Source organism: Blautia sp. HCP3S3_D9 (assembly GCF_052063845.1).
GTDB lineage: Bacteria > Bacillota > Clostridia > Lachnospirales > Lachnospiraceae > Blautia_A.
Map to the genome: position 1 here is coordinate 1 of NZ_JBQHWS010000015.1, position 49,325 is coordinate 49,325.

Annotated in this window: 43 protein-coding genes, 2 tRNA genes and 1 riboswitch; of the genes, 41 read left to right on the forward strand and 4 right to left on the reverse strand. The window is 42.8% G+C overall.

Annotation, left to right across the window (positions count from 1 at the left end):
- The first annotated feature begins 42 nt into the window (after window positions 1-42).
- The 13 genes from ACTNES_RS05210 to ACTNES_RS05270 all read left to right on the forward strand — a co-directional run bounded on the left by ACTNES_RS05210 (window position 43) and on the right by ACTNES_RS05270 (window position 15,394).
- Window positions 43-414, forward strand: a complete 372-nt coding sequence (locus ACTNES_RS05210; protein WP_008705927.1) for a GntR family transcriptional regulator — start codon at window positions 43-45, stop codon at window positions 412-414.
- Between the two features lie 3 nt (window positions 415-417).
- Entirely contained in the window at window positions 418-1,263 is an 846-nt protein-coding gene (locus tag ACTNES_RS05215) for an ABC transporter ATP-binding protein (protein ID WP_441038730.1), read from the forward strand.
- The gene (locus ACTNES_RS05220; protein WP_441038732.1) at window positions 1,260-1,910 is read left to right on the forward strand and encodes an ABC-2 transporter permease; all 651 of its coding nucleotides are present in this window, start codon (window positions 1,260-1,262) and stop codon (window positions 1,908-1,910) included. Before ACTNES_RS05215 ends, ACTNES_RS05220 begins: the two co-directional genes overlap by 4 nt.
- Before the next feature lie 78 nt (window positions 1,911-1,988).
- Window positions 1,989-2,265, forward strand: a riboswitch (cobalamin riboswitch).
- Window positions 2,266-2,380: 115 nt separating this feature from the next.
- Window positions 2,381-3,505, forward strand: coding sequence for an ABC transporter substrate-binding protein (locus tag ACTNES_RS05225; RefSeq protein WP_020993459.1), 1,125 nt, complete (start codon window positions 2,381-2,383; stop codon window positions 3,503-3,505).
- A gap of 14 nt (window positions 3,506-3,519) precedes the next feature.
- Complete coding sequence (locus ACTNES_RS05230; RefSeq protein ID WP_320813541.1) at window positions 3,520-4,605, forward strand: FecCD family ABC transporter permease; 1,086 nt, start codon at window positions 3,520-3,522, stop codon at window positions 4,603-4,605.
- A complete protein-coding gene (locus ACTNES_RS05235; protein ID WP_008705921.1) occupies window positions 4,605-5,360 on the forward strand; it encodes an ABC transporter ATP-binding protein in 756 nt (251 codons plus the stop codon). Before ACTNES_RS05230 ends, ACTNES_RS05235 begins: the two co-directional genes overlap by 1 nt.
- A gap of 189 nt (window positions 5,361-5,549) precedes the next feature.
- Window positions 5,550-5,903: a CGGC domain-containing protein gene (locus ACTNES_RS05240; protein WP_300335297.1), complete on the forward strand. Its 354-nt coding sequence runs from the start codon at window positions 5,550-5,552 to the stop codon at window positions 5,901-5,903.
- A gap of 220 nt (window positions 5,904-6,123) precedes the next feature.
- Entirely contained in the window at window positions 6,124-8,886 is a 2,763-nt protein-coding gene (locus ACTNES_RS05245) for an NYN domain-containing protein (RefSeq protein ID WP_441038735.1), read from the forward strand.
- A 15-nt stretch (window positions 8,887-8,901) separates the two neighbouring features.
- Window positions 8,902-9,402, forward strand: coding sequence for a transcription elongation factor GreA (greA, locus tag ACTNES_RS05250; RefSeq protein WP_008705914.1), 501 nt, complete (start codon window positions 8,902-8,904; stop codon window positions 9,400-9,402).
- Between the two features lie 343 nt (window positions 9,403-9,745).
- Window positions 9,746-11,515 carry a Na/Pi cotransporter family protein gene (locus ACTNES_RS05255; protein WP_291807063.1) on the forward strand — a complete coding sequence of 590 codons (1,770 nt, stop codon included), beginning with the start codon at window positions 9,746-9,748 and terminating at the stop codon, window positions 11,513-11,515.
- Between the two features lie 372 nt (window positions 11,516-11,887).
- Complete coding sequence (locus tag ACTNES_RS05260; protein WP_441038737.1) at window positions 11,888-12,556, forward strand: winged helix-turn-helix domain-containing protein; 669 nt, start codon at window positions 11,888-11,890, stop codon at window positions 12,554-12,556.
- Window positions 12,557-12,588: 32 nt separating this feature from the next.
- Window positions 12,589-13,932, forward strand: coding sequence for a sensor histidine kinase (locus tag ACTNES_RS05265; protein WP_215680207.1), 1,344 nt, complete (start codon window positions 12,589-12,591; stop codon window positions 13,930-13,932).
- A gap of 193 nt (window positions 13,933-14,125) precedes the next feature.
- Window positions 14,126-15,394: an ABC transporter substrate-binding protein gene (locus ACTNES_RS05270; RefSeq protein ID WP_441038740.1), complete on the forward strand. Its 1,269-nt coding sequence runs from the start codon at window positions 14,126-14,128 to the stop codon at window positions 15,392-15,394.
- Window positions 15,395-15,434: 40 nt separating this feature from the next.
- Here the strand turns inward: ACTNES_RS05270 and ACTNES_RS05275 are convergent, their stop codons facing one another.
- Window positions 15,435-15,989, reverse strand: a complete 555-nt coding sequence (locus tag ACTNES_RS05275) for a helix-turn-helix domain-containing protein (RefSeq protein ID WP_242971749.1) — start codon at window positions 15,987-15,989, stop codon at window positions 15,435-15,437.
- 88 nt (window positions 15,990-16,077) lie between these two features.
- On the opposite strand from ACTNES_RS05275, the gene ACTNES_RS05280 reads away from it, so the two are divergent.
- The 15 genes from ACTNES_RS05280 (at window position 16,078) to ACTNES_RS05350 (ending at window position 30,958) form a co-directional block, all read left to right on the forward strand.
- Window positions 16,078-16,533: a hypothetical protein gene (locus ACTNES_RS05280; protein ID WP_441038742.1), complete on the forward strand. Its 456-nt coding sequence runs from the start codon at window positions 16,078-16,080 to the stop codon at window positions 16,531-16,533.
- Between the two features lie 123 nt (window positions 16,534-16,656).
- Complete coding sequence (locus ACTNES_RS05285) at window positions 16,657-17,562, forward strand: carbohydrate ABC transporter permease (protein WP_025580677.1); 906 nt, start codon at window positions 16,657-16,659, stop codon at window positions 17,560-17,562.
- 13 nt (window positions 17,563-17,575) lie between these two features.
- Window positions 17,576-18,454, forward strand: a complete 879-nt coding sequence (locus ACTNES_RS05290; RefSeq protein WP_019160841.1) for a carbohydrate ABC transporter permease — start codon at window positions 17,576-17,578, stop codon at window positions 18,452-18,454.
- Between the two features lie 159 nt (window positions 18,455-18,613).
- Window positions 18,614-19,540, forward strand: a complete 927-nt coding sequence (locus ACTNES_RS05295; protein WP_300333627.1) for a sugar phosphate nucleotidyltransferase — start codon at window positions 18,614-18,616, stop codon at window positions 19,538-19,540.
- A 4-nt stretch (window positions 19,541-19,544) separates the two neighbouring features.
- A complete protein-coding gene (locus ACTNES_RS05300; protein WP_441038745.1) occupies window positions 19,545-20,645 on the forward strand; it encodes a phosphotransferase enzyme family protein in 1,101 nt (366 codons plus the stop codon).
- Between the two features lie 348 nt (window positions 20,646-20,993).
- Entirely contained in the window at window positions 20,994-22,010 is a 1,017-nt protein-coding gene (galE, locus tag ACTNES_RS05305; protein ID WP_441038746.1) for a UDP-glucose 4-epimerase GalE, read from the forward strand.
- Window positions 22,011-22,173: 163 nt separating this feature from the next.
- Window positions 22,174-22,983 carry a carbon-nitrogen hydrolase family protein gene (locus ACTNES_RS05310; RefSeq protein ID WP_441038748.1) on the forward strand — a complete coding sequence of 270 codons (810 nt, stop codon included), beginning with the start codon at window positions 22,174-22,176 and terminating at the stop codon, window positions 22,981-22,983.
- A gap of 198 nt (window positions 22,984-23,181) precedes the next feature.
- Window positions 23,182-23,814, forward strand: a complete 633-nt coding sequence (locus ACTNES_RS05315; protein ID WP_441038750.1) for a hypothetical protein — start codon at window positions 23,182-23,184, stop codon at window positions 23,812-23,814.
- A 410-nt stretch (window positions 23,815-24,224) separates the two neighbouring features.
- On the forward strand, window positions 24,225-25,019 hold the full coding sequence (locus ACTNES_RS05320) for an HAD-IIA family hydrolase (protein ID WP_291807551.1): 795 nt from the start codon (window positions 24,225-24,227) through the stop codon (window positions 25,017-25,019).
- A gap of 100 nt (window positions 25,020-25,119) precedes the next feature.
- Window positions 25,120-26,253, forward strand: a complete 1,134-nt coding sequence (locus tag ACTNES_RS05325; RefSeq protein ID WP_026649259.1) for an ABC transporter ATP-binding protein — start codon at window positions 25,120-25,122, stop codon at window positions 26,251-26,253.
- Between the two features lie 196 nt (window positions 26,254-26,449).
- Window positions 26,450-27,307 carry a carbohydrate ABC transporter permease gene (locus tag ACTNES_RS05330; protein ID WP_026649258.1) on the forward strand — a complete coding sequence of 286 codons (858 nt, stop codon included), beginning with the start codon at window positions 26,450-26,452 and terminating at the stop codon, window positions 27,305-27,307.
- Between the two features lie 83 nt (window positions 27,308-27,390).
- Window positions 27,391-28,230: a carbohydrate ABC transporter permease gene (locus ACTNES_RS05335; protein WP_242826258.1), complete on the forward strand. Its 840-nt coding sequence runs from the start codon at window positions 27,391-27,393 to the stop codon at window positions 28,228-28,230.
- 177 nt (window positions 28,231-28,407) lie between these two features.
- On the forward strand, window positions 28,408-29,739 hold the full coding sequence (locus ACTNES_RS05340; RefSeq protein WP_441038753.1) for an ABC transporter substrate-binding protein: 1,332 nt from the start codon (window positions 28,408-28,410) through the stop codon (window positions 29,737-29,739).
- A 132-nt stretch (window positions 29,740-29,871) separates the two neighbouring features.
- Complete coding sequence (locus ACTNES_RS05345; RefSeq protein ID WP_026649255.1) at window positions 29,872-30,615, forward strand: glycerophosphodiester phosphodiesterase; 744 nt, start codon at window positions 29,872-29,874, stop codon at window positions 30,613-30,615.
- A 178-nt stretch (window positions 30,616-30,793) separates the two neighbouring features.
- On the forward strand, window positions 30,794-30,958 hold the full coding sequence (locus ACTNES_RS05350) for a hypothetical protein (protein ID WP_155804104.1): 165 nt from the start codon (window positions 30,794-30,796) through the stop codon (window positions 30,956-30,958).
- Between the two features lie 210 nt (window positions 30,959-31,168).
- On the opposite strand, the gene ACTNES_RS05355 is transcribed toward ACTNES_RS05350, so the two are convergent.
- Entirely contained in the window at window positions 31,169-32,650 is a 1,482-nt protein-coding gene (locus ACTNES_RS05355) for a DUF1846 domain-containing protein (protein WP_291807564.1), read from the reverse strand.
- Window positions 32,651-33,134: 484 nt separating this feature from the next.
- Here ACTNES_RS05355 and ftsH point away from each other — a divergent pair, with 484 nt between their 5' ends.
- From ftsH to ACTNES_RS05375, 4 genes are all read left to right on the forward strand, one after another.
- Complete coding sequence (ftsH, locus tag ACTNES_RS05360; protein WP_300334703.1) at window positions 33,135-35,177, forward strand: ATP-dependent zinc metalloprotease FtsH; 2,043 nt, start codon at window positions 33,135-33,137, stop codon at window positions 35,175-35,177.
- Between the two features lie 70 nt (window positions 35,178-35,247).
- A complete protein-coding gene (uvrC, locus tag ACTNES_RS05365; protein ID WP_441038756.1) occupies window positions 35,248-37,107 on the forward strand; it encodes an excinuclease ABC subunit UvrC in 1,860 nt (619 codons plus the stop codon).
- Window positions 37,108-37,305: 198 nt separating this feature from the next.
- Window positions 37,306-38,241, forward strand: coding sequence for an HPr(Ser) kinase/phosphatase (gene hprK / locus ACTNES_RS05370; protein ID WP_216460768.1), 936 nt, complete (start codon window positions 37,306-37,308; stop codon window positions 38,239-38,241).
- Between the two features lie 136 nt (window positions 38,242-38,377).
- Window positions 38,378-39,322 carry an ROK family glucokinase gene (locus tag ACTNES_RS05375; RefSeq protein WP_216460767.1) on the forward strand — a complete coding sequence of 315 codons (945 nt, stop codon included), beginning with the start codon at window positions 38,378-38,380 and terminating at the stop codon, window positions 39,320-39,322.
- 257 nt (window positions 39,323-39,579) lie between these two features.
- On the opposite strand, the gene ACTNES_RS05380 is transcribed toward ACTNES_RS05375, so the two are convergent.
- Window positions 39,580-42,216, reverse strand: coding sequence for a transglycosylase domain-containing protein (locus ACTNES_RS05380; protein ID WP_441038759.1), 2,637 nt, complete (start codon window positions 42,214-42,216; stop codon window positions 39,580-39,582).
- Between the two features lie 201 nt (window positions 42,217-42,417).
- Between ACTNES_RS05380 and ACTNES_RS05385 the strand changes: the two genes are divergently transcribed.
- Complete coding sequence (locus ACTNES_RS05385) at window positions 42,418-43,074, forward strand: YigZ family protein (protein WP_441038760.1); 657 nt, start codon at window positions 42,418-42,420, stop codon at window positions 43,072-43,074.
- Between the two features lie 199 nt (window positions 43,075-43,273).
- Here the strand turns inward: ACTNES_RS05385 and ACTNES_RS05390 are convergent, their stop codons facing one another.
- Complete coding sequence (locus ACTNES_RS05390) at window positions 43,274-43,792, reverse strand: peptidylprolyl isomerase (protein ID WP_216460764.1); 519 nt, start codon at window positions 43,790-43,792, stop codon at window positions 43,274-43,276.
- 93 nt (window positions 43,793-43,885) lie between these two features.
- On the opposite strand from ACTNES_RS05390, the gene tsaE reads away from it, so the two are divergent.
- The 8 genes from tsaE (at window position 43,886) to ACTNES_RS05430 (ending at window position 49,082) form a co-directional block, all read left to right on the forward strand.
- On the forward strand, window positions 43,886-44,320 hold the full coding sequence (gene tsaE, locus ACTNES_RS05395) for a tRNA (adenosine(37)-N6)-threonylcarbamoyltransferase complex ATPase subunit type 1 TsaE (RefSeq protein WP_216460763.1): 435 nt from the start codon (window positions 43,886-43,888) through the stop codon (window positions 44,318-44,320).
- A 128-nt stretch (window positions 44,321-44,448) separates the two neighbouring features.
- Complete coding sequence (gene tsaB / locus ACTNES_RS05400) at window positions 44,449-45,177, forward strand: tRNA (adenosine(37)-N6)-threonylcarbamoyltransferase complex dimerization subunit type 1 TsaB (protein WP_291807581.1); 729 nt, start codon at window positions 44,449-44,451, stop codon at window positions 45,175-45,177.
- Window positions 45,174-45,611 (forward strand): ribosomal protein S18-alanine N-acetyltransferase, encoded by a 438-nt coding sequence (gene rimI / locus ACTNES_RS05405; protein WP_291818100.1) that lies wholly within the window; start codon window positions 45,174-45,176, stop codon window positions 45,609-45,611. The genes tsaB and rimI overlap by 4 nt, the downstream gene beginning before the upstream one ends.
- A 161-nt stretch (window positions 45,612-45,772) precedes the next feature.
- Window positions 45,773-46,684: a ribonuclease Z gene (locus ACTNES_RS05410; RefSeq protein WP_216460761.1), complete on the forward strand. Its 912-nt coding sequence runs from the start codon at window positions 45,773-45,775 to the stop codon at window positions 46,682-46,684.
- Window positions 46,685-46,804: 120 nt separating this feature from the next.
- A complete protein-coding gene (gene tsaD / locus ACTNES_RS05415) occupies window positions 46,805-47,824 on the forward strand; it encodes a tRNA (adenosine(37)-N6)-threonylcarbamoyltransferase complex transferase subunit TsaD (RefSeq protein WP_216460760.1) in 1,020 nt (339 codons plus the stop codon).
- Window position 47,825: 1 nt separating this feature from the next.
- Window positions 47,826-48,518 (forward strand): 2-C-methyl-D-erythritol 4-phosphate cytidylyltransferase, encoded by a 693-nt coding sequence (ispD, locus tag ACTNES_RS05420; RefSeq protein WP_300334712.1) that lies wholly within the window; start codon window positions 47,826-47,828, stop codon window positions 48,516-48,518.
- Window positions 48,519-48,734: 216 nt separating this feature from the next.
- Window positions 48,735-48,820 (forward strand) — tRNA-Ser (locus tag ACTNES_RS05425).
- Window positions 48,821-48,992: 172 nt separating this feature from the next.
- Window positions 48,993-49,082 (forward strand) — tRNA-Ser (locus ACTNES_RS05430).
- The last annotated feature ends 243 nt before the right edge of the window (window positions 49,083-49,325 follow it).

The window sequence follows — 49,325 nt, forward strand, 5'->3', positions numbered from 1 at the left end:
ACATACACTGTTATATACTGTTTGTAGATGGAGGAGAAACATATGCATATAATAATCAATAATTCATCCATGGTACCTATTTATGAACAGATCATAGATCAGATTAAGTCTGCGATTATCAGAGGAGAGTTACAGCCGGACACTGTATTACCTTCAGTACGCAGTTTGTCAAAGGAACTGAAGATCAGTGCCCTGACTGTGAAGAAAGCCTACGACAATCTGGAAGAAGAAGGATTTACCGTCACTGTTCATGGAAAAGGAACCTACGTTGCAGCCACAAATAAAAACCTGATGAGGGAAGAACAGCTCAAAGAAGTAGAACATGATCTGGAGCAGGCAATCATGAAGGGCAGAAGATGTGGACTGAACGATGAGGAAATCAGAAATCTTTTTGAAATGATCATGGAGGACTAAGACATGTTGAAAATCAGTCATTTGCAGAAACATTACAGAGGTTTTTCGCTGGACTGTTCTATGGAAGTACAGCCTGGGATGATTACAGGACTTATTGGAAGAAATGGTTCCGGGAAATCCACCACATTTAAAGCTTTGCTCGGCTTGATTCATCCGGATGGCGGAGAGATAGAGGTCTTTGGGAAAAGGGCAGAAGAGCTTAAGCCGGAGGATAAGCAGAAACTGGCAGTTGTTTTTGCAGATTCAGGCTTCAGTATGTATCTGACAGCAACGGGCGTGGTCAATATTATGAAAAGCATATATCCGGATTTTGACAGAGAGAAATTCCTGCAGCAGTGCAGAAGATTCAATCTGCCCACAGACAAGAAAATCAAAGAATTTTCCACTGGCATGAAAGCAAAGTTTAAAGTACTGGCAGCATTAAGTCATAAGGCAGAACTGCTGATTCTGGATGAGCCCACAGTTGGTCTGGATGTGATTGCCAGGGATGAGGTGCTGAACATGCTGAGAGAATATATGGAAGAAAATGAAAGTAGTTCTATTCTGATCAGTTCGCATATTTCATCAGATCTGGAGAGTCTTTGTGACGATTTTTATATGATCCATGCCGGAAAAATTATCCTTCATGAGGATACAGATGTACTGCTGTCAGATTATGCAGTTCTTAAAGTTGCAGAAGAAGAGTACGAAAAACTGGATCAGCAATACCTTATTAAGATCCGGAAAGAAGCTTATGGATACAGGTGTCTGACAAACCAGAAACAATTTTATATGGAAAATTATCCGGATGTTGTAATTGAGAATGGAAAGATTGATGATCTGGTAGTGATGATGGAGGAACAGGTATGAAGGGATTATTTGTAAAGGATATAGAACTGATGAAACAGCAGAAACAGTCTTTTATCCTGGTTATTGTAATGGGAGTCATCCTGAATCTGGCAGGAAGCGGGAGCGTCAGTTTTGCTATAGGATATTTTATGATTGCCACAGCAATTTTTGCCATTACGACTATAAGTTATGATGAGTTTGATAATGGTCTTGCATTTCTTATGACCTTGCCGGTTACCAGAAAACAGTATGTGGCGGAGAAATATCTGCTGGGAGCAGGGCTTACGGCTGCAGCGTGGGGAATTGAAGCAATAACGGGAGTGATCTGTAAAGGTGTGGCAGAGCTTCAGGGGTGCCTGAGTGAGAAAATTATTGACACTCTGATATACATTCCACTGGCGCTTCTTATGTTGTCAGTATCGCTCCCGCTTGTAATACATTTTGGAGCAGAAAAAGGACGTTATATTGCAATGGTCATGTGGGCTATTATAATTGCCGTAGTTTATATTCTGATAAAAACAATGGGACTTTCAGCAGACGCAGTCGGTGCATGGCTGAATGGACTGAACTGGGGAATGGTATTGGCCGGAGTTGTATTATTTACAGTAATTGTATATATGGGATCTTTTTGGATTGGTGTCCGGCTTATGGAGAAGAAAGAATTCTGATGTGTCTCGAATATGGTTGTAATTATAAAAGCAGTGTGCTAAAATTATATCAGCGTAATTGAATAGCTGTTAAGTGAACATTATCATACGCAGATTTTGTGTATGATAATGTGAGAGGGAATCAGGTGAAATGCCTGAACGGTTGCGGCCACTGTATACAGAAAAAAAGCGGGATTGTAATATGTCATTGCATAAATATGTGAGAAGGCGGAATCCGGCTGTCAGAGAGTATCTGGAAATATTTCTGATACAATATTCATGAACTGCTGAAGCATGGATGTTGTATCAGTTTTTATTTTATGGGAACTTTCTGTGATCTGTGAGTCAGGAAACCTGCCTGACAGCGTAAAGAAGGAGCTTCCGTAAAAAGTATCCGTTATTCTTATCACTTCTATTTTACTTTTTCTGAAGTCTCATCTTTTCGGTTACACGAACAGGTAAATAACATATACGAAAAGAGAGGAAGTCAAATGAAAAACAGGTATTTATCCACAAGAATCATGGCAATTATGATGGCAGCAGCTATGGCAGTTTCCGCAGCTCCGGCAGCTTTTGCAGCAGAGAGAGCAGACTCTGAGACAATCAAAGAGGACAATCAGCCGGCAGCAGATGCAGACTCTGATACACAGGAAGATGCAGACGCACAGGATTCAGCAGATGCAGATAAGACAGCAGACGCAGAAGGTACAAAGACAGAATATCCTCTGACCATCACAACCTATGATTATGATGGAAATGAAATCGAAACAACCTATGAAAAGGCACCGGAGAAAGTTCTTGCTGTATATCAGGGAAGCATTGAAACCATGCTTGCACTTGGCCTGGAAGACCGTCTGGTAGCTACTGCAGGTCTTGACAATGAAGTTCCGGATGAACTTAAAGATGCATTTTCAAAAACAAATTATCTTGATGAATTTACCCCATCCCTTGAGACTGTAACGATGTTGGAGCCAGACATGATCTTATCCTGGAGCTCCCTGTTTTCTGATAAAAATCTCGGAAATGTAACAGACTGGATCGACAAAGGCTGCAACACTTATTACAACACAAACACACGTCCTGACGGAGACAGAACTCTGGAAAATGAATTTACAGACATCTTAAATCTTGGAAAGATTTTTGATGTACAGGACAAAGCACAGGCAATCGTAGATGATGCAAAGGCAGTGATCGATAAAACTCTTACAGCAACAGCAGATGTAGAAGAGAAACCAAGCGTAATGGTTCTGGAACCTCTTGGAGAAGATATCACAAACTATGGTGCAAAGAGCCTTGGTGGAGATATGGTAACACAACTGGGTGCGACTCTGGCAAATCCGGATGCTTCTACAGCAGGAAAAGAAGATATCATTGCAGCAAACCCTGATGTGATTTTTGTTGTATACATGCCATATGCAGGTGATGATCCGGAAACTGTAAAAGAAAGCCAGCTTGCCGTTATCAAGGATGACGAAGCACTTCAGAGCCTTGACGCTGTAAAGAACGGTCGTGTTTATCCGATCATGCTCAGTGAAATGTACGCAAGTGCAACACGTACACAGGATGGTATTGAAACTTTCGCAAAAGGATTATATCCGGATGTGAATCTTGACTGATTGAGGAAATAACAGTGAAAGAACAGGTTTCACAGACAAAAAAAGGCAGTGTGCTCAGGACATCCATGTATGTGGCAGTTCTTATCGGGCTTGCGGCATTTTTGATTTTTTCCATTCTTGCAGCAATCACTTTTGGAAATGCAGATCTGTCACTGAAAGATGTTTACAGTGTCATTGCATATAAATTGTTTCATATCAAAAGCCTGTCCGCCTATGCAGAAGGCGCAGTTCACGATGTTGTGTGGCTGATCCGGCTGCCCAGAGTCCTGCTGGCTCTGGCAGTTGGAATGGCTCTTTCCGTCTGTGGCGTAGTTATGCAGGCGATTGTCCAGAACCCACTGGCAGATCCGTATGTACTTGGTATTTCATCCGGTGCATCCCTTGGTGCAACACTGGCGATCATGCTTGGAGTTGGTGGATTTCTCGGTGGAAACTCAGTTGGTGTTACTGCATTTATTGGTGCAATGGTCACTTCTTTTGCAGTAATTGCCATTGCAAACATGGGCGGAAAAGCTACTTCTGCCAAACTGATCCTTGCCGGAATGGCTGTCAGTGCGGTATGTTCTGCTTTTTCCAATTTTGTTATCTATATTACCAACGACAAAAATGCAGCAACAGAAGTAATGAAGTGGACGATGGGAAGCCTTGCAGGTGCAAGCTGGAGCAGAGCAGGTGTGATGCTTCCTGTTACATTGATCTGTGTGATTATTTTCTGGACGCAATATCGTAACTTGAATCTGATGCTGTTAGGAGATGATGTATCGATCACACTGGGAACTGATTTGCACAGGCTGAGAACCTTTTATCTGATCGTTGCTTCTGTAATGATTGGGTTTGCAGTATATTGTGCGGGTGTGATCGGCTTTGTAGGACTTGTGATCCCTCATGTGATCAGAATCCTGTTTGGAACAGACCACAGAAGATTACTGCCATTAAGTGCACTGCTTGGTGCATCATTCCTGATCTGGTGTGATGTGGCATGTCGTGTGATCCTGAAGAATTCTGAGATGCCGATCGGTGTGCTGGTATCCATTATCGGTGCTCCATGCTTTATTTATCTGCTTGTGCGGAAATCCTATGGATTTGGAGGTAGTAAGTAATGAAAATCACTACAGAAGATATTCAGGTTGGATTTCACGCCAGACAGATACTGAAGGGAATTTCCATAGAGTCAAAGGATAAGGAACTGGTAGGGATCATCGGACCAAACGGAAGCGGAAAATCTACATTATTAAAATGCATCTACCGTATCCTGAAGCCAGATGCAGGTGCCGTTTATCTGGACGGCGAAGAACTCCATTCCATGAGCGTAAAAAGTTCCGCCAGAAAAATGGCAGTTGTGGCACAGCACAATTACTACAACTTTGATTTTACCGTACGGGAAGTCGTGTTGATGGGACGTGCACCTCATAAGAAAGCATTGGAACGGGATAATGCAAAAGATTACCGGATTGTTGAAGAAGCACTGAAAACGGTACAGATGGATGCATTTGCGGATCGCACATTTTCTACGCTGTCAGGTGGAGAGCAGCAGAGGGTTATTCTGGCAAGAGCACTTGCACAGCAGACACCTGCACTGATCCTTGATGAGCCGACTAACCATCTGGATATCACACATCAGATCATGCTGATGGAACTGGTAAAGAAACTTAACGTAACTGTAATATCAGCTATCCATGACCTGAATATTGCGGCGGCATACTGCGATAAGATTTATGTATTGAAAGATGGTGTGCTGGAAGGATATGGAACTCCACAGGAAGTACTCACTCCGGAGCTGATCAAAAGGATTTACCAAGTAGATTCGGAAGTGGTAAATGACAGCCGCGGGAAGATGCATATTCTATTTTTATAATATGATATCAGGGTCAAAAGGTCAGAAAGTCGTTCGTGCTTGCACGATAAGACTTTTGAGCTTGGGACTCGCCAAACATGAGAAAGTAGCAATTTACGTAGTAAATCAGAGGATTTCGAATGTTTGAGTATTGACAGGCCAGAGTTAGGAAAATTTTTGACTCTGGCCTGCTATATATGGAGGAAAAAGATGAATAAGATAGGAATTTTGACGTGTATTCATTCTAATAATGTATGCGCCAGAGTTGGATGCCTGGCAGCATTTCAGAACAGAACCGATTTCTTTCAGGATTATCCGGAAGATACCTGTCTGGCAGCAATGATGACCTGTAACGGATGCAAAGGCGCCAACCCGACAGACCCCATAGAAGACAAAGGAATCCTGGAAAAGATAGACAGACTGGTCAGCGAAAAGATCAGTGCCATCCATGTTGGTGTCTGTCGTCTCCCGGATGGAAAGCATGAATGTCCAAGGATGACACAGATCTGCAATATGATAGAAAAACGTGGAATCAAAGTAGTCAGAGGGACACATAAAGAATAAAAAAGTTTCTATACAATTTATAAAATAAAAAAATATAAAATGCCTTGAATATGGAGCTTAAAATTAATTGTGATATGAAATAAATGAACGTATAATAGCAGAACCCTATTGGATTTCTCTATATCAGTATGTTAAAATAATTAACTGATAAAGCTGACAGATAGAACGTTAAAAAATATATACTGATTATTCATAAGAAAAAAGGAGTTCTAAATATACTATGGAGAAACTTGTTGTAGGTATCCTTGCCCACGTAGATGCAGGTAAGACTACGTTGTCGGAGGGGATTTTATATTTAACGGGAAAAATCCGTAAGCTGGGGCGTGTGGATCATAAGGATGCGTATCTGGACACTTATAACCTGGAGAGGGAGCGTGGAATCACGATTTTTTCCAAGCAGGCGGAGTTTGAACTGGGGAACAGGGGGATAACTCTGCTGGATACGCCGGGACATGTGGATTTCTCGGCGGAAATGGAGAGGACACTGCAGGTTCTGGATTATGCCATTCTTGTGATAAATGGAGCGGATGGTGTGCAGGGGCATACCATGACCTTATGGAGACTTCTGGCAAGATACCAGATCCCGACGTTCCTGTTTATCAATAAAATGGATCAGGACGGAACTGATAAAGAGAAACTTTTGGCAGAATTAAAGAAGCGATTAAGTGATAATTGTGTTGATTTCACCTGGGAAAACACAAGTGGAATGGAAAATAGTATTGACGAAACAGCGGAGAAAGCAGAAGCTGAAATATCAGCTCTGCATTCTCAGTTTCTGGAAGATGTTTCTGTCTGCGATGAGGAACTGCTTGAAAAATACCTGGAAACAGAGAAAATATCAACATCAGATATCCAAAAAGTAATCAAAGAGCGAAAACTTTTCCCATGTTTCTTTGGCTCTGCGCTGAAAATGACAGGTGTAGAAGAATTCCTCCATGGTTTGGAAAAATACTGCGAGACACCGACATATCCGTCTGAGTTCGGGGCAAAAGTATTCAAGATTGCCAGAGACGATCAGGGCAATCGTTTAAGCTATATGAAAATCACAGGTGGAACATTGAAGGTGAAGGAACTTCTTACAGATACAGAGAAAGCGGATCAGATCCGTATTTATTCCGGTGCGAAATTTGAGCTTGCAAAGGAAGCTCCTGCAGGAACTATCTGTGCAGTGACCGGCCTTTCCCAGACACATCCGGGACAGGGATTTGGAATTGAACGGGAATCTGAGATGCCGGTTCTGGAACCTGTATTAAATTACAGAATTCTGCTTCCTGAGGACTGTGATGTTCACCAGATGCTGAAGAAACTCAAAGAGCTGGAAGAGGAGGAACCGGAGCTTCACATTGTATGGAACGAGCAGCTTGGAGAAATCCATGCCATGCTGATGGGTGAGGTTCAGATTGAGATATTAAAGCATCTGATCTGGGAGCGTTTCCACGTAGCAGTAGAGTTTGGCACAGGAAATATCGTATATAAAGAAACAATCGCAGAGCCGGTAGAAGGTGTAGGCCATTTTGAACCGCTGCGTCATTATGCAGAAGTACACCTGCTTCTGGAACCCGGAGAGCCGGGAAGCGGTCTGCAGTTTTTTACTGCATGCAGTGAGGATGTGCTGGACCGTAACTGGCAGCGTCTGATTCTGACTCATCTGGAAGAACGTGAGCACCCGGGAGTACTGACCGGTTCTCCGATTACGGATATGCAGATTACACTGATCACAGGGCGAGCTCATCTGAAACATACAGAGGGCGGCGATTTCCGGCAGGCGACGTACAGGGCTGTGCGGCAGGGATTAAAGAAAGCAAAGAGTGTCCTGCTTGAGCCATATTATGAGTTCAGACTTGAGATTCCGGGAGATATGATCGGGCGTGCTATGACTGACATTCAGAAAATGAATGGAACCTTCCAGCAGCAGGAAGCGGATGAGGATGATATGATGGTATTGAAGGGGAGTGCGCCTGTATCAATGATGCGAGATTATCAGACACAGGTAACCTCCTATACAAAGGGACGGGGCAGATTATTCTGTTCATTGAAGGGCTATGCCCCATGTCAGAATCAGGATGAAATTGTAGAGGAGATTGGATATGATTCCGAACGTGACCTGGACAATCCCACGGGTTCTGTATTTTGTGCTCATGGAGCTGGATTTGTGGTGCCATGGTATGAAGTAGAGGATTATATGCACTTAGAAGGGGTTGACGAGTCTGAGCTGAGTGATACCATACCGGATAGTGAAGAAAGTACAGCAGGAAACAGGAATGGAAGGAATCAGGGAGACTCAGGTTATTGCCCGCCAAAGAATGCCGGCGTAGGAAGCTATGAGGATGAGGAAGAACTGAAAGCTATTTTTGAGAGAACTTTCGGACCAGTCAATCGTTACAAAGAACCACAGTTTAAGAGAACATTTTCTTCAAAATCTGACAGCGGCAGCTATTACCGTAACAGCTCTTCTGCTAAGAAGAAAGAAAAAGAATATCTCCTTGTAGATGGCTATAACATCATCTATGCTTGGGAAGATTTAAAAGAGCTGGCAGATGCAAACCTCCATGCAGCTCAGACAAAACTGATGGATATTCTGAGCAACTATCAGGGCTTTAAGAAATGTACGTTAATTCTTGTATTTGACGCTTACAAGATAGAGGGCCATGCAGAGGAAGTGATCACCTATCATAACATCCACGTAGTCTACACAAAAGAAGCTGAGACAGCAGATCAGTATATCGAGAAAACGGTCCATAAGATCGGCCGTGAAAACCAGGTAACGGTAGCTACCTCCGATGGACTGGAGCAGATTATCATCATGGGACAGGGTGCCCACCGTATGTCTGCCAGAGGTCTTCGGGATGAAATAAAAGCTACAGAAAATCAGATCCGCCAGCAATGGCATGAGAAACGTCAGAGCAGCAAGAATTATCTGATCGACAATATTTCTGATGAAATGGCGCAATATATGAAAGAGAAACGACTTGGAAAACAGTAAAAGGGAGATGCAGTCATGAAAGAAAAGCTGACACAAAAAGATGTTGAGAAAATTCAGCAGGAGATCGACCACCGCAAGCTGGTTGTACGAAAAGAAGCAATAGAAGCTGTAAAGGAAGCCAGAGCTCAGGGAGACCTGAGTGAGAATTTTGAATATTATGCGGCCAAGAAGCATAAGAATCAGAACGAAAGCCGTATCCGTTACCTTGAGAATATGCTGAAAACAGCAACCATTGTTTCTGATGATTCCAAAGACGATGAAGTTGGAATGGACGATATTGTAGAGGTATATTTCGAGGAAGACGATGAGATTGAGAAATACAAACTGGTTACTTCCATAAGAGGAAACTCCATGGAAAACCGCATCAGCATTGAATCTCCCATTGGTATGGCATTAAAAGGTCATAAGGTTGGAGACAGAGTGGAAGTAAAGGTAAATGATAACTACAGTTACTTCCTGGAAATCCGTTCTATTGATAAGACTGGTTCCGAGGATGAAGAAATCCGCGGATTCTGATAATAATACTGTCGAAATACAGGATCCGGATTGATAAAAGAACTATTGTAAGAGATGAACACCGGTTAGTGTCATATCTCCTGCAATGGTTCTTTTTATTTTTATATCAAAAATACGGATGGATTTATGGGAACCTTACACAGAATGAATATGATGACTGGAAATTTTACATGGATTTAACATTCTCATGGGGATGATTTTACAAAGCATGGTTATGATGAGAAGCAAGTCAGGGATATGTATCGCAAAAAAACATATATATGCCTGCACATGTCTGAGACTGCCATCAGATGGCAGAAAGTAAATAGCCATATACTTATGAAAAGGGAAAAGGAGAATAATCATGGATTTATTCAGTATATTAACATTGATCGGAGGCCTTGCATTATTTTTGTATGGTATGAATGCAATGGGAGATGGCCTTGCGAAGGTTTCCGGCGGAAAGCTGGAGAAGATTCTTGAAAATCTTACTTCAAATCCGATAAAAGCAGTGCTTTTGGGAGCAGGAGTAACAGCAGTGATCCAGTCATCTTCAGCTACGACTGTTATGGTAGTAGGTTTTGTAAATTCAGGGATCATGAAATTATCACAGGCAGTAGGAGTGATCATGGGTGCCAATATCGGTACTACGATCACCTCCTGGATCTTAAGCCTGACAGGAATACAGAGTGATAATTTTATCATTCAGATGTTTAAACCAACATCATTTTCCCCTGTGCTTGCGATCATTGGTGTGATTTTTATTTTGTTTATCAATGATTCAAAGAAGAAAGATATCGGAAGTATTTTTATTGGTTTTGCAATCCTGATGTACGGTATGGATATGATGAGTTCTGCTGTAAAACCCCTTGCAGAAGTGCCGGAATTTACAAACCTGTTACTTAAATTTTCAAATCCGTTGTTAGGTGTTATAGCAGGTGCCCTTCTTACTGCAGTGATCCAGTCATCTTCTGCATCCGTAGGTATTCTGCAGGCCCTGTGTCTTACAGGTGCAGTACCGTTCAGTGCAGCAATCCCGATCATTATGGGACAGAACATCGGAACCTGTATTACTGCAATCCTTTCTGCAATCGGAGCCAAGAAGAATGCAAAACGTGCAGCAGCAGTACATCTGTATTTCAACCTGATCGGTACGGTTATCTTTATGACTGTATTCTATCTTATAAATGCAGTTGTTGGATTTTCTTTCTTCCATCAGGTAGCAACACCGGCAGGAATTGCTGTTATCCACAGTGTATTTAATGTTACTGCAACGATCATTCTCCTTCCTTTTGCAAAGGGACTGGAGAAACTTGCCTGTCTTACAATCCGGGACAAAAAAGAGGACGTTGTTGTTTCAGCAGAGGACAGAGAGTTTATGATCCTGGAGCCTCGTTTTCTGGAGAAACCGGCATTTGCAGTAGAGCAGAGCCGCAATGCAGCCAGAAAAATGGCAGAAGAATCCCACAATGCACTGTTTACAGCACTGAGTCTGGTGGATAAATACAGTGAAGAAGGCGTAGAACGTGTGGAAAACATGGAATCCAAGGTTGACCGCTATGAAGATGAACTGGGAACTTATCTGGTGAAGCTGAGCCACAAAGATATCTCAGAAGCAGACAGTCACAGTCTTTCCATTATGCTTCACTGTATCGGGGATTTTGAACGTATTTCCGACCATGCTGTAAATATTATGGAATCAGCACAGGAGCTTTATGAAAAAGGACTGAAGTTTTCCGAAAATGCAAAGAAAGATCTGGAAGTGCTGGGACAGGCAGTAGAAGATATCGTAAATACGGCATATGAAGTTTTTGACAAACAGGATATGAAGCTTGCGGAGAAAATTGAACCACTGGAAGAAGTGATTGATGAACTTTCCAAAGAAGTAAAACGTCGTCATGTACAGAGACTGAGAAACGGTGAATGTACAATAGAGATGGGATTTATCCTTTCGGACATTACAACCTGTCTGGAACGTGTGGCAGACCATTGTTCCAATATTGGAGTCTGTGTGACGCAGGTGAATGAAGATCTGTATGATACTCACAGTCATCTGAATATCGTCAAGAGCCATCCGGACGAAACATTTTATCATGAACTGGAAGACGCACGAATCAAATATCAGCTTTCATAAAAATAAACAGGTAGATGATGGTTACTGTACACATGCCATTATCCCGCGAGGTGTTTTGGCATGAATATGCCAAAATCCCGAGACATACAAGCCAAAATTCCATTGCCGCAGGCAATTTGGAATGAATTTTGGCAACGTTACTGAGAACGAAGTGAACAGTAACGGATGATGTTATTTGCATGATCAGGAAATCCGGGCATTCTGAAGTATCTGAGAGAGATATTTCAGAGAAAATGGCCGGATTTTTGCTTTAAAGAAATGAAGCAGATGACGGATATTTACTTGTACAGGGATAAAAAAATAAGTATACTGAAAAAAGAAATACACTTGTGACGACAAAGCAGGTGATAAATAAAGGGGAGGAAAAGCAGAATGATCTATTGTGTAGAAGATGAGCGGAATATCAGGGAGCTTCTTATTTATACACTGGAAACAACAGGATTTAAAGCCAGGGGGTTTGGCAATGGCAATGAACTGATGAAAGCGCTGAAAGAAGAGATACCGGAGCTGATCCTGCTGGATATCATGCTTCCGGGAGATGATGGCTATACCATTCTGGAACAGCTGAAAAGTATGCCATCTGTAAAGGATGTGCCGGTAATTATGGTTACTGCAAAAGAAGCGGAATTTGACAAAGTAAAAGGTCTGGAAGGCGGAGCGGATGATTACATTACCAAGCCTTTCGGTATGATGGAATTTGTTGCCAGAGTAAAAGCAGTTCTCAGACGAAGTGCCCGTCAGAATGAAGACAAGGAACTGCATTACGACGAGCTTTATCTGAATGTAGGACGTCATGAGGTGCATTACCGGGAAAAAAAGGTCGATCTTACCCGAAAAGAATTTGAACTTCTTCAGTATCTGCTGGAGAATAAAGGACTTGTTATGACAAGAAATCAGATCCTCTGCCATGTATGGGGATATGACTTTGACGGTGAAACCAGAACTGTGGATGTCCATGTGAGAACCCTGCGTCAGAAACTTGGAGAGGCAGGAAATCTGATTGAAACGGTCCGGGGTGTAGGATACAGGATCGGCGCATAACAGATAAAACAGGCGAAAACAGGAGTGGAAAAATGAAGCATAAAATATTCAGTCACACCAGTTTACTTATTATTTTATCCGTAATACTTACATTCCTGGCAGCAGGAACTGTCATGTATAACAGATATGATATTTATATGAAACAGGGTGTCAGAGATGAAGCCGCATATATTAAAACAGGTCTGGAAGAAGACGGAGACGTTTTTCTCTCAGACAGGGTCGGAGACGCCACCAGCAGCAGGATCACTCTTCTGGGAAAAGATGGTCAGGTGTTGTTTGACAGTATTGAGAATCCGGAAGAAATGGAAAATCACAGTAACAGACCGGAATTTATTGAAGCTGAGAAGCAGGGATCCGGTGAGATGGTCCGCTATTCAGACACCTTATCAAAACAGACGTTTTATTATGCTGTAAAATTAAAGGATGATCAGGTTCTGCGAGTAGCCAGGACTACAGACAGTCTTCTGGTAACAATGTTAACCAGCTTTCTTCTGCTTGGCGGACTGGTATGCGTGATCCTTGTAATTGAACTTTTTCTTGTGCAGAAACAGACCAGAAAGCTGATAGAGCCTATCAACCGGATTGATCTGGAACATCCTCTGGAGCATGTATGCTACGAAGAATTAAGGCCATTGCTTTTTCGTCTGGATCAGCAGAACAGACAGATTCAGAAACAGCTGGAAGATCTTAAGAATGCAGAGAGTGCAAGAAAAGAGTTTACGGCAAATGTTTCCCATGAATTGAAAACTCCTCTTATGTCAATCTCCGGATATGCGGAGCTTATGATGAATGGAATGGTACCGCCGGACAAGATGCAGGATTTTTCCGGCAGGATTTTTCATGAGTCCGAGCGTTTATCAAATCTGGTTGCAGATATCATTCAGCTTTCCAGACTGGATGAGAAGAACGGAGAAACTATGTTTGAACAGGTTGACATCGGAGAGCTTGGGGAAGATGTGATCAACAATCTGCAGAACAGGGCAGCAAAGAAAAAGATTAATCTGGAATATACAGGCGGACCTGCACAGATGCAGGGAGTACGCCATGTATTATATGAAATGTTCTACAATATTACAGATAATGCTATCCGCTATACCCCGGATGGTGGAGATGTAAAGATTTTTGTGGGAAAACTTAATGGGAAACCGTACTTTCGTGTGGAAGATAACGGAATAGGAATTCCGGAGAGCGAACAGCAGAGAATCTTCGAGCGTTTTTACAGAGTGGACAAGAGCCATTCACGTGAAACCGGAGGTACAGGTCTGGGGCTTTCCATTGTAAAACATGGCGCAGTTTTGCATCATGCGAAGATTCTTCTGGACAGTGAGCCGGGTAAGGGAACGAAGATGGAAATCCTGTTTGATCAGACTAAGTAAAGCTCCTGTGAAGCAGTTATTCGGTGCAGTGAAGCGGATGATTTTGTCTGGTGTTGAAAAGAGAGTGGACAGTATCCGACATGGTTGTTAGAAATGTATAAATTTTGGGGATTGACAGACAAGTGATTATTGGAGAAAATAAAATCAGACAGTTATCCATGTAAAAGCAGGTACAATGGAGGGTATTTTCAGTATGGAAAAATGGAGAAGCATTGCAGCGGGTATGAGCTGTTTGTCAATGCTGTTTGCAACAGGAGCGGTTACTGTATCAGCATCAGATGAAATCACAGAAATTCCGGAACAGAGTATTGTATACTGGTCCATGTGGGAAGAAGATGAACCACAGGCAGATGTGATCAGAGAAGCAGCAGAAGCTTATGAAGAAGCAACAGGTATTTCTGTAGAGATTCAGTGGAAGGGCAGAGGAATCCGGTCTCTGATAGAACCTGCCCTGGATGCCGGAGAACAGATTGACCTTTTTGATGATGATTATCAGAGGATGGCTCAGGAACACAGGGATTATCTGGCAGAATTAAAAGGAATGGCAGATACTGTGGATTATGAGAAGCATATTATGCCGGTACTGTTGGAGCAGGTGAAGAACTGGGGAAATGGAGAACTGCTTGCAATGCCGTATCAGCCTTATATCACAGGCGTCTGGTATAATAAGGATTTATGGGAAGAGGCTGGACTTACAGAACAGGATATCCCGGATACCTGGGAGAAACTGATCAGAGTATGCCGTAAGATTAAAAACAGTGACAGTGGCCTTAGTGCCATGACCTGCGATGAAGAGTATGTGAATCTTCTGTATGGATATCAGCTTGCCAGATATCTTGGACAGGAGAAAGTGCAGCAGCTGATCCGTAACTGTACCTGGTCACAGATTCCGCAGGCAAAAGAGGCGGCAGATGATATCAGAATTTTGTTTTTTGCGGGATATATGAGTCAGAGTGCACCGGCACAGCATCCGGAAGGTCAGGATGAAGTGGGAGATGGCGAGGCAGTCATGGTGCTGCAGGGCTCCTGGGTTCCGAATGAAGTGACAGAAGCTACAGAATCTGATGATTCCTGGGGATTTTTTCCATGGCCTGCAGTAAAGGCCGGAACAGACGGCACAGAAGGTGTTATGGTGGGAGCACAGGGATTTGGAGTCACAAAGGATTCGCAGATGAAGCAGGAAGCTTTTGACTTTGCATATTCCATCTGTACCGGGGAAACAGATATGAAAATGACAGATGTGGTTAATTCCATCCCGGCAGATACGGACAATACACAATGGCCGGAAGTGCTGGCAGATGCAGTACCGTATATGAAAGAGATGTCAAAGCCGTACATGTGGGCTGCAGGTCTGGAGGCAGATCCGGATTATAAAGAACAGATACAAAGCGAACTTCTGAAGCTTACAAGATTAGAAGAAACATCGGATGAATTTATAGAGAATCTCAGCAATATGAAATAAGAAAAAGGCTGTTCAACATTATGAAAATATTGGTCTGGTATTACTGGCGCTCTCGTTCTGAGAGCGCCTTTATTGATGTGATATATTCTGTGGGTGTCATTCCGGAAATTTTTTTAAACTGTCTGGAAAAGTAATGGATGGAAGAGTATCCCAGAAATTCTGAAATCTGCGTAAAGTTCATCTGGTTCTCGCGGATCAGTTGTCTGGCATAGGCGATCTTTAACCGGGAAAAGAAATCCATGGCGCCACACTGATGTTGTTCCTGAAATATTTTCTGAAGCTGGGAGCGTCCGATCATATTGTCATGACACAGATCGCAGAGTGTAATATTTTCCCGGATATGGTCCTCCATATAAGCAATGACACGTTTATAGACAGCGGAATTATTTTTCAGATTTACAAATTGGCTGACAGGTACAGTCATGGGAGGAGAAGAATTTCTCCGGATCATGTAGATCAGCATCTGCTCAAGGTAAATACGGATAAGCTGCTGAGAACCAAACAAAAAATCTTCTTTCTTTTCCATCTTTTCTGTATAAGGATCATCCAGAGGGGTTTTGATACAGCGGCGTGCCTCGGCAATCAGCATTCCCATGAGATTTCTCTCAGAATCAGAAAGTTTCAGCAATTTTTTCTCAAAGAATTTCATACATGGAGAATCGCATTCACTTGGAACAGCTGCAATGTATCTGAATGGCTCCTGGTTACCAAACGAAGTAAAAGAGATGGCAGGTCCTGACTTCTACTGGGGATGCTTCGCATATCCGGCACTTACAGACGGAGCAAACGGAATCGAAACAAACAACTTTGGTGCACAGGTATTTGGTATTAACAAAGATACAAAACTTGCAAAAGAAGCTTTTGATCTGATCACATTCCTTACAAAAGGTGAATACGACCAGAAACTTGCAGATGAAACTGTAGGTATCCCGGCTGATACAACAAACACAGAATGGCCGGCAATGGTTGAGTGTGCAAAACCTGTTATTGAGCAGAGCACAAACCGTTTCACATGGGCATGCGGTGTAGAATCTAACGTAGATATGACTCCGGTTATTAAAGAAAACTTCATCAAATTAATGGCAGGTTCCATTACAGCAGATGAATTTGTTTCCACTATGCAGGACGCAGCGAAATAAAGAAAGAATTTATAGAGATGGTGGCATCGTATCTACGCTGCCGCCATCTGTCTTTTTGGAGGTTTGCGGGAGCAAAGCGTAGCAATCCGTAGATGTGTTATTACTTACAGAGGAGGTATTTATTTGAAGAAGAATAAAACGATGATCGTTGTATTTCTGACTCCGGCAGTTCTGCTGTTTCTGGGAATCTTTCTGTATCCGATCATCAGAACAGTGATCATGAGCTTTTTCAAGATCGACGGAGTTACAGATTCCATGGATTTATGGAAATTTGTAGGATTTGGCAACTATACAAAGCTGATGAGTACCAGCTTATTTAAGACTTCATTTTTTAACCTGTTTCGTATCTGGCTGATCGGCGGTCTGGTGGTAATGAGCCTGTCTCTTTTATTTGCAGTTATTCTTACCAGTGGAATCAGAGGAAAGAAATTTTTCCGCGCGATCATTTATATGCCAAATATTGTCAGTGCAGTAGCGCTTGCTACTATGTGGCTGCAGTATGTATACAGTCCAAGATATGGCTTGCTGAAAGATCTTTTTACAGCACTGCATCTGGACAATCTGGCAAAGATCCAGTTCCTGGATAATGACCACAAATTCTGGGCACTGTTGTTTGCATATTGTTTCGGCATGGTTGGATACCATATGCTGATCTGGCTCAGCGGTATTGAGCGTATCAGCCCTGAATATTATGAGGCGGCAACCATTGACGGAGCGACCAAACCGGCACAGTTCCGTTACATGACACTTCCATTGTTAAAGGGAGTATTTAAGACAAACATTACCATGTGGTCTGTAAGCAGTGTAGGCTTTTTTGTATGGTCACAGCTTTTCTCCACAGTAACTGCAGACACACAGACAATTACCCCTTATGTTTATATGTATATGCAGATTTTTGGCGGCGGCAATACAGTTACAGAACGAAATGCAGGTCTGGGAGCTGCCATCGGTGTACTGCTCAGTGTCTGCGTAGTCATTGTATTTACAATCTGTAACAGAGTGATCAAAGATGATGATCTGGAATTCTAAGGAGGGATGAGAAATGGCAAAAGAAAAAGAGGCACGCAGACCCTTTAATCTGAAAAAAGAAGTCAAACTCCTGCCGGGATACATCATCCTGCTGCTCTGGGTAATCTTTACCATTGCGCTTCTGGGATGGGTATTCGGGGCAAGTTTTTCAACAACAGCAGAAATCTTCCAGGGAAAAGCCCTGAAGTTTGAGTCCGGATTACATTTTGAAAATTATGCAAAAGCATGGAACGGGGCCGGAGTTGCAGGCTTCTTCGGAAACTCTCTGATCTATTCAGTAATTTCCTGCACAATACTGATTCTGGTGTGTGCACCTGCAGCTTATGTATTGTCCAGATTTGATTTTATTGCAAACAAATTTATCCAGACCAGCTTCGTATCTGCCATGGGTGTTCCGGCAATCATGGTTGTTCTTCCCCTTTTCAGCATTATTTCCGGTATGGGAATCCTGAATAATGTGGCTGCAGGAAGAACTGTACTGATCATATTGTATGTAGGAATTAATGTACCTTATACGACCATTTTCCTGCTTACATTTTTCAGTAATATTTCCAGGACCTATGAGGAAGCGGCAGCAATCGACGGATGCCCTCCCATGCGTACTTTCTGGAAAATCATGTTTCCCATGGCACAGTCAGGAATCGTAACAGTAACAATCTTTAACTTTATTAATATCTGGAACGAGTATTTCCTGTCACTGATCTTTGCAAGCTCGGATAAGCTGAAACCTGTTGCACCCGGACTTTATGGAATGATCAACTCCATGAAATATACAGGTGACTGGGCCGGAATGTTTGCAGCAGTGATCATTGTATTCCTGCCGACATTTATTCTGTATATTTTCCTGTCTGAGAAGATCATCGGTGGTGTTACCGGTGGCATTAAGGGATAATATTAGAGGACAGCAGGACAATACCAATTGTTTGCGATTGTGAAAGGTATTATGTAACACGTTTTGACCTCGAAATCATAGTATGATAAGATGAATGTAAAAAGTTACCAGGTAATCTGAGAGTAACGAAAAACATTTAAAGAAAAGAGGAAAAAAATTATGAAGAAACCAGTATTAGTAGTTATGGCAGCAGGTATGGGAAGCCGTTACGGCGGTCTGAAACAGATCGATCCGGTGGACAAAGAGGGACACATCATCATGGATTTCTCCATTTATGATGCAGTACAGGCCGGATTCCAGAAAGTAGTATTTATTATCAAAAAAGAAAATGAAGCAGACTTCAGAAGCGCCATCGGTGAACGTCTCAGCAATCAGCTGGAAGTATCATATGTTTTCCAGGATCTTCACAATATTCCGGAAGGTTATGAAGTACCGGAAGGACGTGTGAAACCCTGGGGAACCGGACATGCCGTATTAAGCTGCATCAATGAAATCGACGGACCATTCGTTGTGATCAATGCAGATGACTATTATGGAAGCCATGCATTTAAGATGGCATATGATTTCCTGACAGAGAATGAAGATACCGCGGATACTTACAGATATATGATGGTCGGCTATAAACTGGAAAATACTTTGACAGAGAATGGCCATGTGGCAAGAGGTGTGTGCGTCACAGACGAAGAAGGACATCTTCTTAAGATCAACGAGCGTACCCATATCGAAAAGCATGACGGCGGCACAGCTTATACAGAAGACGATGGAAAAACATGGACTATGCTTCCGGAAGGCAGTACAGTATCCATGAATATGTGGGGATTTTCAGCAAGTATCCTGAAAGAGCTGAAAGACAGATTCCCTAAATTCCTGGATGAGAATCTGAAAGTAAACCCTCTGAAATGTGAATATTTCCTGCCATTTGTAGTAGATGAACTTCTCGGTGAGAAGAGAGCAACTGTAAAGGTTCTGAAATCTATGGATAAATGGTATGGCGTAACCTACAAAGAAGATAAACCTGTGGTAGTAGCTGCCATTCAGAATTTAAAAGATGGAGGGCTGTATCCACAGAGATTATGGGAGGAATAATTGAGTGGAAATTAACCGGGAGATAAAGAATATCACCAGTGCATTTGTTCTGGAAGATAATCTGACAGAGTGTGTTCCTTATGGAAGCGGACATATCAATGATACTTACCGACTGACTTACGGTACAGGCAAACATTATATTCTTCAGAAAATGAACAGGAGTATTTTTACCAAACCTGTGGAACTGATGGAGAATGTCAGCGGTGTTACTGCCTGGCTGAAGAAAAAGATCCAGGAAAACGGTGGAGATGTGGAGAGAGAGACTCTGAATCTTGTGATGACAAAGGATGGACTTCCTTATTATGTAGATGAGGACGGAGAATACTGGAGAGTATATTTATTCATTGAAAATTCCACATGCTATGACATGGTAAAAGATGAGGAAGATTTTTACCAGAGTGCAGTTGCTTTCGGGCATTTCCAGAGGCTGCTTGCAGACTATCCGGCAGAAACGCTTCATGAGACCATCGTAAATTTTCATAATACGGTGGACAGGCTGGATAAGTTTAAAACTGCTGTGGAAAAAGATATATGTCACAGAGCAGCAGATGTGGAAAAAGAGATTCAGTTTGTGCTGGACCGCACAGAACTGGCACATGTCCTGTGCGATATGCAGGATCAGGGAAAGCTGCCGTTGCGTGTTACACATAATGATACCAAGCTGAATAACATTATGATTGATAATGCAACGGGAAAAGCCATCTGTGTGATTGACCTTGATACTGTAATGCCGGGGCTTTCCGTAAATGATTTCGGTGATTCTATCCGCTTTGGCGCAAGTACCGGAGCAGAGGATGAGAAAGACCTGACGAAGGTGTCCTGCGATCTTCACTTGTATGAAGTTTATGTCAAAGGTTTCATTGAAGGCTGTGGCGGTGCACTGACTGAGACAGAACTGGATATGCTTCCCATGGGAGCAATCCTTATGACCTTTGAATGTGGAATGCGTTTCCTCACAGACTATCTGGAAGGAGATCATTATTTCAAGATTCACAGAGAGGGACATAATCTGGATCGCTGCAGAACACAGTTTAAACTGGTGAAAGATATGGAAGAAAAACTTTCCCGGATGAAAGAGATTGTAAATAAGTATAAACAGGTATAAAAAAACGTACATGTCCATAAAGACTTGTGTTTATGAACTGATTCGGATAGAATTATCCTGCGGAGATATGAGAGAAATCATATTTTCGCAGGATTTTCTACAATACATGATTTTTCAGACACGCTCTAGGCAACGGTATTTTACAGTTCTGAATATAGGGTACTGTAAAATACAGAAGTAAATTTTGCAGATGTGAAACAGGATATCCGCAGAATTTTATAGATTACACTCAGAATTATCAAGGATATTTCTGATGCTGTGAACTAATATAGGTATTGTTGAAAGAGAAAAAACAGAAATTGCAAAAAACAGGTATTGTAGCAGGAAGACAGGTTAGGAGGAATTATTATGGCAATTTTAGTTACAGGTGGAGCAGGCTATATTGGAAGCCATACAGTTGTAGAATTGCAGAACGCAGGATATGATGTTGTAGTTCTGGATAACTTAAGCAATGCAAGTGAAAAATCTCTGGAAAGAGTTTCCAAGATCACAGGCAAACCAGTGAAATTCTACAAAGCAGACATCCTGGACCGCGATGCTTTAAATGAAGTTTTTGATAAAGAAGATATTGATTCCTGTATTCATTTCGCAGGTCTGAAAGCAGTAGGAGAATCCGTTGCCAAACCTTGGGAATATTACGAAAATAACATTGCAGGAACCTTAACACTGGTAGATGTGATGAGAAAACATAATGTAAAGAATATTATTTTCTCATCATCTGCAACTGTATACGGAGATCCGGCAATCATCCCGATTACAGAAGAATGCCCGAAAGGACAGTGTACAAACCCATACGGATGGACAAAATCCATGCTGGAACAGATTCTGACAGATATTCAGAAAGCAGACCCGGAATGGAATGTAGTTCTTCTTCGTTACTTCAACCCGATTGGTGCTCATAAGAGCGGAACCATCGGAGAGAATCCAAACGGAATCCCGAACAACCTGATGCCATACATCACACAGGTTGCAGTTGGAAAACTGAAAGAACTTGGCGTATTCGGAAACGACTACGATACACCAGACGGAACAGGTGTAAGAGATTATATCCACGTAGTTGACCTTGCAAAAGGACATGTAAAAGCTCTTAAGAAAATCGAAGACAACTCCGGTTTAAGCATTTACAACCTTGGTACAGGAAAAGGATACAGCGTTCTTGATATCGTGAAGAACTTTGAAGCTGCTACAGGTGTTAAGATTCCATACGTGATCAAACCACGCCGTGCAGGTGACATCGCAACATGCTACTCCGACGCTTCCAAAGCAGAAAGAGAACTCGGATGGAAAGCAGAAAACGACATCAAAGAAATGTGCGCCGACTCCTGGAGATGGCAGTCCAATAACCCGAATGGTTATGAAGAATAATTAATTAAATCAACTGAATGCAGGTGCATTTAGCAACTTACCTGCGGAAAATCAATATCCCCCACACATGGAAGGAATGTTCATGCGTGGGGGATGTTTTAATGTAGGATTGGCGATGTGATTTTTTTCGGCTATAATAGATAAAAGAAAGGAGAGGACGCATATGAAAGTAGCAGCAATTCAGATGCCTACAGTAAAAGATAAAATACAAAATATCCGTACTGCCGGCACTTATATAGAAAAAATAAAGGCAAAAAATCCGGACTTTGTAATCCTTCCGGAGATGTTCTGCTGTCCGTATCAGACCGAAAACTTCCCAATTTATGCAGAAAAAGAAGGTGGCCCATCCTGGCAGGCAATGTCTGATTATGCCAGAAAGTATCACATTTATTTGATCGCAGGCTCCATGCCGGAAGCAGATGATGCGGGAAAGGTTTACAACACTTCTTATATTTTTGACAGAGATGGAAAACAGATTGGCAAGCACAGAAAAGCTCATCTCTTTGATATCAATGTAAAAAATGGCCAGTACTTTAAAGAATCAGATACTCTGACTTCGGGAGATCATGCCACAGTATTTGATACTGAATTTGGGAAAATGGGTGTCATGATCTGCTACGACATCCGCTTCCCGGAGTTTGCCCGCACAATGGTACTGGACGGTGCAAGGATGATTTTCGTCCCGGCAGCATTTAATATGACCACAGGTCCGGCACACTGGGAACTGACTTTTCGTGCAAGAGCCCTTGACAATCAGATCTACATGCTTGGATGTGCTCCTGCACGAGACAAACAGGCAGGCTACATTTCCTGGGGACATTCCATTGTGACCGATCCCTGGGGACAGGTTATGAAACAACTGGATGAGAAAGAAGGCATCTTAATAGAAGAAATAAATCTGGACCGCGAAGACCAGATTCGAGAGCAGCTTCCATTATTAAAGCATCGCAAATGTGAGATGTATCATTTATAAGAAAAATAAGAGGACACATTTTCTTCGTAAACTTACCATAAATCAGACACATTTATCAGATATAGTAATACCATCAACAAAAACAAAAGAAACAGAGAAACTAAAAAAATAAGAATTAGAAAAGTATAAAGAGAGGTATCACTATGAAGTATAAACATCTGGCAATGATTATGGGAGTTATGATCACAGCAACATCTGTTGGATCCCGGTGACTCCGAAGTAGGCAACAGCACATTCCAGATGGATGGCGGTACGATCACATCTAAGAATGGCGGCTTATTCTACACAACCAACACGGAATGCACCATTGCATTAAAAGACGTAGATATCACATACAATGATGACAGTGAATTCTTCCTGCAGTGCACAGGAAACAACAACCAGCGTGGATGGGGTCAGAGTGGTGCCAATGGATCCGACTGCAACTTTACCGCAGACAGCCAGGATATGAAGGGCAATGTAATCTGGGATTCCATCAGCGACCTTGACTTCTACATGACCAACGGCAGCACACTGGAAGGTGCATTCGTCAATGACGAAACTTATGCAGGAAACGGCGGAGACGGTTACTGCAACGTAGTGATCGACAAAGACTCTACTTGGACAGTAACAGGCGATAGCACCATCACATCCCTGTCAAACGAAGGAACCATCACAGATGCAGATGGCAAAACAGTTTCCATCGTAGGTACAGACGGAACTACTTATGTAGAGGGCGACAGTGATTATACGATCACAGTAGGCTCCTATCAGGACAAGGCAGATACCTCAAGTGCCACAGCAATCGATGACTGGTCCAACTATGAAGTAGAAAGACCGGAATCACTGTAAAACAAGAAAATATATATTAGAAGCCTATAAGAATAGTAGGTGAGTTTCGGATAAATATATAAAATCTAAGTAAAGTAGAAAAATGTTTCATCTAAAATGCCTTAACCGGATCAAGTAAACCTCCTGCTTCAATTGTGGAATGCAATAAGCAGTGGGGAGGGACTAAGGCATAAAAGGCAGCTAAGACAATAACAATAAAACAAAAATGTAAAAAAATCACGGCGAACAACCGTGATTTTTTTATATGCATTTAACAATTATTTGACGTAAACAAGATTGTTGGCGACACCAAAAAGTTTTTATAATAATGCCAGTGGTCAAAAACAGCCAGCAGCACAGACAGAAATAAATACACAAAGCTGACTGTCAGTACAGAGAATTAAAAGAGAAAAAGAGGAGACCAATTTAACATGCATCACAATCTTGCATCAATGATAAAAGAAAAAAAGCTGTTTCTTCTGGACATTGACGGAACTGTTGCTTTGGGAAGCGAGCTGCTTCCAGGTGCGGCAGACTTTCTTCAAACAGTAAAAGAAAACGGCGGAATTTTCCGCTTCCTGACAAATAATTCATCTAAAGCCGCCAGTGATTATGTAGAACAGTTTCATGACTGGGGAATTGAAACGACAGAAGACGAATTTATCACTGCCGGAACTTACGCCAGAGATTTCATGAAGAAATATTACGGAAATGAAAAAATCCTGGTAGCAGCTACCGAAACCTACTGCAGTGAACTGCGAAAAGCAGGCCTGAACATTACAGATCAGGCAGGGGATGATGTAGACTGCGTACTCTGTGCTTATGATACAGAACTTACTTACGAGAAACTGATTCAGGTCTGTAAACAGCTCACGGAGACAAATGTTCCCTGGTTTGCAACAAATCCGGATCTGCGGTGTCCGATTGATTTTGGAATGGTGCCGGACTGCGGATCTATCTGCCGGATGATCACGGCATCCGTTGGCAGAGAACCGGAATACATCGGCAAACCGGCACCCGGAATGGTGTACGCCTGTCTGGAAGAAACAGGATGCACTCCGAAGCAGACCCTGCTCATCGGTGACAGAATCTACACAGACATGGAATGTGGCAAACGCGCAGGAGTTGACAGTTGCCTGGTATTGACAGGCGAAGCCAGTGCAGAAGAATGGAAAAATGGCTTCCAGTGCCAGTCACTGGGAAAACTTGCCGGATATTTTTCATAAAGATATCTGCAAAGGCATTATGCTGTTAAATCAGCCCGTCACAAGATATCTGATGAAAAATATTGATTGTAAAAGTTGTAAAAGCAGGAGAGGAAATGAAATGTCGGAAATCATATTAAGAGACATCTGTAAAAGCTACGAAAACGGCTTTCAGGCAGTAAAGAATTTTAATCTGGAAATAGAAAAAGGTGAGCTGATAGTATTCGTTGGTCCGTCCGGATGTGGAAAATCAACCACACTCCGAATGATCGCCGGACTGGAAGATATCAGTGATGGTGAATTATGGATAGGAGACAAACTGGTCAATTATCTGGAACCAAAAGAGCGTGACCTGGCAATGGTTTTCCAGAGCTACGCCCTCTATCCACAGATGAACATTTACGATAACATCGCTTTTTCTTTACAGGTAAGAAAAGTACCGAAAAAAGAAATTGATAAAAGAGTTCACCATGTAGCAGAACTTCTGGGACTGGAAAATCTGCTCAGACAAAGGCCAAAGAACCTTTCCGGCGGCCAGCGTCAGCGAGTAGCCATCGGAAATGCCATCATCCGTGAGCCAAAAGTACTTCTCATGGATGAACCGTTATCCAATCTGGATGCCAAGCTTCGTACCCAGATGCGGGTAGAACTTGCAAACATTCACAAAGCTCTTGGAAATACGATTATCTACGTTACCCATGATCAGACAGAAGCAATGACTCTGGGAGACAGGATTGTAGTAATGAATCAGGGTGTGGTACAGCAGGCAGACACGCCGCAGAACCTGTACGATTACCCGGTAAACCGTTTCGTTGCAGGATTCATTGGTTCTCCATCCATGAACTTTATCAAAGGACTGGTAATAGAAAAAGTAGGAATCCCTACATTCTGCACTGAGAATGACGGAGATATCCCGATCCCGGATTTCTTATGGAAAATCCTGAAGCGTCAGGGCTATGTTGGCAGAAATATCGAACTCGGAATCCGCCCGGAGCATTTTCTGGAAGGACCAGCAGGAGCAGATACCAGAGGCGAGTGGAAAATGGAAGTTACAGTCACAGCCAGAGAACTTCTGGGAGCGGAGGTCATCCTCCATTTCAACCACAACGGTCAGGACTGCTGCGCAAAAGTTTCCGGTGACAGTCTGATTGATAAAGGCGATAAAGTAACGCTCTGGATCGATATGGCATATATTTCTGCGTTTGACCTGGAAACGCAGGAAAATATTACTCTGAGAAAAGGCGTTTTTTCATAAAGGCATAGACAATTACATTTTACAGCCAAAAATGTTTTTATAACTTTGAGAAAGTTTTGCGGTAATGTTTGTTAATTATCACAATTAAAGAAGAGTTTTTCTCTGATATAGCCAAAGTAACAATGTAAAAATGCAGCAGTGTGGTTCTGGAGTTATCTGTAACTCATAAAAAATAAAAAGGAAAGGTGTTCAACACATGAAGAAGTTAAAAAACACAGGTGCCTACGCATACCTGCTCCCAAGTTTCCTGATCTTCGGAATCTTCTTATTCTATCCGTTTTTTAAGACCTTATACTTAAGTCTCTTTAAAACAAATAAGATGGGACAGGCAAAATTATTCGTAGGACTTGGCAATTACAAAGAATTATTACAGTCATCCTCATTCTGGAACAGTCTGGCAGTAACCCTGATCTTTGTTGTGATCGTAGTAGCAGTCAGCATGATCCTGGGACTTACAACAGCAGTTCTCTGCAACAAAACATTCCCTGGAATCCGCTTTTTCAGTACTGCGTATGCACTGCCGATGGCAATCGCATCCAGCTCCGCAGCTATGATCTTCAAGATCATGCTTCATCCGTCCGTGGGAATCATCAACAAGATTTTCCATCTGGATATCAACTGGGTCAGTGATCCGAAATATGCACTGATCTGCGTAGCAGTTCTTACTGCATGGCTCAATAGCGGGATCAACTTCCTGTATTTTTCAGCAGGATTAAGTAACATTGATGAAACTATTTATGAACGGGCTTCTGTAGACGGAGCAAGTTCATTTCAGAAATTCTACCGCCTGACACTTCCGGGACTGGCACCAATGATGTTCTATACATTAGTAGTAAACATCATCCAGGCATTTCAGTCATTCGGACAGGTCAAGATCCTGACACAGGGCGGTCCGGGAGAATCTACAAACCTGATCGTGTACTCTATTTACAGAGATGCATTCTTTAACTACCGTTTTGGAAGTGCAGCAGCCCAGTCAGTTGTACTTTTCCTGATCGTGCTGGTACTTACACTGGTAATGTTTAAAATCGAGAAAAAAGGAGTGAAATATTAATGTCACAGATAGGCAGCATCACTGCTGAAAAAGAAAAACAGATGGCTCTGGAACGCCAGAAGTTTCAGGAAGCAAAGGCAAAAATGCTGGCGCAGCAGAAATATAAAAGAGCAGCCAGAATTACCGGACACATTGCATTAAATATTGTTGTGGCGTTAATCGTTCTTCTGCCGCTTTTATATGCAATAAGCATTGCATTCATGCCATCCAGCGAACTTTTTACTCTGGATCTGAATATTCTGCCGAAACATCCGACTTTGGAGAATTTCCGACAGGCATTACAGAAAGTTCCGCTTGTACGTTTCGTGATTAACTCATTCCTGGTAGCGGGACTCATCACTTTCGGACAGATCATTTCCTGTTCCCTGGCGGCATTTTCATTCTCTTTTCTGGACTTTAAAGGAAAAAACGTGTTGTTTATGCTGGTAATGGCAACCATGATGATTCCTGGAGAAGCAACGATCATTTCCAATTACCTGACAGTAAGCAGCTGGAACTGGTTAGACTCCTATCAGGTACTGATCGTTCCGTATTTAACCTCTGCAATGGGAATCTTCCTGTTCAGACAGTTTTACCTTACCTTCCCGATCTCTCTGTATGAATCAGCGAAGATCGACGGATGCTCCAATCTGCGATTTATCTGGCAGATTCTGATGCCACTGACAAAATCAGCAATGGGAGCTATGGCAGTTTATACCTTTATCAACGCATGGAACATGTACATGTGGCCACTGCTTGTAACCGGTTCAGACAAGATGCGTACCGTACAGATCGGTATCGGAATGCTGGACAGCGTAGATTCACAGTCCATCACCCTGATGATTGCAGGGGTTGTACTGATCATCCTGCCATCCATTTCCATCTTCATTGCTGGTCAGAAACAGTTGATCCGAGGCATGTTCTCAGGCGCCGTAAAAGGTTGAGAAATAGATAAACAAGAAGCAGTAATGCAGACTGACAAAAAGCAATACAACTGCCGGCAGACAAAAAACGGCAGCCGCTGTCTGACTATGAGCAGCTAACATAACAAACTGCAAATATCTGTCAGCACAAAAAGTGAAAATAAAAATGAAAAGCATAAGAAAAAAGAGAGGTAAAGTATGAAACGCAAACTCGCAATCTTATTAACAGCAGCAACAGTATTCAGTGCAGTTCTTCCAACAACCTGCATGGCAGCAGAAAACAAAGCAGATATCCCGGAAGGCACAACCATCACATTCTGGCACGCAATGGGCGGTGTCAACGGCGAAGCACTGGACTATCTGGTAAATAAATTCAACGAAGAAAACGAATACGGAATCACTGTAGACTCCCAGTATCAGGGATCTTACGACGATGCCATCAATAAACTGAAAAGCGCCCAGCTTGGAAACATGGGAGCAGATCTGGTACAGGTTTATGATATCGGAACTCGTTTCATGATCGATTCCGGATGGGTCATCCCAATGCAGGACATGATCGACAGTGAGGGATACGATGTATCTGATCTGGAAGAAAACATCACTGCTTACTACACAGTAAATGATGAATTATATTCCATGCCATTCAACTCTTCCACACCGATCCTCTACTACAATAAGGATATGTTTGACAAAGCAGGTATCACTGAGGTTCCTACAAGTCTGGAGGGAATTGCAAATATCGCAGATGACCTTGTAAACAAAGGCGGCGCAGGAGAAGCATTATCCATGGGAATCTACGGATGGTTCTTCGAAGAATTCATGTGCAAACAGGGCCTTGAGTATGTAGACAACGGAAACGGACGTGAGGCAGCAGCTGAGAAAGTTGTATTTGACGAAAACGGCGGCGCTCTGAATATCCTCAATGAGTGGAAGAAACTCTATGACGCAGGTTATGCACCAAATGTAGGAAGAGGCGGAGATTCCGGACTTGCTGATTTCTCATCAGGAAAAGCTGCTATCACATTAGGCTCCACAGCATCCCTGAAACAGATCCTGCAGGATGTAAACGGTTCCTTTGAAGTAGGTACTGCATACTTCCCATCCATCACAGATGATGACAAAGGTGGTGTATCCATCGGTGGTGCTTCCCTCTGGATGCTCGACAACCAGGATGACGCAAAGAAAGCTGCAACATGGGAATTCGTAAAATATCTGGTATCTGCAGAATCCCAGGCATACTGGAATGCACAGACAGGATACTTCCCTGTAACAACAGCAGCACATGACGAACAGGTATTCAAAGACAACATCGCAGAATACCCACAGTTCCAGACAGCCATCGACCAGCTCCATGATTCCGCACCGGAATATGCAGGCGCACTCCTCAGCGTATTCCCGGAAGCACGTTCCATCGTAGAAACAGAAATCGAGAACATGCTCAATGGAAAACAGTCCGCAGAAGATGCAGTCAGCAAAATGGCTTCTGATATGAACAAATCTATCGAAGATTATAACTTACTGAATGAATAAAAAATATTGATAACAGTATACCGAGAGGTGTTATAATCATTCACAGGAAAAATATTTATATTTAAATGATGACAGGGAACTGCGTATGCGGTTTCCTGTTTATGAAGATTAAAAAAGAGAGGCAGATAAAAAATGACAGAAACAGCAAAGAGAACAACAAAAGTATGGGCACACAGAGGTGCCAGCGGATACAAACCGGAGAACACTCTGGAAGCATTTGAACTCGCCATCAAACAAGGCGCAGACGGAATCGAACTGGATGTACATACATCCGCAGACGGTGAACTCATCGTTATGCACGACGAAACCGTAGACCGCGTCACAGATGGAACTGGACTGATCAAAGACATGACCCTGGCGCAGTTAAAAGAATTAAAAGTCAGTACCCCTGCAGAACCAACCGGAATCTACCGCGTCCCAACTCTGGCAGAAGTACTGGATCTCATGCGCACCACAGATATGATGGTAAACATCGAACTAAAGAACAGCATCTGCTTCTATCCAGGAATGGAAGAGAAAATCCTGAAACTGGTAAAAGAAATGAACATGGAAGACCAGCTGATCTATTCCTCTTTTAACCATTACAGCCTGTTACAGTTAAAACAGCTCGACGACCATGTACAGACCGGAATCCTTTTCAGCGACGGATGGGTAAACCCAGCCATGTACGCTAAAAATCTCGGAATCAACGCCGTACACCCGGCAGTTTACCACCTGAAATACCCACAGTTCATGGAAGAAGTTAAACGCGCCGGACTGAAAATGCACGTATGGACCGCCAACAAACCAGAACACATCCAGCTTGTAAAAGATGCAGGCGCAGAAGCCGTCATCACCAATTATCCGGACAGAGCATTAGAGATTGTAAATAGTTAAGAGGATAAAATCATCCACTTCAGTATTTTCTTGATTCAATCAAATAAAGATATTGACAGATGTGCCTGACAATGATAATTTAAAGATAAATAGAGGGTAAATGAAGAAATTTCTGACAAAATCTAAGACGTGAGACATAGGTGAGGTGTCCTATATCTGATGAAGAGGAGGAATGAGTATGCAGTGGAATACAAATGCATTTGTTGGTACAATACTTGTTGTTTCTTTGATTATTATCAGTATCGTAAAACCAGGCGGTATTATTGAAGAAAAAATTACTTCCAATGGAAAACTTGATGCAAGAAAAGCATACAATACCCTTGGAATCAGCATGACGATATGACTTTTAAATGGCGGATTAATATTGTATGCTGGTGATCAGCACCCGATTTTATTAATCCTCGCAATTATCATTTTTGCGTTGGATATTTTCCTTACGATTAGATATGTAAACAGTGGAAGAATAGACAGAAAATAGTATAATAAAAATCTCCTCCTGTTCATATGAAATAATCATATGTTCAGAGAGGAGATTTTTTATGCTATTGTGAAATTATTTCTGCAGCTTCTTAGCATGCTCAGATTTCGGCTCGCAAGTAAGCTCTACGCCCAGCTTACGGAACTCCAGAATATCCACCTGAGACAGCAGCACAGAAGTATGAACCTGGCAGCCCTTTAATTTCGGGATCTGCTGCAGTGCAAGCTTCGCATCTTCATTATCAGCAGCACTGATAGAAAGCGCGATCAGAGTCTCATCAGAATGCAGTCTCGGGTTCTTGCTTCCAAGATATTCTGTCTTCAGAGTCTGGATCGGTCTTAAAGCTTCCGGAGAGATTACGTGTTTGCTATGGTCAATTCCTGCCAGCTCTTTCAGTGCATTCAGAATCAGAGCAGAGGAAGCACCAAGCAGATCGGAAGTCTTTCCTGTAATGATACGTCCATCATCAAGCTCCATGGCAGCAGCAGGTGCACCGGTTTCTTCCTCGCGCTGCAGTGCAGCCGGGACAACCTTGCGGTCTTCCAATGCAACATGAGCCTGTTTCAGCAGAAGTTCGATCTTATAAACTTCTTCTTCACGTCCGGTTCCGCGAACCAGAGCTTCCATGCTCTTATAATATCTGCGGATGATTTCCTGACGTGCAGCTTCCTTGCAGGCTTCATCATCAACGATACAGTTACCGGCCATATTTACGCCCATATCTGTCGGAGATTTGTAAGGGCACTCGCCCATGATCTTCTCAAACATAGCCTGAAGAACAGGGAAAACTTCAACGTCACGGTTGTAGTTAATAGTAGTCTCACCGTATGCTTCCAGATGGAACGGGTCGATCATATTGACATCATTTAAGTCAGCAGTAGCTGCTTCATATGCCAGGTTTACCGGATGCTTCAGCGGGATATTCCAGATCGGGAAAGTTTCAAATTTCGCATATCCGGCTTTGACACCACGTTTGTATTCATGATAAAGCTGGGAAAGGCAGGTAGCCATTTTTCCGCTTCCCGGTCCGGGAGCAGTGATGACAACCAGCGGTCTTGTTGTTTCGATATAATCATTCTTGCCGTATCCCTCATCGCTTACGATCAGAGAAGTGTTGTTCGGATAACCAGGGATTAGATAAAGCACGTAAACCTTAATTCCAAGCTTCTCCAGACGTTTCTTGAACGCATCTGCGCTTTCCTGGCCTGCATACTGAGTAATGCAGACGCTTCCTACATAAAGACCGCGCTCTGTAAACACTTCCATAAGGCGGAGTACGTCTTCATCATAAGTAATACCAAGGTCACCTCTGACTTTGTTCTTGTCAATATCAGCAGCACTGATTACGATGACGATCTCTGCCTGATCAGAAAGCTGCATCAGCATGCGCAGTTTACTGTCCGGCTCAAATCCCGGAAGAACTCTGGAAGCATGGTAGTCATCAAAAAGCTTGCCGCCAAATTCCAGATAAAGTTTGTTTCCAAACTTGCTGATACGTTCCCGAATATGTTCGGACTGCATTTTCAGATACTTGTCGTTGTCAAATCCTATCTTCATTTGTTAATTTCCTTTCCCATCACATTAATCACATAAGTCATATTTTTAGTACTGCCCATTTGGAATATCCCGCGAGACGTTTTGACATGAATATGCCAAAATCCCGAGACATACAGCGCGAATTTATGCGGTCAGCATAAATTCTGTGCATCGCGGAGCGCATTACTGGGAACGAAGTGAGCAGTAATCACTTTGTCAATAGTATACTACAAATGAAGCCATTTGTAACAGGTGAATTTGTAAAAGTTCAGAGGAATTTTCTCAGATTTATAGAAAGATATGCACAACCGGAATGCATTTTGCGAAATTGAGATACTTGTCCGGGGAGTCTGCTTATCAAAAAATTTTAGAAACTTTTACACAGAAAACAGTGACTCAGGAAGCGGAAAATGTAAGTAGTAACGCAATTTTCACAATCTCCCGGTTGATTTATACCCAAATTCTCTTTATAATAAGAACGATAACGTTTAGGAGGAATAATCATATGGACAATAATCCGAATGGCAATCGTCCTGATAATAATAAAGGTCCTGGCAAACAGGATCCGAATAAAAATCATCAGTCGATTCTGGCTTTTCTGGTATGCCTCCTGATTACTTTAGTATGTTTCGCCATGTTCACCAATATGCTTAAAGACAATTCCAGTGAGATTACTTACGATGAGTTTATTGAGATGGTAGAGGATGGAGATGTGAAAGAGGTAACTCTTCAGTCAGAGACACTGACCATCACGCCGAAACATCAGTCATCAGGATTTTCAGAAGATGTTTATTATGCCAATCAGATGGAGTCAGTGGATAAACTGACTGAGAGACTTGAGGGAACAGGAATCAAGTTTGAGTATAAGAAACCGGATGCAGCAGGGGAAATTATTTCCATGCTGGTCAGTGTGCTTCTGCCAACGATTCTGCTCTTTGTACTTCTGATGGTATTTATGCGCCGCATGAATAAAGGCGGCGGAATGATGGGCGTTGGCAAGAGCCGTGCGAAAGCCTATATTCAGAAAGACACAGGAATTACGTTCAAGGATGTGGCAGGACAGGATGAAGCGAAAGAATCACTTCAGGAAGTTGTTGATTTCCTGCACAATCCGGGAAAATACACGACGATCGGAGCCAAGCTCCCGAAAGGTGCCCTGCTTGTAGGCCCTCCGGGAACCGGTAAAACACTTTTGGCAAAAGCAGTAGCAGGAGAGGCACATGTGCCGTTCTTCTCCCTGTCAGGTTCTGAGTTTGTGGAGATGTTTGTCGGTGTGGGTGCATCCCGTGTCCGCGACCTGTTTGAGGAAGCGAAGAAGAATGCGCCGTGTATCATCTTTATCGATGAGATCGATGCGATTGGTAAGAGCCGTGATTCCCATTATGGCGGCGGTAATGACGAGCGTGAGCAGACATTGAACCAGCTGCTTGCCGAAATGGATGGTTTTGATACTTCCAAGGGGCTTCTGATCCTGGCAGCTACCAACCGTCCGGAAGTTCTTGACCCAGCACTTCTCCGTCCGGGACGTTTTGACAGACGAGTGATCGTTGACCGTCCGGACCTGAAAGGAAGGATCGAGATCCTGAAAGTACATGCCAGAAATGTACATCTGGATGAAACGGTTGACTTTGAGAATATTGCACTTGCAACTTCCGGAGCAGTGGGATCTGATCTGGCAAATATGATCAATGAAGCTGCAATTCTCGCAGTTAAGAGGGGACGCAGTGCAGTATCCCAGAAAGACCTGCTGGAAGCAGTAGAGGTTGTTCTGGTAGGTAAAGAAAAGAAAGACAGGATCCTCAGTGCGCAGGAGCGCAGGATCGTATCTTACCATGAGGTTGGACATGCACTGGTAAGCGCCCTGCAGAAAGATGCAGAGCCTGTACAGAAGATCACCATTGTACCGAGAACAATGGGCGCACTTGGCTATGTAATGCAGGTGCCGGAAGAGGAGAAATATCTCAATACCAAGAAAGAACTGGAAGCAATGCTTGTGGGATATCTTGGTGGACGTGCCGCAGAGGAGCTGGTATTTGACACAGTAACTACTGGTGCTGCAAATGATATTGAACAGGCTACCAAGGTGGCACGTGCAATGATCACACAGTACGGCATGTCCGAGAAGTTCGGTCTGATGGGACTGGCAACGCAGGAGAATCAGTATCTCAGCGGCAGAACAGTATTAAACTGCGGCGATGATACTGCTACAGAGGTTGACCATGAAGTTATGGTACTTCTCCACAATTCCTATGAAGAAGCCAAGAGACTCATCGGCGGCCACAGAGAAGCACTGGATAAGATCGCTGACTATCTGATCCGCAGAGAAACCATCACAGGTAAGGAATTCATGAAGATCTTCCGCGCAGTAGAACGCGGGATCGAGATTCCTGAGAATCTGGATGATCTGGTGATCCCGGAGAAAACAGAAGACAAACCGGAAGGATTTGCAGAGAAATCAACAGTGGAACCAACTGTAGATCAGGTCAAAGAAACAGATTTAGATTCAAAAGAGAATACAGTAACGCTGGATAAGACAGAGATTCAGTGATACAATAACAGAGCCGGGAAATATCCCGGCTCTTGTTAGTATATTAGGATCATAAAATGGAGGAAATTTTATGTTTCAGATAGAAGAGGAACTGAAGAAGCTTCCGGGGAAACCGGGAGTTTATATTATGCATGGGGAGAAAGATGAGATCATCTATGTGGGAAAGGCCATCAGCCTGAAAAACAGAGTTCGCCAGTACTTCCAGAGCAGCAGAAATAAAGGGGCAAAGATTGAGCAGATGGTCACTCACATCACCAGATTTGAGTACATTATTACGGACTCAGAACTGGAAGCTCTTGTGTTGGAGTGTAATCTGATCAAAGAGTATAGACCAAAGTATAATACCATGCTCAAGGATGACAAGAGTTATCCGTTTATTAAAGTAACAGTCAATGAAGAATATCCCAGAGTTCTTTTTGCCAGAAGAATGAAGAAGGATAAGGCAAAGTATTTCGGACCATATACAAGTGCAGGGGCAGTAAAAGATGTGATCGAGCTGGTTCGTAAGCTCTATAAAGTTCGTTCCTGCAATCGTGTGCTGCCGAGAGATTGTGGAAAAGATCGTCCGTGTCTGTATTATCATATGAAGCAGTGCACGGCTCCCTGTCAGGGATATGTAAGCTCAGAAGAATATAAGAAAAATATCACAGAGTTGCTGAAATTTCTCAATGGGGATTTTCAGGATACAATAGATATGCTGACAGACAAAATGATGGCAGCATCAGAGGAAATGCGGTTTGAGGATGCAATGGAATATCGAGACCTGATACGTAGTATTCAGAAGATTGGAGAGCGTCAGAAGATCACAAGCTATGGCGAAGAGGATAAGGATATCATTGCAGTGGCAATGGATGAGAGTCTTGACCTGAGGGAACAGGATGCAGTTGTTCAGGTATTCTTTGTCCGTGATGGCAAGCTGATCGGGCGAGAGCATTTCTATCTGCGTGTGGCACGTGGTGATACGAAAGCACAGGTGCTGTCCAGCTTTATGAAACAGTTCTATGCGGGGACGCCGTTTATTCCTCGCGAAATTATGCTGCAGAAAGAAATTGAGGATGCACAGATCATCGAGGAATGGCTTACTGCAAGAAGAAAACAGCGTGTTTATATTCGCGTACCGAAGAAAGGTACGAAAGAGAAACTGGTAGAACTGGCAGAAGAGAACGCAAAGATGGTTCTGGATAAGGACAGAGAGCGGATTAAACGTGAAGAGGGCAGAACTATCGGTGCGGTCCATGAAGTGGAAGACTGGCTTGGTCTGTCAGACATCCGACGAATGGAGGCTTACGATATTTCCAATATCAGCGGTTTCGAATCTGTCGGTTCTATGGTTGTCTATGAAAAAGGTAAGCCAAAACGCAGCGATTACCGTAAATTCAAGATTAAATGGGTGCAGGGATCAAATGATTACGCAAGTATGGAGGAGGTACTTACCAGACGTTTCACCCATGAGGGAAAAGACGAGTTCGACAGCTTCTCCATCATGCCGGACCTGATCCTGATGGATGGTGGCCGGGGCCAGGTGAATATCGCTCTGAAAGTACTGGGAGATCTGGGGCTTGATATTCCAGTCTGCGGTATGGTCAAAGATGACCACCACAGAACACGCGGACTGTATTATAATAATCTGGAGATCCCTATTGATACCAATAGCGAAGGCTTTCGGCTGATCACCAGAATCCAGGATGAGGCACACCGCTTTGCAATTGAATTCCACCGTTCTCTGCGAAGCAAAGATCAGGTACATTCTCTGCTGGACGACATCCCGGGAATCGGAGATACGAGAAGAAAAGCACTGATGAGAAAGTTTAAATCCATTGAGAATATCAGAGACGCGTCCCTGGAAGAACTGGCGCAGACAGAAAGCATGAATGCAGGAAGTGCGCAAAAAGTTTATGAGTTTTTCCATGTACCTGCAGAAAATAAATAACGAAAGATTAGTCTGGTTTTGGTGGAAATTTTTTATCTGATGTGGAAAAACAATCAGTAATTTATAAAATATGTAGAAACATTCTCCTAATCTTCTACATGTTACCCAACTACTATCTGCTATTTGCAATTGAAGTTGCGCACAATGATGTGATATAATAAATATAACGTAAAATTTTGAACTGAAAAGGAGAAACAAATGAAGGGTGTACAGTTGACAAAATTAGTTCAGGAATTGGGACTTCACAATCTGACTCCTGAAATTGACCTGTCCGAGATTGTGATCAAGACAGCCGAGATCAACAGACCGGCGCTGCAGCTGACCGGATATCTGGAGCATTTTGCAAATGAACGTGTACAGATCATCGGATATGTAGAATATACGTATCTGATGCAGCTCAGCGATGAAGAACGGAAATTCAAATATGAGAGATTTATTTCCAGCAAGATCCCTTGCGTAATCTTCAGTACAATGACAAGACCGTCACAGGATATGATCGATCTTGCTGTTAAATATAATGTTCCGACATTTGTGACAGAGCGCACCACATCCAGCTTCATGGCAGAGATCATCCGCTGGCTTGGTGTACAGCTTGCACCGTGTATTTCCATCCATGGCGTACTTGTGGATGTATATGGTGAAGGTGTCCTGATCACAGGTGAGAGTGGGATCGGTAAGAGTGAGGCTGCTCTGGAACTGATCAAACGTGGACACCGTCTTGTCAGTGATGATGTTGTAGAACTTCGTAAAGTCAGTGATGTAACACTGGTAGGTTCTGCTCCTGATATCACACGTCACTTCATTGAACTTCGTGGCATCGGCATCATCGATGTCAAGACTCTGTTCGGTGTTGAGAGTGTTAAGGATACCCAGTCTGTAGACCTTGTTATCAAACTGGAAGAGTGGGACAAAGAAAAAGAATACGACCGTCTGGGACTGCATGAGGAGTACACAGAATATCTTGGAAACAAGATTGTATGCCATTCTCTGCCAATCCGTCCTGGTCGTAACCTTGCCATCATCGTTGAGTCTGCGGCAGTCAACCACAGACAGAAGAAGATGGGATACAATGCAGCAGAAGAGCTGTACAAGCGTGTTCAGGCAAACCTTGCTAAGAAACGTGAGGAGAGATAAAATGAAATTTACTGTAAGGAGTAAAAATAGTTACTTTTCACAGATGAAACGGTAACTGATCTTAACAGTAGATAAGCAGCTGCCGTATACAGCGAAGACGGCAGCTGTAATATAGTATAGTAATTTGGAGGTTATCATGGGAAAGTATTGTTTTGGAATTGATGTTGGCGGTACATCTGTAAAATGTGGACTCTTTCAGACAGATGGAGTTTTAGTTGAGAAATGGGAGATTCCAACCCGCAAAGAGAATAAAGGTGAGGCAATTATTCCGGATATTGCGAAAACAATTCTGGACAAGATTGCAGAGCGTAAACTGGATAAAGAAGACATTGACGGTGTAGGAATCGGTGTTCCTGGACCGGTTAATGAAAGAGGTGAAGTGCCATGCGCAGTAAACCTTTACTGGGGATTTAAAGCAGTTACAAAAGAACTGACAGAACTGACAGGCCTTGAATCCAAAGCAGGAAACGATGCCAATGTAGCAGCGCTTGGAGAAGCTTGGAAAGGTGCAGCAGCGGGTTCTAAGAATGTAATCCTTGTAACTCTTGGAACAGGCGTAGGCGGCGGAATTATCGTTGATGGAAAGATCGTGGGCGGCGCTCATGGTGCAGGCGGAGAAATCGGTCATGCAGCAGTAAATCATGAAGAAAAAGAAGCATGCAACTGCGGCAACTGCGGATGCCTGGAGCAGTATGCATCTGCAACTGGTATCGTACGTGTAGCTCAGAGAACTCTGACAGCTACAGAAGAAGATTCTGTACTTCGCAAATGTGCAAAACTTTCAGCAAAGAATGTTTTGGACGCATTTAAGGATGGTGATAAAGTCGCATGCGATGTTATGGCTCAGGTTGGCGAAATGCTTGGCGGAACACTTGCTATGTTTGCATGCGTTACAGACCCTGAAGCAATCGTTATCGGCGGCGGTGTTTCCAAAGCAGGACAGCCATTGATCGACTGTATCCAGAAATATTATAAGAAATATGCATTCTCAGCATGCAAGGAAACACCGATCATTCTTGCAAACCTTGGAAATGATGCCGGTATCTATGGATCCGCACGTATGGTTATTAAAGAAGCATAAAAAGTATATAGATTCAGAAATGATATAATAAAAAATCCACAGTCTCAGCAGATGCAGAGATTGTGGATTTTTTATATTACAAGAAAGAATTCTGCTAACAGGATTTTTTGTCTGCAACGGATGGTTCAACGATATAATTCCCCGCCATTGGAATGCAATTTTGCGAAATCTTTTTATTATTGAAACATTGCGGAGCAACAATCTTCTACGACATAAAAATATCCTGCAGCAGGAGTGAACTGCTGCAGGATATAAAATTAATAATCGATTTGGTAGGCATCGTCAGTACCGCCACCACCATTATCGCCACCACCATTATCGCCACCACCATTATCGCCATCACCATTGTCGCCGCCATTATTATCATAATCACCGTTATCACCATTATCACCATTATCGCCATTATCGGTGTTATCAGTGTTATCACCATTATTGTCGGTTCCATTGTTATCAGTGTCAGTATCAGTATTTCCGTCCTGCTGATCTGAAGAATCAGCGGTATTATCATAGCTATTATCGTACTCATCATAATCACTGTCATAGAAATGCTGATCGCAATATTCAGTTGGCATAGTACCTACATCAAAGTACTCTGTGATCACAGGGCAGCCGGCTCTTGGAAGAAGTCCGGTTTCGGAGCATACACTTAATTTTTCTACACTTGCAGGTTTCTCGAATTCTTTTGAAGGAAGTCCCTCGTGAATTCGTGTCATAACCTTTTTCCATAAAGCTTTGTGGAAGTTACGTGCGTAATCCGGTAATTTCTCATTGTTGTCGTAACCAGACCATACAGCACATGTGTAATATGGAGTGTAACCTACAAACCATAAGTCGTTATATGCTTCGGTTGTACCTGTTTTACCTGCAACTGCCATATTATCAAGCTGGCAGGCAGTACCGGTACCTTTCTTAACAACATCTTCCATTGCGCTGGTAAGAAGATAAGCAGTGCTTTCCTTGATTACGGATCGTTCTGCGGAAGTATTCTCAATCAGGACATTTCCGTTATGGTCAAGGATTTTGGTGTAATAAATCGGTTTGATATAATTTCCACCATTTGCGATTGCTGCATAGGATGCGCACAGTTCTACGTTTGTGACGCCCTTGGTGATACCGCCAAGTGCAGTTGCAAGGTTTGCATCACTCCATACATTACCGTTGGCATCTGTATCTGCCTCGGTTCCGTGAGCAAGAGTTGTAAATCCGAAATTATCGAGATATTTTAATCCAAGTTCAGGAGTTACCTCTTCCAGACATTTAACTGCTACAACGTTGATGGAATTCTGGATTGCTGTACGGATTGTTGTGGTTCCATTGTAAGAACGGGTCGCATTGTTTACAGGAGAACCATCCGGATATTCATAAGGTTCATCTTCAAAAGTTGTTGCCAGAGACATGCCTTTTTCGTTTAAAGCAGGTGCGTAAGTGGAAACAATTTTAAATGTAGAACCAGGCTGACGGGTAGTATCTGTTGCACGGTTCAAAGTCAGGCTGGCGGTTTTCTCACCGCGTCCGCCGATGAGAGCTTTGACATAGCCGGTATGCTGATCAATGACACTCATGGAAGACTGTGGCTGCGGAGCGAAATTCACACGTTCTGCAACAACTTTGCTTCCGTCTGCAAGAATGCTTGCTTTGTATCTGTCTACATAAGTCTGTCCTTCTTCCGGAGAATCGAAGAGAAGATCGAAACTTGGATCTTCATTCTGGAAATATAGCTGCAGCATTTCTTTACTGTAGTTTACCTGATTTCCGTCCGGGTCTGTAACGGTCAGTGCGTAGTCAAGTTCGTACTGAACCTCGTCCGGGAAATTAGAAGGATTAGAATATTCCTCATCCAGGATATTCTGGATTGTGGAATCCTGTGTTGTATATACTTTAAGTCCACCGCTGTACAGAAGGTTGGTTGCCTGAGTCTTGGTATAACCCTTAATATTCATCAGGTCATTAATGATCTGGTCTGTCAGCTCATCTTCGAAGTAGGTGTAAACTGTATTCTCAGTGCTGGAATTCTTTTCCTGCGCTGCCTGAATACGGGAGTAAACATCATCCGCCAGAGCATCATCGTACTGTTCCTGAGTAATATAGTTCTGATCCAGCATATGCTGGAGAACTTCTTTACGTCTCTTCTGGTTGCTGTCAGGATTGGTGATCGGGTTAAATTTGGTAGGGTTCTGTGTGATACCTGCCAGAGTTGCACATTCGGACAGATTCAGATCCCATACATCTTTGTCGAAATATTGTCGAGCAGCTGCCTGTACACCGTAGGATCCAGCACCAAGGTTAATTGTGTTCAGATAGTTCTCAAGGATAGTATCTTTGCTGGTTTTCTTTTCAACTTGAATGGCAAGGTACTGTTCCTGAAACTTACGTGTGAATCGCTCAAGCTGAGTAGACTCGCTGGTCCAGTTTGTGAATACGTTATTCTTCAGAAGCTGCTGAGTAATTGTACTGGCACCCTCGGAAAAATCTCCGGTGGTGATAGCTTTTACTCCTGCACGGAGAATACCTTTCACATCAATACCATTATGTTCATAAAATCGTTCATCCTCAATGGCGACTACTGCATGCTGCAGATCTACAGGAATTTGATCCAGAGTAACTGGCAGTCGGTTAGAATCCGGTGCGGCCAGCTTACGGATCTGATTTCCGGCGTCGTCGTAAAGAAATGTTGCATAGCCCAAAGGCATAATATCAATATCATTCACATCAGGAGCATTATCGATCACGCCTCTGAATGACCCCACACCCAGGCAGGTTACTGCGATGCAGAGTGCGATCAGTGATACGAACAGGACTCTGATGAAAGAAACTCTTGCTCGTTTTCCCATCATGGAAGAACGGGAAATCAGCGCAGTCCGCTTCTTTGCAGTCGACTTTTTACCGTAGTTCATGTTAAACCTCCTTTATAATCCGTTCTATTATATCAAATAAGAATAAGTAAATAAAGCAGAAAAATAAAAATTCACAATTGCTTTTGTGGCTTTTTAATGGTTATTGTGTTTTTTTACAGGATAAGTATACACTGTGCTGGCACATTTTTGTAATTCATGGTACACTGGGTCAATAAGAGAATGGAAAGAGGAGTATTATATATGCTTGAGAAATATAAGACAGTCTATGAAGGCGGCGAGGGTGAAATCGTGGAAAAGAAGTCCAGATTTATTGCAACTGTACGCCCTGTGGAAACAGAAGAGGAAGCTCTGGCTTTTATAGAGGAAATGAAGAAGAAATACTGGGATGCCAGACATAACTGTTATGTGTATTCTGTGGGAAAGAACCGGGAATATACCAGATGCAGTGACGATGGCGAACCGTCAGGAACAGCGGGCAGACCGATGCTGGATGTGATTCTGGGGGAAGATATTTATAATGTGGCAGCTGTAGTTACCAGATATTTCGGTGGGGTGCTGCTTGGAACTGGCGGACTTGTCAGAGCATATTCAAAGAGTCTTCAGGAAGGACTTGCAGCCAGTACAGTAATAGAGAAAACATATGGGATTTCCATGGAAGTGCTCACAGATTATATAGGAATCGGTAAGATTCAGTACATTGCAGGAGAGCAGAAGCTTCCAATCCTGGATTCCGAATACACAGACAGAGTAGTTCTGCATCTGCTGGTTCCGTCAGATCAGATCGCATCTGTAGAGAAAGCAATCACAGAGGGAACAAACGGAAGAGCGAAGATGAAGAAAGAGAAAGACCTTTACTATGCAGTGATCGATGGCGAAGTGAAGGTATTTGCAGACTGAGATGTCCGGGATCTCTGCTAAAGCAAAAAGCCTATAATAGTAATCTGTTAAGATGAAAATCGAAGCAGACAGAACATTATTATGATTATGAGTAAAGAAGATATAAATATACCCCATACAGTGGAAGTGCTGCATGGGGTATAATAATTACTGGGCATTTCTGCTAATTACAGATATACCTATTAATTGTCTGAGCTGATCAGCATTTCTCCGGTTCCGGATAATCAACACCGAAAGTATCGACTGTCATGGATTTGATCTTCTGCTCATCAAGCGGACGGTCACTGTAATCAGTATCTTCTTCTGCGATACGGTTTACAACGTCCATACCTTCTGTGATCTTACCGAATGCAGCATAAGCACCGTCAAGATGTGGAGCGTCTTTATGCATGATAAAGAACTGGCTTCCTGCTGAGTTTGGATGCATAGCACGTGCCATGGAAAGAACACCTGCTGTGTGCTTCAGATCATTCTTAAATCTGTTCTGAGTAAATTCACCCTTAATGCTGTATCCCGGGCCGCCCATACCGGTTCCGTCCGGGCATCCGCCCTGGATCATAAATCCGTTGATAACACGGTGGAAGATCAGTCCGTCATAGAAGCCTTTCTTTACGAGACTGATAAAGTTGTTAACTGTATTCGGTGCGATCTCAGGATATAATTCTGCCTTCATCACATCGCCATTGTCCATGGTAATTGTAACTACTGGATTTGCCATAGTTTCAAGTCTCCTTTTCAAAAAGTATTGTATTTCCCTGTTCGCTCTATTATAATATGCAAAGAACAATTCTGCAAGAAAAAGGTGGAAAAGATGATTATAGAGACAAGAACACCACAGGAAACATTTGATGTGGGAAAGAAGATCGGAGAGAATGCAAAACCGGGTCAGATCTACACTCTGACAGGTGATCTGGGAGTTGGAAAAACTGTATTTACCCAGGGGGTTGCGGCAGGACTTGGAATTACAGAGCCTATCTGCAGTCCGACATTCACGATCATTCAAGAATATGAGAGCGGACGTCTTCCATTATATCATTTCGATGTTTACCGTATCGGTGATATTGAAGAGATGGAAGAGATCGGATATGATGACTATTTCTTCGGACAGGGAATCTGTCTAATCGAATGGGCGAATCTGATCGAAGAGATTCTTCCGGAAAATCTGATCAAAGTAACTATAGAGAAAGATCTGGAAAAAGGTTTTGATTACAGAAGGATCACGGTAACCGGTCTGGAAGAAGCCTGATCCGAGGAAAATGAAAGCACAGCATCTGTACAAAGTAAAAATACAGACAGCAGTGCAGAATGCAGCCTGAAAACAAAAGGCTATAGTTTAGAAGATTGTTATTGTAGAAAGACAGTCAGGAGGTAGAAATGAAAATTTTAGCTTTGGACAGCTCAGGGATCGTAGCATCTGTAGCAGTTGTGGAGGATGATACACTACTGGCTGAATATACTGTAAATTATAAGAAAACACATTCTCAGACTTTGCTTCCGATGCTGGATGAGATTGTGAAGATGACAGAACTGGATCTGGAATCCATAGATGCCATCGCAGTGGCAGCAGGTCCGGGATCTTTTACAGGACTCCGTATCGGTTCAGCAACTGCGAAAGGACTGGGACTTGCCCTGAAGAAACCACTGGTAGCAGTACCGACAGTAGATGCACTGGCATATAATCTTTATGATGCACAGGGAGTAATCTGCCCGATCATGGATGCCAGAAGAAAACAGGTGTACACAGGAATCTACAGATTTGAGGAACATCAGTTTGTAACATTGAAGGAACAGTGGGCAGCACCGATCGAGGAACTGCTGGAAGAACTGAACCACAGAGGCGAGATGGTTACGTTTTTAGGAGATGGCGTACCTGTATTTCGCGACCTGATCGCAGAGAAACTGCAGGTGCCATATTCCTTTGCACCGGCGCATGTAAATAAACAGAGAGCTGCAGCAGTAGCTGCTCTTGGAAGCATTTATTATAAAGAAGGACGCACAGAGACTGCTATGGAACATGTTCCTGAGTATCTCCGTGTATCTCAGGCAGAACGTGAACGTGCAGAGAGAGAGAAAGTACAGAAACAGGCGGGTGCAGAGATATGATCCTGAGGGAAATGCTTGTAGATGACCTGGATCAGGTGATGGAGATCGAGCAGGATCTTTTTCATGTGCCATGGACAAAAGAGGGATTCTTTACTTTCCTGACAAGGGATGATGCCATGTTTCTGGTAGTAGAAGAGAAAGAAAAAATTCTGGGTTACTGTGGTCTTTTAATGGTTCTGGATGAGGGAGATATCACGAATGTGGCGGTGCGCAGAGACCGGCAGAGAGAAGGAATCGGTGCTTTTCTGATGCAGAGTCTGATCCGTCTTGCGACAGAACAGGATGTTACAACCATCCATCTGGAAGTCCGCGTAGGAAATGAGACTGCAATCCGTCTCTATGAACGTATGGGATTTACCAGAGACGGGATCCGTAAGGCATATTACAGTGATCCTGTAGAGGACGCATTACTTATGACACGTCATCCTCAATAGATGTTTAACAGGTTCAAAGATCCTGTTATAAAGACAGGATCTTTGAACTTTTAGTTTTAGTATCTGAAAAATTAAAAATCGTAGCAGAAAGAATCAGCTGTCAGAAATATAATGACTGAAAAAGCAGCAGACAGCTGGAAAACAGAGGAAATATATAATATATGTTAGATGTATGTTTAGTTGGAACCGGAGGAATGATGCCTTTGCCGCGCAGGTGGCTGACTGCACTTATGACAAGGTATAACGGAAGCAGTCTGCTTATTGACTGTGGTGAAGGTACTCAGGTAGCAATCAAAGAAAAAGGATGGAGTTTTAAACCTATTGATGTGATCTGTTTTACTCATTATCATGGCGATCACATCAGCGGACTTCCGGGACTTCTTCTTACTATGGGAAATGCCGACCGTACAGAGCCGTTGACTCTTATAGGACCAAAAGGTCTGGAAAGAGTAGTTAATGCGCTCCGCGTGATCGCACCGGAACTTCCATTTGAAATTAAATTTATTGAAATCACACAGCCTGAGCAGGTCATTGAATTAAATGGCTATCGGATCACGGCTTTTAAAGTAAACCATAATGTACTTTGCTATGGCTATACCCTTGAGATCCTGCGTCAGGGAAAATTCTCAGCAGAGAGAGCGAAAGAGCAGGAAATCCCGTTGAAATACTGGAATCCTCTTCAGAAAGGGCAGACCATCGAAGCAGACGGCATTACCTATACACCGGAGATGGTACTTGGCCCTGCAAGAAAGGGAATCAAACTTACTTATACAACAGATACCAGACCGACAGAGTCTATTCTGCGCAACGCAAAGGATTCAGACCTGTTTATCTGCGAAGGAATGTACGGAGAAGATGATAAAGCAGACAAAGCACGCGGATACAAGCATATGACGTTCCGTGAGGCAGCAGTTCTGGCCCGTGATGCACAGGTACAGGAAATGTGGCTGACACATTACAGTCCATCTCTGGTCAGACCGGATGAATTTATGGATAAAGTCCGCGAGATTTTTCCAAATGCATATCCGGGAAAAGATGGCAAGAGTGTTGAATTAAATTTTGAAGAAGAATAAGATGATATTGGAGGTCAGATCTATTGAAACCGAGATTTTTTTGGCTCAGTTTACATTTTTCGGACCTGCGATTTCAGGAGACCAAATCAAAGATAGTGCAGATATTATGAGGAATAAAAAATGAAAGATACATTAATTCTCGCAATTGAGAGTTCCTGTGATGAGACCGCAGCTTCAGTTGTCAAAAACGGCAGAACTATTCTGTCAAATGTGATCTCCTCACAGATCGCTCTCCATACTTTATACGGCGGAGTAGTTCCGGAAATTGCTTCCCGTAAACATATTGAAAAGATCAATCAGGTAATTGAGCAGGCTCTGTCAGATGCAGGAGTAACTCTCGATGATCTGGATGCAATTGGTGTCACCTACGGTCCGGGACTGGTAGGTGCACTTCTGGTGGGCGTGGCAGAAGCAAAAGCAATCGCTTATGCAAAGAAACTTCCATTGGTAGGAGTTCATCATATTGAAGGACACGTGTCTGCAAATTATATTGAACATCCGGATCTGGAACCGCCATTTCTCTGTCTGATCGTATCAGGCGGACATACACACCTTGTAATTGTCAAGGATTATGGCGAATTTGAAATTCTGGGACGTACCCGTGATGATGCTGCAGGAGAAGCTTTTGATAAAGTTGCAAGAGCAATCGGTCTGGGCTATCCGGGAGGACCAAAGGTTGATAAACTTTCAAAAGAGGGAAATCCGGATGCAATCGAATTTCCTAAGGCCAAGATTGGGGACTGCCCATATGATTTCAGCTTCAGCGGTGTGAAATCTGCGGTATTAAATTATATTAATCATGCCCAGATGACAGGAGAAGAAGTTAACAGAGCTGATCTGGCTGCATCTTTCCAGAAAGCAGTTGTTGATGTATTGGTGGAACATACGATGCTTGCTGCAAAAGATTATGGAATGAACAAGATTGCAATCGCAGGTGGAGTGGCTTCCAATGGAACATTAAGAGCAGCGATGGAAGAAGCTTGTAAGAAAAATAACTACAGCTTCTACCGTCCGTCACCGATTTTCTGTACAGATAATGCAGCGATGATCGGCGTAGCGGCTTATTATGAATATATCAAAGGTACACGCCATGGATGGGACCTGAATGCTGTACCGAATCTTAAACTGGGAGAACGCTAGAATGGCGGGGAAAAATACAGCCATTGTTCTGGCAGCAGGACAGGGAAAAAGAATGCACAGCAAAATACAGAAACAGTTTCTGGAGATACAGGGCTACCCGGTCTTGTATTATTCCCTGCGCTGTTTTCAGGAGAGTCCGCTGATCCGGGATATCATTCTTGTAACAGGTGAGGAGTCCGTATCCTACTGTAAAGAAGAAATCGTACAGAAATATGGATTTACAAAAGTGTCAGCAGTAATTCCGGGTGGAAAAGAACGCTACGACTCTGTCTATGCAGGACTCTGTGAGTGCAGAGACTGTGAGTATGTATTGATCCATGACGGTGCGAGACCTTTTATAACAGAAGAAATCATTGAACGTGGCCTGCAGAAAGTGAAAGAAACAGGTGCATGTGTGATCGGCATGCCGTCCAAAGACACGGTTAAACTTTCTGATGCCGAAGGATATGTAAAAGAAACGCCAGACAGAAAATGCGTATGGACCATTCAAACTCCGCAGATCTTTTCTTATTCACTGATCCGTGGGGCACATGACAGTATTCGTCGGAAAGATATGAGTAAGATCACAGATGATGCTATGGTGGTAGAGCAGGAGACAGGAGTAAAGGTTGCTCTGGCAAAAGGTTCTTATCAGAACATTAAGATCACCACACCGGAAGATCTGGATATTGCGGAAGCATTTTTGAAACATTAATGTGTCGGCAAGAAGATTTTTTGATAAAATCACAGGGTTTTCAAAAAAACTGGATCCCTGCAAATGCCGTATTTATGCGGATTTTGCAGGGAAAAACAGAAACTGGAAATAAAAAATGAAAAAAATGTAAAAAAGTTATTGACAGGTGAATACTTTAGTGCTAGAATATCACTTGCGTCGGCGGTGAGAACACAATGAACGCAAACAACAACATATGGAGAGATATCGAAGTGGTCATAACGAGGCGGTCTTGAAAACCGTTTGTCCGCAAGGGCGCGTGGGTTCGAATCCCACTCTCTCCGCTCGTCAGGTTGCTGAAAAAAAGTTTTTGAAAAAACTAAAAAAGTACTTGACAAACAAATAGAAAGTGCGATATAATGCACGAGGTTCTTCGGTGAAGAACTTAAAAACTGGATAAAGAGCATGAGAATGCGAAAAGAGTTATTTTGAAAAATAACGAATCTAGGACAATTTGGAGAAGTACCCAAGCTGGCCGAAGGGGCTCCCCTGGAAAGGGAGTAGGTCGTTAATAGCGGCGCGAGGGTTCAAATCCCTCCTTCTCCGTTTCTTTCAAAAAAGAAAGAAAAAGTTCTTGACAGAACGAAAGAGTTGTGATAAACTCGAAAAGATGTTGAAAAGAACAAAATGTTGAAAATAAAGTTTGAAAAAACTTAAAAAAGTTCTTGACAAACTAAAAACAACATGATAGAATAGCAAAGCTGTCGCAAGACAGACAACCTTGATAACTAAACAGTGAAACACATACGATTCTCGAAAATTCTTTACATTTTTAAGAACGGTTGAATA

Coding starts and splice junctions, on each gene's coding strand:
- ACTNES_RS05385 (WP_441038760.1), top strand. CDS start 42,418: ATGCTTGAGAAATATAAGACAGTCTATGAAGGCGGCGAGGGTGAAATC.
- rimI (WP_291818100.1), top strand. CDS start 45,174: ATGATCCTGAGGGAAATGCTTGTAGATGACCTGGATCAGGTGATGGAG.
- ACTNES_RS05270 (WP_441038740.1), top strand. CDS start 14,126: ATGGAAAAATGGAGAAGCATTGCAGCGGGTATGAGCTGTTTGTCAATG.
- ACTNES_RS05330 (WP_026649258.1), top strand. CDS start 26,450: ATGAAGAAGTTAAAAAACACAGGTGCCTACGCATACCTGCTCCCAAGT.
- ACTNES_RS05275 (WP_242971749.1), bottom strand. CDS start 15,989: ATGGGAATGCTGATTGCCGAGGCACGCCGCTGTATCAAAACCCCTCTG.
- tsaB (WP_291807581.1), top strand. CDS start 44,449: ATGAAAATTTTAGCTTTGGACAGCTCAGGGATCGTAGCATCTGTAGCA.
- ACTNES_RS05345 (WP_026649255.1), top strand. CDS start 29,872: ATGACAGAAACAGCAAAGAGAACAACAAAAGTATGGGCACACAGAGGT.
- galE (WP_441038746.1), top strand. CDS start 20,994: ATGGCAATTTTAGTTACAGGTGGAGCAGGCTATATTGGAAGCCATACA.
- ACTNES_RS05310 (WP_441038748.1), top strand. CDS start 22,174: ATGAAAGTAGCAGCAATTCAGATGCCTACAGTAAAAGATAAAATACAA.
- ACTNES_RS05410 (WP_216460761.1), top strand. CDS start 45,773: ATGTTAGATGTATGTTTAGTTGGAACCGGAGGAATGATGCCTTTGCCG.
- ACTNES_RS05225 (WP_020993459.1), top strand. CDS start 2,381: ATGAAAAACAGGTATTTATCCACAAGAATCATGGCAATTATGATGGCA.
- ACTNES_RS05295 (WP_300333627.1), top strand. CDS start 18,614: ATGAAGAAACCAGTATTAGTAGTTATGGCAGCAGGTATGGGAAGCCGT.
- ACTNES_RS05340 (WP_441038753.1), top strand. CDS start 28,408: ATGAAACGCAAACTCGCAATCTTATTAACAGCAGCAACAGTATTCAGT.
- ACTNES_RS05210 (WP_008705927.1), top strand. CDS start 43: ATGCATATAATAATCAATAATTCATCCATGGTACCTATTTATGAACAG.
- ACTNES_RS05335 (WP_242826258.1), top strand. CDS start 27,391: ATGCTGGCGCAGCAGAAATATAAAAGAGCAGCCAGAATTACCGGACAC.
- tsaD (WP_216460760.1), top strand. CDS start 46,805: ATGAAAGATACATTAATTCTCGCAATTGAGAGTTCCTGTGATGAGACC.
- greA (WP_008705914.1), top strand. CDS start 8,902: ATGAAAGAAAAGCTGACACAAAAAGATGTTGAGAAAATTCAGCAGGAG.
- ACTNES_RS05255 (WP_291807063.1), top strand. CDS start 9,746: ATGGATTTATTCAGTATATTAACATTGATCGGAGGCCTTGCATTATTT.
- ACTNES_RS05240 (WP_300335297.1), top strand. CDS start 5,550: ATGAATAAGATAGGAATTTTGACGTGTATTCATTCTAATAATGTATGC.
- ACTNES_RS05325 (WP_026649259.1), top strand. CDS start 25,120: ATGTCGGAAATCATATTAAGAGACATCTGTAAAAGCTACGAAAACGGC.
- ACTNES_RS05390 (WP_216460764.1), bottom strand. CDS start 43,792: ATGGCAAATCCAGTAGTTACAATTACCATGGACAATGGCGATGTGATG.
- ACTNES_RS05320 (WP_291807551.1), top strand. CDS start 24,225: ATGCATCACAATCTTGCATCAATGATAAAAGAAAAAAAGCTGTTTCTT.
- ACTNES_RS05215 (WP_441038730.1), top strand. CDS start 418: ATGTTGAAAATCAGTCATTTGCAGAAACATTACAGAGGTTTTTCGCTG.
- ispD (WP_300334712.1), top strand. CDS start 47,826: ATGGCGGGGAAAAATACAGCCATTGTTCTGGCAGCAGGACAGGGAAAA.
- uvrC (WP_441038756.1), top strand. CDS start 35,248: ATGTTTCAGATAGAAGAGGAACTGAAGAAGCTTCCGGGGAAACCGGGA.
- ACTNES_RS05290 (WP_019160841.1), top strand. CDS start 17,576: ATGGCAAAAGAAAAAGAGGCACGCAGACCCTTTAATCTGAAAAAAGAA.
- ACTNES_RS05380 (WP_441038759.1), bottom strand. CDS start 42,216: ATGAACTACGGTAAAAAGTCGACTGCAAAGAAGCGGACTGCGCTGATT.
- hprK (WP_216460768.1), top strand. CDS start 37,306: ATGAAGGGTGTACAGTTGACAAAATTAGTTCAGGAATTGGGACTTCAC.
- tsaE (WP_216460763.1), top strand. CDS start 43,886: ATGATTATAGAGACAAGAACACCACAGGAAACATTTGATGTGGGAAAG.
- ACTNES_RS05355 (WP_291807564.1), bottom strand. CDS start 32,650: ATGAAGATAGGATTTGACAACGACAAGTATCTGAAAATGCAGTCCGAA.
- ftsH (WP_300334703.1), top strand. CDS start 33,135: ATGGACAATAATCCGAATGGCAATCGTCCTGATAATAATAAAGGTCCT.
- ACTNES_RS05350 (WP_155804104.1), top strand. CDS start 30,794: ATGCAGTGGAATACAAATGCATTTGTTGGTACAATACTTGTTGTTTCT.
- ACTNES_RS05375 (WP_216460767.1), top strand. CDS start 38,378: ATGGGAAAGTATTGTTTTGGAATTGATGTTGGCGGTACATCTGTAAAA.
- ACTNES_RS05265 (WP_215680207.1), top strand. CDS start 12,589: ATGAAGCATAAAATATTCAGTCACACCAGTTTACTTATTATTTTATCC.
- ACTNES_RS05235 (WP_008705921.1), top strand. CDS start 4,605: ATGAAAATCACTACAGAAGATATTCAGGTTGGATTTCACGCCAGACAG.
- ACTNES_RS05245 (WP_441038735.1), top strand. CDS start 6,124: ATGGAGAAACTTGTTGTAGGTATCCTTGCCCACGTAGATGCAGGTAAG.
- ACTNES_RS05260 (WP_441038737.1), top strand. CDS start 11,888: ATGATCTATTGTGTAGAAGATGAGCGGAATATCAGGGAGCTTCTTATT.
- ACTNES_RS05220 (WP_441038732.1), top strand. CDS start 1,260: ATGAAGGGATTATTTGTAAAGGATATAGAACTGATGAAACAGCAGAAA.
- ACTNES_RS05280 (WP_441038742.1), top strand. CDS start 16,078: ATGTATCTGAATGGCTCCTGGTTACCAAACGAAGTAAAAGAGATGGCA.